Origin of the sequence: Methanospirillum lacunae (genome assembly GCF_003173355.1) — an archaeon.
In the GTDB taxonomy this organism is placed as follows: domain Archaea; phylum Halobacteriota; class Methanomicrobia; order Methanomicrobiales; family Methanospirillaceae; genus Methanospirillum; species Methanospirillum lacunae.
Genome location: NZ_QGMY01000005.1, coordinates 1 through 57671, shown reverse-complemented (window position 1 = coordinate 57671; position 57671 = coordinate 1). Strand labels below are relative to the sequence as shown.

45 protein-coding genes (1 of these 45 running past the window's edge) are annotated in these 57671 nt (G+C 46.7%); 13 read left to right on the top strand and 32 right to left on the bottom strand.

What is annotated here, in order from left to right:
- From DK846_RS05915 to DK846_RS17440, 6 genes are all read right to left on the bottom strand, one after another.
- Nucleotides 1-952, bottom strand: partial view of a PAS domain-containing sensor histidine kinase gene (locus DK846_RS05915; RefSeq protein ID WP_109968018.1) — the 5' portion only. The gene continues 419 nt to the left of window position 1, outside the view; only the first 952 of its 1371 coding nucleotides appear in the window; it begins with the start codon at nt 950-952; the stop codon falls past the left edge of the window.
- A 79-nt stretch (nt 953-1031) separates the two neighbouring features.
- Nucleotides 1032-1949 carry a CAP domain-containing protein gene (locus DK846_RS05910; RefSeq protein ID WP_109968017.1) on the bottom strand — a complete coding sequence of 306 codons (918 nt, stop codon included), beginning with the start codon at nt 1947-1949 and terminating at the stop codon, nt 1032-1034.
- A gap of 58 nt (nt 1950-2007) precedes the next feature.
- A complete protein-coding gene (locus DK846_RS05905; protein WP_109968016.1) occupies nt 2008-3030 on the bottom strand; it encodes a hypothetical protein in 1023 nt (340 codons plus the stop codon).
- Nucleotides 3031-3220: 190 nt separating this feature from the next.
- Nucleotides 3221-4642, bottom strand: coding sequence for an aldehyde dehydrogenase family protein (locus tag DK846_RS05900; RefSeq protein WP_109968015.1), 1422 nt, complete (start codon nt 4640-4642; stop codon nt 3221-3223).
- 112 nt (nt 4643-4754) lie between these two features.
- Nucleotides 4755-6605, bottom strand: coding sequence for a ferrous iron transport protein B (feoB, locus tag DK846_RS05895; protein WP_109968014.1), 1851 nt, complete (start codon nt 6603-6605; stop codon nt 4755-4757).
- Nucleotides 6602-7228, bottom strand: a complete 627-nt coding sequence (locus DK846_RS17440) for a metal-dependent transcriptional regulator (RefSeq protein ID WP_146201151.1) — start codon at nt 7226-7228, stop codon at nt 6602-6604. Before DK846_RS17440 ends, feoB begins: the two co-directional genes overlap by 4 nt.
- Before the next feature lie 5 nt (nt 7229-7233).
- Here DK846_RS17440 and pyk point away from each other — a divergent pair, with 5 nt between their 5' ends.
- On the top strand, nt 7234-8844 hold the full coding sequence (gene pyk / locus DK846_RS05885) for a pyruvate kinase (RefSeq protein ID WP_181391646.1): 1611 nt from the start codon (nt 7234-7236) through the stop codon (nt 8842-8844).
- Nucleotides 8845-8873: 29 nt separating this feature from the next.
- Here pyk and DK846_RS05880 read toward each other — a convergent pair whose 3' ends face one another.
- Both DK846_RS05880 and DK846_RS05875 read right to left on the bottom strand, forming a co-directional pair.
- Nucleotides 8874-9086, bottom strand: a complete 213-nt coding sequence (locus DK846_RS05880) for a hypothetical protein (RefSeq protein ID WP_109968012.1) — start codon at nt 9084-9086, stop codon at nt 8874-8876.
- 47 nt (nt 9087-9133) lie between these two features.
- Nucleotides 9134-10636: an MFS transporter gene (locus DK846_RS05875; protein ID WP_109968011.1), complete on the bottom strand. Its 1503-nt coding sequence runs from the start codon at nt 10634-10636 to the stop codon at nt 9134-9136.
- A gap of 49 nt (nt 10637-10685) precedes the next feature.
- Here DK846_RS05875 and DK846_RS05870 point away from each other — a divergent pair, with 49 nt between their 5' ends.
- From DK846_RS05870 to DK846_RS05855, 4 genes are all read left to right on the top strand, one after another.
- Entirely contained in the window at nt 10686-11039 is a 354-nt protein-coding gene (locus tag DK846_RS05870) for a PAS domain-containing protein (protein ID WP_109968010.1), read from the top strand.
- Between the two features lie 201 nt (nt 11040-11240).
- Nucleotides 11241-11645 carry a pyridoxamine 5'-phosphate oxidase family protein gene (locus DK846_RS05865; protein ID WP_109968009.1) on the top strand — a complete coding sequence of 135 codons (405 nt, stop codon included), beginning with the start codon at nt 11241-11243 and terminating at the stop codon, nt 11643-11645.
- Between the two features lie 80 nt (nt 11646-11725).
- A complete protein-coding gene (locus DK846_RS05860) occupies nt 11726-12460 on the top strand; it encodes an ABC transporter ATP-binding protein (RefSeq protein WP_109968008.1) in 735 nt (244 codons plus the stop codon).
- A gap of 21 nt (nt 12461-12481) precedes the next feature.
- Nucleotides 12482-13447, top strand: a complete 966-nt coding sequence (locus DK846_RS05855) for an ADP-ribosylglycohydrolase family protein (protein ID WP_109968007.1) — start codon at nt 12482-12484, stop codon at nt 13445-13447.
- On the opposite strand, the gene DK846_RS05850 is transcribed toward DK846_RS05855, so the two are convergent.
- The 13 genes from DK846_RS05850 to DK846_RS05795 form a co-directional block, all read right to left on the bottom strand.
- Nucleotides 13434-13718, bottom strand: a complete 285-nt coding sequence (locus DK846_RS05850) for an AN1-type zinc finger domain-containing protein (RefSeq protein WP_109968006.1) — start codon at nt 13716-13718, stop codon at nt 13434-13436. The two genes, DK846_RS05855 and DK846_RS05850, sit on opposite strands and share 14 nt — an antisense overlap.
- Before the next feature lie 28 nt (nt 13719-13746).
- The gene (locus DK846_RS05845; protein WP_109968005.1) at nt 13747-14748 is read right to left on the bottom strand and encodes a DUF1848 domain-containing protein; all 1002 of its coding nucleotides are present in this window, start codon (nt 14746-14748) and stop codon (nt 13747-13749) included.
- A 24-nt stretch (nt 14749-14772) separates the two neighbouring features.
- Nucleotides 14773-15219, bottom strand: coding sequence for a GNAT family N-acetyltransferase (locus DK846_RS05840; RefSeq protein ID WP_109968004.1), 447 nt, complete (start codon nt 15217-15219; stop codon nt 14773-14775).
- A 41-nt stretch (nt 15220-15260) separates the two neighbouring features.
- Entirely contained in the window at nt 15261-16001 is a 741-nt protein-coding gene (locus DK846_RS05835; protein ID WP_219970645.1) for an ATP-binding response regulator, read from the bottom strand.
- Nucleotides 15998-18310: a PAS domain S-box protein gene (locus DK846_RS05830; protein ID WP_109968003.1), complete on the bottom strand. Its 2313-nt coding sequence runs from the start codon at nt 18308-18310 to the stop codon at nt 15998-16000. Before DK846_RS05830 ends, DK846_RS05835 begins: the two co-directional genes overlap by 4 nt.
- Before the next feature lie 146 nt (nt 18311-18456).
- Nucleotides 18457-19338: a thiamine pyrophosphate-dependent enzyme gene (locus DK846_RS05825; RefSeq protein WP_109968002.1), complete on the bottom strand. Its 882-nt coding sequence runs from the start codon at nt 19336-19338 to the stop codon at nt 18457-18459.
- Nucleotides 19339-20499, bottom strand: a complete 1161-nt coding sequence (gene porA, locus DK846_RS05820; RefSeq protein WP_109968001.1) for a pyruvate ferredoxin oxidoreductase — start codon at nt 20497-20499, stop codon at nt 19339-19341.
- Entirely contained in the window at nt 20500-20757 is a 258-nt protein-coding gene (locus tag DK846_RS05815) for a 4Fe-4S binding protein (protein ID WP_109968000.1), read from the bottom strand. It lies immediately after the preceding gene.
- The gene (locus tag DK846_RS05810) at nt 20757-21299 is read right to left on the bottom strand and encodes a pyruvate ferredoxin oxidoreductase subunit gamma (RefSeq protein ID WP_109967999.1); all 543 of its coding nucleotides are present in this window, start codon (nt 21297-21299) and stop codon (nt 20757-20759) included. Before DK846_RS05810 ends, DK846_RS05815 begins: the two co-directional genes overlap by 1 nt.
- Nucleotides 21300-21430: 131 nt before the next feature.
- Nucleotides 21431-22399 (bottom strand): ligand-gated ion channel, encoded by a 969-nt coding sequence (locus tag DK846_RS05805; RefSeq protein ID WP_109967998.1) that lies wholly within the window; start codon nt 22397-22399, stop codon nt 21431-21433.
- Nucleotides 22400-22805: 406 nt separating this feature from the next.
- Nucleotides 22806-22949 (bottom strand): type II toxin-antitoxin system VapC family toxin, encoded by a 144-nt coding sequence (locus DK846_RS17435; RefSeq protein WP_146201149.1) that lies wholly within the window; start codon nt 22947-22949, stop codon nt 22806-22808.
- A complete protein-coding gene (locus tag DK846_RS05800; protein WP_109967997.1) occupies nt 22949-23152 on the bottom strand; it encodes a hypothetical protein in 204 nt (67 codons plus the stop codon). Before DK846_RS05800 ends, DK846_RS17435 begins: the two co-directional genes overlap by 1 nt.
- Nucleotides 23153-23248: 96 nt before the next feature.
- The gene (locus DK846_RS05795; RefSeq protein ID WP_109967996.1) at nt 23249-24145 is read right to left on the bottom strand and encodes a methanogenesis marker 12 protein; all 897 of its coding nucleotides are present in this window, start codon (nt 24143-24145) and stop codon (nt 23249-23251) included.
- A 39-nt stretch (nt 24146-24184) separates the two neighbouring features.
- On the opposite strand from DK846_RS05795, the gene DK846_RS05790 reads away from it, so the two are divergent.
- The 4 genes from DK846_RS05790 (at nt 24185) to mch (ending at nt 28564) form a co-directional block, all read left to right on the top strand.
- Nucleotides 24185-25123 (top strand): NAD-dependent epimerase/dehydratase family protein, encoded by a 939-nt coding sequence (locus DK846_RS05790; protein ID WP_109967995.1) that lies wholly within the window; start codon nt 24185-24187, stop codon nt 25121-25123.
- On the top strand, nt 25120-26286 hold the full coding sequence (locus tag DK846_RS05785) for a cofactor-independent phosphoglycerate mutase (protein ID WP_109967994.1): 1167 nt from the start codon (nt 25120-25122) through the stop codon (nt 26284-26286). The genes DK846_RS05790 and DK846_RS05785 overlap by 4 nt, the downstream gene beginning before the upstream one ends.
- Before the next feature lie 127 nt (nt 26287-26413).
- Nucleotides 26414-27538 carry an ORC1-type DNA replication protein gene (locus DK846_RS05780; RefSeq protein ID WP_109967993.1) on the top strand — a complete coding sequence of 375 codons (1125 nt, stop codon included), beginning with the start codon at nt 26414-26416 and terminating at the stop codon, nt 27536-27538.
- Nucleotides 27539-27616: 78 nt separating this feature from the next.
- Nucleotides 27617-28564, top strand: coding sequence for a methenyltetrahydromethanopterin cyclohydrolase (gene mch / locus DK846_RS05775; RefSeq protein ID WP_109967992.1), 948 nt, complete (start codon nt 27617-27619; stop codon nt 28562-28564).
- 89 nt (nt 28565-28653) lie between these two features.
- Here mch and DK846_RS05770 read toward each other — a convergent pair whose 3' ends face one another.
- Nucleotides 28654-28845, bottom strand: coding sequence for a DUF1858 domain-containing protein (locus tag DK846_RS05770; RefSeq protein ID WP_109967991.1), 192 nt, complete (start codon nt 28843-28845; stop codon nt 28654-28656).
- 164 nt (nt 28846-29009) lie between these two features.
- On the opposite strand from DK846_RS05770, the gene DK846_RS05765 reads away from it, so the two are divergent.
- Together DK846_RS05765 and DK846_RS05760 are read left to right on the top strand one after the other, a co-directional pair.
- Nucleotides 29010-29732, top strand: a complete 723-nt coding sequence (locus DK846_RS05765; RefSeq protein ID WP_109967990.1) for a TIM barrel protein — start codon at nt 29010-29012, stop codon at nt 29730-29732.
- 22 nt (nt 29733-29754) lie between these two features.
- Nucleotides 29755-30546, top strand: coding sequence for an exodeoxyribonuclease III (locus tag DK846_RS05760; protein WP_109967989.1), 792 nt, complete (start codon nt 29755-29757; stop codon nt 30544-30546).
- Nucleotides 30547-30571: 25 nt separating this feature from the next.
- Here DK846_RS05760 and DK846_RS05755 read toward each other — a convergent pair whose 3' ends face one another.
- Both DK846_RS05755 and rqcH read right to left on the bottom strand, forming a co-directional pair.
- A complete protein-coding gene (locus DK846_RS05755; RefSeq protein ID WP_109967988.1) occupies nt 30572-31597 on the bottom strand; it encodes an mRNA surveillance protein pelota in 1026 nt (341 codons plus the stop codon).
- 12 nt (nt 31598-31609) lie between these two features.
- A complete protein-coding gene (gene rqcH, locus DK846_RS05750; protein ID WP_109967987.1) occupies nt 31610-33505 on the bottom strand; it encodes a ribosome rescue protein RqcH in 1896 nt (631 codons plus the stop codon).
- 58 nt (nt 33506-33563) lie between these two features.
- On the opposite strand from rqcH, the gene DK846_RS05745 reads away from it, so the two are divergent.
- Both DK846_RS05745 and DK846_RS05740 read left to right on the top strand, forming a co-directional pair.
- Nucleotides 33564-33932 (top strand): EMC6-like membrane protein, encoded by a 369-nt coding sequence (locus DK846_RS05745; RefSeq protein WP_109967986.1) that lies wholly within the window; start codon nt 33564-33566, stop codon nt 33930-33932.
- 6 nt (nt 33933-33938) lie between these two features.
- Nucleotides 33939-35708, top strand: coding sequence for a ribosome biogenesis/translation initiation ATPase RLI (locus DK846_RS05740; protein ID WP_109967985.1), 1770 nt, complete (start codon nt 33939-33941; stop codon nt 35706-35708).
- 91 nt (nt 35709-35799) lie between these two features.
- Here the strand turns inward: DK846_RS05740 and DK846_RS05735 are convergent, their stop codons facing one another.
- From DK846_RS05735 to DK846_RS18125, 8 genes are all read right to left on the bottom strand, one after another.
- Entirely contained in the window at nt 35800-36807 is a 1008-nt protein-coding gene (locus tag DK846_RS05735; protein WP_146201148.1) for a hypothetical protein, read from the bottom strand.
- 49 nt (nt 36808-36856) lie between these two features.
- The gene (locus tag DK846_RS05730) at nt 36857-39493 is read right to left on the bottom strand and encodes a PKD domain-containing protein (RefSeq protein WP_109967983.1); all 2637 of its coding nucleotides are present in this window, start codon (nt 39491-39493) and stop codon (nt 36857-36859) included.
- Nucleotides 39494-39498: 5 nt separating this feature from the next.
- The gene (locus DK846_RS05725) at nt 39499-43188 is read right to left on the bottom strand and encodes a DUF3821 domain-containing protein (protein WP_181391645.1); all 3690 of its coding nucleotides are present in this window, start codon (nt 43186-43188) and stop codon (nt 39499-39501) included.
- Nucleotide 43189: 1 nt separating this feature from the next.
- Entirely contained in the window at nt 43190-46780 is a 3591-nt protein-coding gene (locus DK846_RS05720; protein ID WP_109967981.1) for a PKD domain-containing protein, read from the bottom strand.
- Nucleotides 46781-47381: 601 nt separating this feature from the next.
- Nucleotides 47382-50756: a PKD domain-containing protein gene (locus DK846_RS05715; protein WP_181391644.1), complete on the bottom strand. Its 3375-nt coding sequence runs from the start codon at nt 50754-50756 to the stop codon at nt 47382-47384.
- 260 nt (nt 50757-51016) lie between these two features.
- Nucleotides 51017-53242 carry a PKD domain-containing protein gene (locus tag DK846_RS05710; protein ID WP_109967979.1) on the bottom strand — a complete coding sequence of 742 codons (2226 nt, stop codon included), beginning with the start codon at nt 53240-53242 and terminating at the stop codon, nt 51017-51019.
- Between the two features lie 502 nt (nt 53243-53744).
- Complete coding sequence (locus tag DK846_RS05705) at nt 53745-55178, bottom strand: PKD domain-containing protein (RefSeq protein WP_109967978.1); 1434 nt, start codon at nt 55176-55178, stop codon at nt 53745-53747.
- Between the two features lie 317 nt (nt 55179-55495).
- Nucleotides 55496-57671 (bottom strand): PKD domain-containing protein (locus DK846_RS18125; RefSeq protein ID WP_146201146.1); only part of this gene is annotated, 2176 nt, incomplete at its 5' end.

The following is a 57671-nucleotide window of genomic DNA, read 5'->3' as shown; positions in this document are numbered from 1 at the left end:
TATCGATGAAATCAGGCGGGTAAAGACCAATTCCCTGATAATCGCGGGTAAGATTAACCAGGGATTGGATATTTGCAACAATGTCCTGTTCCTTGGATATCAGCATCTGTGCATCATCACCCTCAACAAGTTCTGAGAGGATATCAAGGTACCCAATCAATCCTGTCAGTTGGTTAATGATATCATGCCTGATAATCCCGTTGAGCAGATTGAGCTTGGCATTTGCACCCCTGGCTGCCTGTTCTGCTCTGACAATAGTATCCATCTCCCTCGTTGATGCCATCATAACGCCAAATGTGCCATCTGATCGAAAAGTTGATGTAAAAACAGATTCAACCCAGCGATAATCACCAAGACTATTTTTGAGCCGGTATCGGATGCGGCATACTTCCGGAACTGACAATAGTGCCTTACTGCAGGAATACACTCTGGGGAGATCCTCGGGATGGATATAACTCATGAGTGAGGTTCCGTTGAGTTCACTCGGCCGGAGCCCAAAGAGAGAGATGGATGACGGGGTTGCAGAACCAAAGATAAAATCCCGATCATGCCGTGAAATAACATCAGGAGTATCACCATGTCCAAGATGAATTGGTTCAGATCCGCCAGCAGATGATACCAGGCCCCCCCATACAACCGAGACTGTATTATCAGACAAACGGGTCAGAACAATCTTGATGTCTTTCCCTTCCTGGCCGGTTGGAACATATCCGGGAAGGATCTCACCAGGATCACTCGCCTCGCTGACAAGACCCCTGATAACGTCCATTGCCTGACGGGGGACGAGAATATCGAGTAACTGCGGAAGGGATATCGATGATTCATCTAAACAAGGAGTTATCCCGGTAACCACAAGTGTTCCTGTATCATCAGAACAGATCTGGTAGATGGTACCTGCAGGAGGAAGAGCACCTGGTCGAATAGATGGTTTGCAGCCCGTGAATCTATTCATACCTGTTCACAATCTGCCAAAATCAAAACTCTCTCCTGCCCGGCCCGGTCATATTCATGGTGTACGTTATCCTCACTGACTAATAAAATTCCTGAGTTGCGTACCAATATTCTCCGTTGAAACTCAGTCCGACTCCGATATGGCTTGATAAGGGGTCCAGAATGTTGGTACGGTGTCCGGGACTTTTTATCCAGCCGGTCATGATCCCTTTGGCTATGGATTCTGGATCAGTGGGATCCACATACCCATACCCGGCAACATTACCAGTACCGATATATGCAATATTTTCTGCAACTCCGATCCTCTCTCCTCCTGTTATCTCTTTCACGGCTTTGTACCCGGCTGCTGCCGCCCGGTCAGACTGATCATGCCCGTCAGGGTCCGTGTGGCTGAAAAACTTCTGGGCAACCATCCTGTCAGAATAATTTACTGCAAGTCTTGCAAGATCATCATCCCAGACAAGAGGAGAGGCATTGTTTGCTGCCCTGTAATTGTTGGTCATTGAAAAGATGGTCTTTGCCGCTTTACTCGCAAGAACACCGGTATCAGGAAGTGTCCGGGACTCTACTTTCACTGGAGCAGTCAGAAGTGCTGAGTTATCAAGGAGATGCTGCTCATCTCCCTCATGATCCTCAACATAGGCAAACAGACGGTAACTGCCCGGGGAGACAGATAACGGCATGGTATCAAGAGAGGAGAGCTCCACAGATGCTCCCGGTGCAAGTGGATCGCCGGTTGTAACCTGAATAAACGTGTCATTCTTTGAGAGATGCTCGTCGGTTGAGAGATAAAACCCGACTGATATAAGGCCAGATGTTGCATTCCCGTGGTTTTCAACCGTGACATTGATCGGGTACGGATACCCGGGATATGCTGTCAGGGGAGCAGATATTTTTGATACCGTAAGATCAGACCAGGGAGATATTACTGCAGTCGTGCAGGCAGGAACGAAGATAAAAACAAGGAGGAGATAACAGGACAGGCAGGACACTCGCATATGTGATCAGTACTGTTATAACCAGGTATTTAGATGGTTTCTGATCCTGAAAAAAGAGTTATTTCTTTGCTGGTTTCTTTGGCTCTTCGGGTTCAAGATCCACAAACTCAATATCGCCAAAGTCCTCATCGCCGCCAGACAGATCACTCTCCATCATATCAGGCTCAAGAGAGAGGGTATCATCAAGATCCGGAAGCCCGGCCTCAGAAAGGCCACCGTCTGACTCTACAGAGAGGTCTTCTGCCGGAGCTGATGCTTGCTCTTCATCCATAACAAGGAGATCATCACCTGAGAGATCCATCATCGAATCATCTCCCATGATATCTGACTCCCCAATTTCAGAGTCCAGATCTCCATCAAACCCGGGAAGTTCCCCGGTTGATCCAGACTCTACAGGTGACTCTGGTATGTCAGAAGAAACAGCCCCTCCGTCATCTGTGAGAAGACCTGAGGTATCATCGCCAAAGTCTGACAGCATCTCTTCACCACCGCCAAACTCATCCATATCCCCGAAATCGTCATCAAGACCGGGAAGTTCACCTGCTTCGTCACCAGATCCTTCAGATCCAAAGTCATCAGGGAGTGGAAGGTCTCCAAGATCTCCGGTATCTGCACTCTCAGGCTGAACAGAAGAAACTGCAGCAGCTGCAGAAGCAGCAACCATGCCGGCTGCAGCAGCCTTGGCAGCGGCTGGTGAAACCGGAACTTCTGAAGCTGCAGGGCGGGCAGGCCTGAGTGGTTCGGGAGCGGGAAGCCCATCCTCTTTCCTTCGTTCTGTAACGTAGGCAGTGATCCTCTCTCTGACCGGGAGACCAGATCTCGGAGATTTATATGGTGGAGGAGTTGCACCTGACGTGCCTGCCTTGCCTTTCTTTTTCTCTTCCTTTCTTGTATTGATATAAGGGATGACAAAGGTGAAGAGAACAAATGCTACTGCAGCGACCCAGATTGCAAAATAAACAGAGACAAGAATCCCTTTAAATTCTACCTTAAACCCGGAAGTCACAACATTGAACAGGAGCAGGATCGCAAGGGTAACTCCGAATACGATCGCGATAATGCTATTTCTCTCCAGCTTCATACGACCCCGGATTTTTTAATTATGGCTGACTGAACCCGACCTTCATCTCATCATAATGATCTGATGCCGGAAACAGACGTATGCTGATAGTAGGTTATACAATCCCGGCATTTATGTTCTCTGATCGGATCTTCGGCCGGTCAGGGGATGAACAACTGGATTAATACAGCCCGATGGTAATTACCTGCAATCAGGGATCCCGGATAATCATCATTCTGGTATCTGTCATCTCCTCGATTGCATACCTGGGCCCTTCTCGTCCAGAGCCGGAACGCTTCACCCCACCGTATGGCATCATGTCAACTCTGAAGGTGGGGATATCTCCGATGACAACGGTGCCGACCTTAAGATGAGAGAACGCATACCTGACTCTCAGGAGATCGCGGGTAAACACTCCTGCCTGAAGTCCGTATACTGAATCATTTACATCTGCAACTGCTTGTTCGAAGGTGTCGTATGGAGTGACTGTAATAATTGGTGCAAAAACTTCTCTGCAGTTCACCTCCATTCCTGCCTTTGTTCCGGTTAGGATTGTCGGCTGGAGCAATGACCCGGAAAGACTACCTCCCTTTATAAGCGTTGCTCCGGCACTACAGGCATCCTGGATTCGTTTCAGGGCATGTTCAGCAGCTTCTTTTGAGATCATGGACCCGACATCAGTTTTGGGATCTGATGGATCTCCGACAACCAGGCCATCAGCCAGTTCACCAAGCCGGGTCAAAAGGGGTTCAAATACTGGCCGGTGCACAAAGACACGCTGGACCGAGATGCAGACCTGTCCTGCCTGTGAAAATCCCCCTTCGATGATCCGGGATGCAGCATGGGAGAGGTCACAATCCTCATGGACAATAACGGCACCGTTCCCGCCAAGTTCAAGGGTCACCTTTGCATATGTGGCACGGGATCGCAGGTGCCAGCCAACCTCAGGCGACCCGGTGAAAGAGAAGCATCCTATTCTTTGATCTGCTGCCAGTCTTTCAGCATCATCCGGGCTGCAGATAAGAACACTCACCGCAGCCGGAGGATATCCAGCCTCAAGAAGTAGTCTGCCAAGCAGGAGGGACGAAAGGGGGGTTGCAGATGCTGGCTTTAAAATGATGGCATTACCTGAGGCGACGGCCGGTCCGAGTTTGTGACATGCCAGGTTCAGCGGGAAGTTAAACGGGGTGATGCCAAGAACAACCCCAACGGGAAATCTCTGGACTATTCCAATACAGCCCTCACCGGGCACTGTCCGGTCAAGAGGAATCACTTCGCCGCCAATCCGTACCGCTTCTTCAGCTGAGATGAGGATTGTCTCGATAGCCCGGGCAGTCTCTCCTTCAGCATTCCGGCGGGGTTTTCCCCCCTCTGCAATGAGGAGGGTGATGAACTCCTCACGATGAGCAGTCATCAGGTCTACAAGCCTGCGAAGGACTGTAGCGCGCTGATGAGCAGCAAGTTCTGCTGTTACAGTTGAACCCGCTGTTGCTGCCTGCAGGGCCTCTTCAATATCTTCAGCACTACAGCGGGATACCTGACCGACAACCTCCCCTGAAAACGGATTTACCACCAGGTACCGGTCTTCACTCCTCCGCTCAACTCCACCCACAATGCATGCCCAGTCATCCATGCTCAGAGTGGGAAAGAAGATCTCTTATCTTCACCGCTCATGTCCGTCCTAAAACTCTGAATCCCGGAGGTTGAGCCCATGACTGTATGGGCCAGATACATCATCAGATTCATCAGACAAAGATCAGATGAAGAACTGCACCGGCTCCAAGGCCAAGAACAAGGGTGTAACATGCGATAAGCAATGCTGTCTTCCACCCCATCTCCCTGGAAAGAACAGCAATCGTTGAGATACAGGGGACAAACAGGGTACTGACCAGAGCAAAGATGTAGAGTTGAAGCGATGTCAGAACTGTCGGCAGGTTTGCTGTTCCTGCAAGGACAATGAGGGTCTCAAACGCCATCTCCTTTCTAAGAATTCCAAAGAGCAAAGCTGTCGAGGCAAATCCCGGAAGGCCAAGCACATTTTCCATAAAGGGAGCGACTGCATTCTGAAAGAGGGCTGTGATCCCGTAAAATCCGGCCAGTCCGAGAATGACACTGCTGACCATCAGAAGAGGCATCGCGATGACCAGAAACTCCCTGATATGAAGCCATGATCTGGTGATCACCTGGGAAAGGCGTGGAGTGCGGAGCGGAGGAAGTTCCAGGACCATGCCAAGAGGGTTTCCCGGAGTTATCCTGGAGAGAATAACACCGGTTACAACAATCAGAACAATGACGATGAGATAGAGAGAGAGGGCAGCGGCAATGCCAATAAAGGCTGCAACAATTCCTGCAATGATGACAGTCCGGGCAGAGCAGGGCACCATCGTTATCAGAACGGCAGCAATTGTCCGCTCCCGGCGTGTCCCAAGCTGGCGGATGCCCATGATGGCAGGTACATTGCACCCAAGACCAAGGACCATCGGAATGATCGCCTGACCATGAAGCCCGAACCGGTGCATCACACGGTCGGCAAGAAATGCAATCCTCGTCATGTATCCCGAATCCTCTACGAGTGAGATCAACAGGTAGAATGTGAAGACATACGGGAAGGCAACTCCGAGACCAGCCTGGATTGCTATCGCAAGTGATAAGAGTACCTCAGATATCAGGGGATCAAAACCTGCAGTCTTAATCGGACTTACAATCAGGAACTCAAAGATATCAACGATGATCTCTTCCAGGTATGATCCTATAACAAAGACGATCGTCAGCATCGAGGCCAGAAAGGCAACCATAATCGGTACACCAGGAAAGATACGGGTCAGGTACTGATCAGGATCTGAAAACAACCCGGGAGTGTTTCTGGTCACTACCTCTGAAGCGATCCGGGAGGCTGCATGGTGCCGATTCGCTGCTATCAGCTGATGAACAGACATCCGGTGTTCATCAATTATTTCAGGGACTATTGTTGCTGCAGCCTCCATCAACACCGGATCAGTCCCAAACCCCTGAAGGGCCAAAAGGGCCTCTGCCCGGCTGGTACCGGCAAGCCTCTCAAGACTCCGGACTGCTGCCTCGATATGCAGATCATACTCGACAGGATATGTTCCGGCCCTGGCATGACTGGTTGCAAGTGGAATTATCTGATCGATGTTACGCCCAAGAGAAGCAGCGGTTGGAATCACCGGTACGCCGATCAGGGACGAGAGTCGATCGATATCTATCGTGATTCCCGCCTTGGCTGCTTCATCAATGATATTGAGAATCACAACCACCGGCAGGTCAAACTCTATCAGCTGGAGAAGAAGGTACAGGTTTCGTTCCAGGTGGGTTGCGTCGAGAATGAGAGCATATACATCAAATGCTCTTTTTACAACGGTATCCCTGACAAGTTCTTCTTCTGAGTTCGCCCCGTCAAGAGAGTAAATCCCGGGGAGATCGACCACCTCGATCTGTGTCCTATTATGACAGACCGTTCCGGTACAGAGATCAACCGTAGTTCCGGGATAATTGCTTATCTCAACGCCCACTCCAGTAAGTTGGGAGAAGATGAGTGACTTACCTACATTCGGATTTCCAATTAGCCCAATCTTCATCTGCAGATCCCGACTAGAATCAGTCGTGCAATATCGGCGCTGATGGCAACATTGCAGCCTTTCACCTGTATTAATATGGTCTTAGCCATACGGCGAAGAACAACCACTTCTTCTCCTGGAATAAGCCCGAGATCGGCGAGCCGTCCTGCACGCCTGCATTCTTTCATCGCCTCAATACAGACCCGCTCACCTTCATTACAGTCTGCAAGCATGCGAAATGCAGTCGCATCCGCCTGTACCGTTTCCGGAGATGGCGGATCTCTACAGATAAAACGTTTGAGGCGGCGAATGGTCTCTTCAGATGCATGATGCTCAAGGGTACAGGCCTGCTTGTGAGCATCGCTCCGGTCCATTCCGAGCATCTCTTCAAAAAACGTCTCAAGTACCTTATGCTTCTTCATCACTGCTTCAGCAGCTGTTCCACCCAAGGCAGTCAGAGACACAAAACCGTCAGCATCAGCCACAACCTCCCCTGATGCTACAGTCTTGCGCAAGAGATCCTGAACGTCAGATATATTCCGCTGTAAAAAACCGGCTATCTCTGCAGCGTCAGGTTTTCTCCCATTCCTCGACTCCAGACGGGAGACTGCAAGAAGGAGATCTTCACGCTCTGCCGGATCCATGGATCATGGTTATCATTGCCGGTTTTTATAGTGCATTGCATGTTGATAAGAAATCAAAAGAACGAAATGTTTTTTTCGTGGATTTAACCAGAGTGACAGACCCACAAGCAGGCAGTCATGGGTCGACTGATTCGAACTATATAGAAAGACGAGGATGTACTGGTATGATGAGCGGGATACATACAGGTACCGACACTCCTTCAGGCCCCGGTGTCAGGTTGACCCGGATCATCGCCACTATCGGGCCAGCTTCTGCTGATATCGAAACGATCAGCAACATGATCCGCGCCGGTATGGATATTGCGAGACTTAACCTCTCACATGGATCTCTTGAGCAACATCAGGCGACAATGACCATGATAAGACACGTTGCCAGGGATTTAGGCAGACAGGTTGCAGTCATGATTGACATTCCCGGTCCTAAACTCAGGGTGCGATCGCTTCCGGAATCAGATAGAGATCTTTCTCTTCATGAGAAGGTGATTCTCTCTGCAGACCCTCATAATGACGAGATTGGAATCGGACCGGCTGACTACATCCCGGTGGTGTGCGAAGGAGATGCAATTCTTCTTGCTGATGGCGCAGTCCTGCTCAGGGTCACATGTGTCGGTGAGAACATATGCGCAGAAGTGGTTTCTGGCGGTTCTATCCGGATGGGCGCCGGAGTGGTTATTCCGGGTCGCAGACCAGATATCCCGTATGCCAACGATGAACTTGTAAAGAACCTCTCATTTGCTGCTGAGCTCAACCCTGACTTTGTCGCACTGTCTTTTGTAGGTTCAGCTGGCGATATCATTGTTGTTCGCTCAATCCTCTCTGAAAAACAGGTACAAATCCCGCTGATAGCAAAGATAGAGACAAAAAATGCAGTCGACCTCTTTGATGAGATCCTGGCAGCAGCAGATGGAATCATGGTGGCAAGAGGCGATCTGGGCGTTGAACTCCCGATTGCCTGTGTCCCCTATGTTCAGAAAGAGATCATCAGGTCCTGCAATAAGGCAGGAAAGCCGGTTATAACCGCGACTGAGATGCTTGAGTCAATGGTTGAACATGGGAGGCCAACCAGGGCAGAGGTCGCCGATGTGGCCAATGCGATTGCAGACGGAACCGATGCAACCATGCTCTCTGCAGAGACATCAATCGGAAAAGACCCGGCACGGGCAGTCAGGATGATGGCAGAGATCGCATGTGAGACAGAGCGGCATCTTCCATACCATAAAATCCTGGATGAGAGAAGGCTCTGGCATGAGACCGGACCATCCGGAATCATTAGTTACAGTGCATGTTACCTGGCAAACGAACTGGAGAGCCGGGCAATCGTGGCATTTACCAGGTCAGGTATCACCGCAGAGAGGGTTTCACGCTGCAGGCCGGGAAATCCCATCCTTGCAATCACCCCAGATGAACAGATCGCAAGACGGCTTCTCATACGATGGGGTGTTATCCCCTGTATTCATACACCAATCCATACGGCAGACGAGCTCTTTTTCATTGCACTTGAACTGGCAAAAGAGAGAGATCTGATCACTTCAGGAGATCGCCTGATCATTATTGCCGGTAATTTTGCAGGAGTCCAGGGCAGAACCAATATGATCAAAGTTCAGAATGTGCCCTGAATCCTGTTTAGGAGATGGGTTATAAAACTTTAGTCAAAGAGCGGATCTTTAAACTTTCCAGACAGGCCTGAAGATGCCATCTTTTCTTTTGCCCTTGGAGCACTCGAAGCAGGTTTATTTCCGCTGATTACAGCAGGAATCAGGGCCAGGGCACAGAGCCCGTTATCTTGTGACCAGATAGCACATAAAGCAGTAATACAGGGCTTCTTGTCAAACGGGCAGAGTTTCTCAGAGGAAGACATGGAATCAGATCTTGTCTGCACACCTTATGCAGACATCTGTTGCCATGTCAGGGAACGGTGGTATTGGCTGGCCCGGAGTCCCTTTCAGACCTGGTTTTGATCAAGGCAGAACAAAGGAGAATTATCAAACTAAAGACGAGGGCTACACCGTGCAGGTGTGTAAACGTGAACGAGGCAGGTTCAGACCACACCGATCCGTTCTTTATCGAAGATACCGTTGCTTGTGCAAGAACCACTCCGGTAATCACCGGACCGACCATTGCACCGATTGTCTGAACACTCTGAACAAGCCCGGTTGCTTCTGCAGTACGGGAGGGGGGAAAGAAACTGATGTATGCGATAATGCATGCAGTCGTTGTGACTGACATCCCTGCAGAAAAGAGCATCCAGACAACGGCAAGAACCAGCAGAGAGGGTATACCTGCCAGAAGGAAACCGGATGCAAGCACCAGGAGAACTGATCCGAGAATGCATGCCGGACGGACACCTCGTGAGAGAACAAGTCTTCCGGTAAGCGGACCTGAGATCATATCACTGAGTGTGCCAGGCATCAGGACTAAACCGACGAATCCAGCACTCATCCCGAGACCGGTTGAGGACTGAATAAGGAATGGCATCTCCTGAAGAAGCATCATGAACAAAAACAGGGTTAATGTTCCTATCCCAAGCAGGAGAAGGGCAGGACGTTTCGCTGCCATCCTGATATCAACCAGGGGTCTTTTCGTCTTAAGTTCTATCCGGAAAAACACCAGGGCCAGGCATAAAGCAAGTGCCCCGCAGATTATACGAAGAACTTCCTGCCCTGAATCAGGAAGAGAAAGCGAGACGAGGCCAAGGAACAGGGCAGAAAGAAGGGTGATAAAACCCCACCAGTCAAGGCCCTGGGTATCTATTCTGTCAGGCATTTCAGGTCGTGTTCCGGGTATGAACCTGATAGTGAGAAGAATCAGAAATAGTGCTGCAGGAATCAGGGCCAGGTATGTCGTCCTCCATGAGAAGAGTTCGGTCATGAACGAACCGATGATGACACCGACGAACATACCGGCACCATACATGGCGCTCAATATACCGATCCCGACATCGGATTCACGTTCTGGAAGGTTGTCCCTGACAAGAGCATAGGCGAGAGGGAAACAGGCAATCCCAATCCCCTGCATTGCCCGGGAGAGAAGAAGAACAACAATAGTATCTGCGACAAGCCCGAGGAAGAGACCGAAAATATAGATAAAAAGGCAGAGGAGAAGGAGTTTGCGTCTGCCAAACCGGTCTCCTGCAGTTCCGATAAACGGTGCTCCTGCTGCGCCGACGAGCAGAACCATGGGAAGAATCCACGAATTGAAAACACCAGGAGCGACAAAATCATGGGCAATCTGGGGAAGGGCAGCAGTGAGCATTGCTTCGCCTGACATGACAATCAGAACGATCAATGCCAGAACAGGAACAAGAAAGACCCTCCGGTGATAGGGAAGCATACTTTGGCCATCCTGGAAATCCGGTGGTTCAGGCATACAGTGATCCAGTCCATAAGGCTTTACCTTCCTTATTCCCATTTCTCTGTATAATGATTGCTCTCGGAAGGTAAGCCTTCTGAATGATATTATGAACAGACAATACAAAAAAACCACCGCAATGGCATTTCGGTGCAAGGCAGATGCTGCACTTGGATTCGAATATGTTGATGAGGGATCCAGACATGTTACCGGGTATACCCAAACCGACCTGGTTGAGGCCGGGCAAGTCTGCCTGCCAGACCTGATTCAGCAGGGAGAACGTGAACAAGTCAGACAACAGATACAGGATGGAATCAACAGGGAGGGATCATTTGCTGTTCAATTCAGTATGGTCACCAAGGATAAGACCGTTGTTGAAGGAATCCTGATTGGTAAGGGAATTTTTCCAAAGCCCCTGATGATTTCCGGAATAGAGGGATACATCGTCAGAATGCAGGAGTAGAACACCAGGACCAGGAATTGCGTTGTGTCAGATCCACAATGGCCATGAGATACACATCCAAAACCGGTGTACGTCTTAACAGACGGAGCGCCAGGAACCATATCATCTTTCAAGAATAGGTTGAGTATCACCGTCGTCCACTTTTTCCCAGACTAGCTAATCCGAAGATTAATGAGATACCGAAGGCATCATGTTACTACTATGGTTACATTAACTCCTGAAATCTGTGAGGCATTCTCAGCACTGAAGGTCTTTCCTCTCGCAACTGCTTCAAAAGATGGCATTCCGAATGTTGCTCCAATGGGCTCAGTCTTTCTCATCGATCCTGAGACGATCTGGATCGGTGACAATTTCATGCACAAAAGCCTGAAAAATGTGCTTGAAAACCCGAAGGCAGCCATTTATCTCTATGGAGCAGGTGCAAAAGGATGCTACCAGATAAAGGCAGATGTGACAGTAAAAACATCAGGACCAGAGCATGCCCGGATGACAGAGATGATTCACGAGAAAAAACCAGGTCTTCCGGCAAAATCCCTCCTCATCCTTAAAATCAGCGGCGTCTTTGAATGCATGCCCGGAACTGACGCGGGCAAGCAACTGCTATAAATTCCTGAAGACAGAAAAAATCACGTTTAACTGACAACAATCAAATGGCCTGAAGAGTGAAATCTATAAGAGAACCGTCTATGCTAGAGTTACAGGATCTGCATGTTGCGATAGGGGACCGTGAGATTCTTCATGGGATAAATCTGCACATCGAGCAAGGGGAAACCCACGTGCTCATGGGACCGAACGGTTCTGGTAAATCAACCCTCCTGATGGCTATTATGGGCTTTGATGCCTACAAGGTGACCAGTGGAAAGATCATCATGAACGGGGTTGATGTAACAGATAAACCGGTTCATGAACGGGCAAGACTCGGCATGGGAATCATGTTCCAGCGCCCTCCCACAATATCAGGTCTGAAACTTGGAAAGATGCTGAACGTCATCAACCCTGATAAAGACCGGGATATCCAGCCTGCCATTACCCGGATGAACATGGTGGATTTTCTTGAACGTGACATCAACCAGGGATTCTCTGGTGGCGAGATAAAACGGAGTGAGATCCTCCAGATGATGGTGCAGGATCCCTCGTTCATCATGCTTGACGAGCCTGAGAGTGGTGTGGATCTTGAAAATATTCACCTCATGGGCGAGTCCATTGCATTCCTCCTCCAGAAACACCAGCGGTTTGCTAACCGTAAAAACAGCGGACTTGTCATCACCCATACCGGGTACATCATGGATTATCTTGATGTTGACAAAGGCCATGTGATGATAAACGGCGAGTTCAAATGCCATGGCAACCCCCGCGATATTCTGAAACTGATCAAGGAGAAAGGATACAACGAGTGCCTGCGCTGTGACAAAATCGTATAATCTCTCTTTTTTCGGGTTGCAATGAACCCTGATTATTCTGACTCACAAGAAAAACTGCCAGACTTACGTCCTGGTGCACGACTTCTTGTAGGCATGGCCATCGGCGACGCATTTGGAGCAGGGTTTGAGAATAAAAGCCGTTTTGAAATAACCCTTCCTGATGATCCGATTTCATGTCACGTCACTGACAGGTATACTGATGATACCCAGATGGCTATTGGTGTGACTGAACTCCTTGTATCAGCAAAACCCTTCACAGAAGAGAACCTTGCTGATAGCCTGCTTATTGCATACAGACGTGATCCACGTTCCGGGTATTCACCAGTTACAACACGGATGCTACAGGATTCAAAAAATGGATCCGAGTTTCTGCAAAGTCTTTCAGAAGATGAGATCCGAGAGCGAAAAAGCGATGGGGCGGCCATGCGGGCACTGCCTATCGGGTTTATCCCTGACCTTGATGAGGTTATCAGGTGTGCAACGCTTAGTGCCCGGATCACGCATGGCCATCCAGATGCCATTGCCGCAACGGTTGGAATAGCACTGATCTGCCATGAACGGTATTATTTGAAGAGATCTTTTCAAGAGATTGTACAGAACCTCCCGGAAAAGATACCCAGCCTTACTCCTGAAGGAAAAGAATACCTGAAAAGAATCATAGATTCAGGATGGAGTCCCGAGATCATTCTCTGTGAACATGCCGGATACGGAGTTCCATATACAGAGTCACTGATCCTTCTTGGTGCTGTGATCTCCATTCTTCAGAATTATGGGGATAACCCCTATCGGGTACTTCGTGAATCAATTTTACTCGGTGGGGATACTGATACAACCGCTGCAATCACTCTGGGAGCATCATGTATTCATCCAGAAAAAGACCTGCCGGTCAGTCTGATGACCTGCCTTGAGAGTGAACCCTTCGGAAAGAAATTTCTGGTCCACCTTGGTAATCAGCTGGACCTCAGATTCCCGGTTACAATATCCTGAAGAGGAGAAGGAACACGATGATCAGGGCAAGCATCAGCACACCACCAACCACAAGGCCTTTTTGATCAGTCAGAACCCTGGATTCGGATGTTTGCTTTTTCACTTTTTTTGCTGAGGGCTTAGAGTTACGCCACTCCTCAATATTCGGGCAGGCATGGTTGAAGGGAAGCCTGTGTGCAGGACAGAAGGTCCCATGACAATAGGTGCAGGTAAAAGCAGAACCACCAGAGACTTCGGTTCCGCAGAACTCACATTCCACCATCTGATCCATAATGCGGGTTTCACTCAGATAAAGATGATCAGAACTCAGGCACTATTGACTCAGGGATGATACCCTGATTTATTGCCTGCCGGTGGAGGAGATATCGCCCGGCAACCATCTCATCGCTCCGGTTTGCGTAACAGTACCTGCACTGATGCAGACAGGTTGAGTACTCACCTACATCCTTGGAGACGATACAGGTACAATGAGCCCGCTGCCCGGTATCTTTTCGGGCATCCCGCTCAAGCCAACCCATGAACTCAGGATCCTGTGCTGCGATTCTACGAAAGATCCGGTCATCAACGCAGCGTCCGGGGACAATTCCATACCTTCTGAGATCGAGTTCCTGACAGCAGGCCATAACCAGAACCCCATACTTCTGTGCACACCGCTCAAGCACCTCTGCAACCTGCAGTTTTTCATCTGGCAAAAATTCCCTGATATCAGTCAATCCATACTGCTTCATATTCCTCATCACCCCCCGGTACCTGAGATCAATGTAACTAAAGACCATCCGCTCGCAGTATGGCCCCAATAGAGAGAATAAGCGTTCAATACGTTCTTGAAGAGAAGAGAGAGAAAGATTATCAGAGAGAAGGAGGGGATCGAACCGCCAGATAACTCGCTCTTTTCCGAGTCGGCCACTCAGATCCTGAAAGTCCCGGACCCGTTTCTCTAAAAGAGGTACCCGGAGTTCATACCCGAGACCTTCGTAATCGTTCAGGGTGACCTGGGCATACCAGTGGATGCCGAGATCATCAATCTCATCAGCCCTTGCAAGAAGAGAACCCGGATCCTTTGTCCAGAAAACCGCTGCCCCGGTTTTATCAAAGAGAACCCTCTGTCTCCGGTTCTGCCGGTATGGATTCTTCCAGATGATTGACCCTTCATGGAACCGGCGTAAAAACCAGTCCATGTAAAATCCTGGAATATCAGTTGCCCGGCTCACCGAGATGATGACCGGGTGGATATCAGTGACGATGACACTCGAAGAAGGACCAGCAGGTGTTCCCCCGAGTGTTACCTGTTGGTCACCCATAATCCGGACTCCTGTCAGCCAATACTACCGCTCATACCTCATCGGGGTATACCGGTTCATCCGTGCAAACCCGAATCTGCGGTAGAAGTATTCGGTTTCAGGTTCAGAAATCGTGCCTATCCAGTCGATCCCACACTCTTTACAGATCATAACAAGGCATTTGACAATGGCAGAGCCGATTCCATGCCCCTCCCATTCAGGAAGTACCACGATATCCTGCATATATGCATCAGATACGCCATCAGAGATCAGCCGGCCCATCCCAATCCAGTTCCCATCAGGGGCAACGGCGGCAACAAAGGCAAAACTCTTCTGAACGATTGCAGAGAGGAGAGTTTCATCCCATGAGTCATCCCACCAGTCTCCTGCCTGATATAGGACACGCATATCTCCGGTTCTGGCAGAAGTGACCTTTGTGACTGTAACGATGCCACCCGGAGTAGATATTTCAAGAGTTGATATTGTTGTCATAGATACAGAATTGATGTGCAGAGTACACACCGAACTGATAGTCAGCAGACATGAGGGATAGCCAGCAGGTATCCCCGAATCCTCCCTTCCTCACCTGCAATAAAACCGGCCTCGATATTGACTTTTTTTATTGTTCCACCCAGACTTCTGACCGCAACATTGTACGGAAGAATGGAACCTTCTGACCCTGAAAGCACATCTAGTATGGGAGTATCAGTACAGATCCAGGTTGTAATCTGGGTACCACAAAGGTCATCCTGATCTGTTTCAAAGAGATCGCATGCCTTCTGGTTTGCCCTTATGATGATACCACGCGGGCTGATAACCAGAGCACTCACATCAGAAAGATGGGCAAGATCTGACTGAACCTCACGAACGATCCGTTCAGGACGGATTCGCTGCCTGATATCATGTTTGTGAAGGGCAAGTTCGATTGAGGAGTAGAGTTCCCGGTCTTTAAACGGTTTGATAAGATATCCTGAAGGACTGACAGCGATCGCACGTTCAAGGGTTGCTTCATCTGAGTGAGCAGTGAGAAAGATTACCGGAAGGTCAAAACGGTCACTGACCTGGCAGGCTGCTTCAATGCCATCCATATTTCCTTTCAGTCTGATATCCATCAGGATAAGATCAGGATCAGTCTCTTCTACAAGTTTGAGTGCGTCATTGCCAGTGATAGCCTGACCTGCCACGATGTAACCAAGTCGTTTGAGCGTAGCGGCTATCTCAAGAGAGATGACCATCTCGTCCTCAACGATAAGAATCTTCTTCCCTTTTATCATGATGATGCCTCATCTCCAACTTCAAGTTTTGGATACGGAATCGTTAGCGTACATATGGTACCGTGATCACTCTTCCAGGCAACCTTCCCGTCAAGCTGGAAAGCCAGCCCTCGAATCAGTTCGATGCCAAGAGTAGAGGAATTTTCAATAGAAAATCCATCAGGAAGGCCACGACCGGTATCTGCAACAGTAATAACCAGCGACTCCTTCTTTCGTTGCAATGCAACCTTTATTTCACCGGTTTCTCCCGGGTAGAAAGCGTATTTCATGCTGTTAGTGATCAGTTCATTCAGGATCAGACCAAGGGGAATCCCGGTCCCGATATCCACGAGAACAGGGTCGCCTGACTGCAGGGTAAAGGATACACGATCTTCTCCACTTTCAAACTCGTTCATCACCCGGTCTGCAAGATCCGTGATGTACTCATCAAGCCGTATCGAGGTCAGTTCGTCAGTCTGATACAACTTTTCATGAATAACAGCCATGGAGTATATCCGGCTCCGACAGTCCCTGATAATCTCATGCACCTTTGGGTCTTCTACTTTAAAATCCTGGAGCTTGAGCAGACTGATGATGATCTGCATGTTGTTCTTAACCCGGTGATGAATCTCACGCAGAAGGGTCTCTTTTTCACGCAATGAGAGCAACATGTTGCGTTTAAGACGTTCCTCGCCAGTACGGATCTTTGCCTCTGCCTCTATCCTCTCGGTGATATCGCGTGCGACTGAAAGAAGGACAGCCCTGCCCTCCATGACTATCCGGTGCGTTACAAGGTCAACCGGAATAGGAAATCCATCTCGTTTGAGAAGACAGGTCTGATCGGCTGCCCGTCCGGTTCTCGCCGCAGTCTCACAATGAGAAAGAACCTTGATGTGTTCATGTTCATGAGGAACAAAGGATGGAAGAGGCCGGAATAATACCTGATCGCGGTCAAGACCCAGTGTTTCACAGACAGAATCGTTGATCTCAATGATCTCTGATCCTTCATCGGGAATCCTGTGGAGGAACACCAGGTCACGGATATTGCTGAAGAGACTTCTAAACCGTTTCTCACTCTCAGCAAGGGCCTTCCTGGCTCGATGTTGATCAGAGACATCCATCACATTTCCAATCAGGCAGTCAGGACTGTCTCCTGATAGCGTGGTCAGGTATACCTCAAGACAGATAGCACTGCCATCTTTCCTCACCCCTGCTGTTTCAAAATGCTTGTATGGTATCTTTTTATTTCTGATATCCCTGACAATATCAACAAACTCATCGCGGCTATTAGGATGAATCACAATGAGAGGATCCACAATATTGTGGATCTCCTCACGTGAATACCCGAACATGTGACTAATCTTGGGATTGGTGTACAAAAACCGGGAATTATCCTCAATAAACACACCAACCAGTGATTCTTCAACCGGATTTCTAAAGATCTCCTCGATGTACATCCGGTACCGTGCCGAGCCGATGACCCGGGCAGCCATTCGCAGTGCACGTACCTCTTCAGGGCTGAAGACCCGATCAACTCTCTGATCAGTTATACCAAGAACGCCCCACCAATCACGGGCGAGAAATATTGGTATCAGAAGAATGGTACCAGAAATATCATGAGAAGAAAGACCAGGATCAAAGAGATCTTGGATCTCCTGATTTGCTTCAAGGAGGTGCACCCTCTGTGGTTCCTGCCACCATGAATGAACCTGATCAAGTGACCGGGCATTGTCCGGGTCAGGACTTCGCTGCCAGATAACCGGGTCAACAACGGTTCCTGACATGTCATCACCTTTTCCAGCAACAAAAATTGATGATGCATTTGTGGCAAAACCCAGGCGACCAAGAACCTCTTCGATATCCTCCTGCCAGCCACTTCCCCGGAGCAGCCGTTCTGCAGCGTGACTTATGGCTGCAAGGATTTCTCCTTTCTTCTGTGCTGCATCCTCTGCTTTGTGCCTTTCAGAAAGGACACGTACCTTATGTGAGAGATCAAGAACCTGGACCTCGAAGTCATCTGCCTTGTTCTGATAGAAATCAGCACCGGCATTCAGGGCAGCTATTGCGGTATCTTTGTTATCGTTGCCGGTAAGCATAATGAACGGGAGCCGGGGATAGATCTCTCTAATTTCCCTGAGTAACTCAATCCCATTCATTTCAGGCATATCATAATCAGATATCACCGCCATTACCTGATGACTCTCCAGATATGTGAGAGCCTCTTTACCACTATAACAGGTATATACAGAAAATTCTCCAGACTCTTCCAGATATATCTGAAAAAGTGTGCAGAGTTCTTTATTATCGTCGATGAAGAGTACCGGTATCATCTCTCTCCTGGTTCAGCCTTGCTGGATTTGAAAAAAACGCCAGAGGTGAACATCTTTGCATCATATTAACCTAGAAGTTCATCCTCATAACATCTCTGCTCAGAAGTACAGGATGCAAAAAAGGGTTGAGTGGGTATTGCGGCTATTTACAGATCAATTCCGTACTTTTCAGCATTTACATCAGCGATAGCCTGGATCTTTGCGATCTCGACATCGTTACGCTGGGGCTTGAAGAGATGGGCAAACCGTTTCTGTGATTTCAGGTATTCATCAACAGGTTTCCGTTTGATCTTCTTGACCTTCTCAACCTTTCCATTGACCATCTCGTAGTTGACCCAGAGTCCGCACTCGATTGCCATCTTTGCAAGTTCTACGGTTTTAGCTCCATCAAAACCCCAGCCTGTACAGCATGGGGTGTGGATCTGAATATAACAGGGTCCTTCGGTCTGGACAGCACGGTCAACCTTCTTGATGACGTCGTTCGGATATGCTATCGAACAGGTTGCCACATATGGTGATCCATGGGCTGCAAGAATCTGGGGAAGATCCTTCTTGGGTCGGTTGTTTCCGGTTGAACGTTTTCCTGCTGGAGATGTGGTGGTTGAAGCATCATATGGTGTTGCACCGGAACGCTGAATCCCGGTGTTCATATAGGCTTCGTTATCGTAGCAGATGTATGTAATATTGTGGCCACGCTCAAATGCACCGCTGATGCACTGAATCCCGATATCAAAGGTTGCTCCGTCACCACAGATACAGAGAACATTTTCTTTACGTCCCTGTTTCTTTAATGCTGATTCAATCCCTGATGCCACTGCAGCAGCGTTCTCAAAGAGCGAGTGAATCCAGGGAACCTTCCAGGCAGTCTGTGGGTATGGGGTGGAGAAGACTTCCATACATCCGGTAGATGCACAGACGATAGACTCCGGACCTGATCCTTTCAGAATCAGGCGGGCAGCGAATGCCGGACCACAGCCACCACATGCACGGTGTCCACAGTCAACAAGTTCACAGGTCTTGTCTGCCATTCAGATCAACTCCTCACGAAGGCCTAAGAAGCAATCTCCTCTTCCTGCTTCAATCTCTCCGACCATCTTTTTAATATCCGCTATGGTAATATCCCTGCCACCAAGTCCGGCAACATAACTGAGCACAGACACTGATGAGTCATTGACTGCATCCTTGACTTCGTACCCGACAGCACCTTTCATCCGGGCACCGATTGAGAGGTTCTTCTCAAAGACACCAACCTTTTTGATCCCTGATAGTGCCTTCTTAACATCTTCTGCCGGAAATGGTCTGAACACAATTAACCTGAGAAGACCAACCTTCTTGCCGTCAGCCCTCATCTCATCAATGGCGTCCTTGATGGTTCCACTAACAGACCCAAGTGCGACAATAGCCACTTCAGCATCTTCAAGCTTGTATGCCTCGACAAGATTGCTGTAATCTCGTCCGAACTTCTGGCCAAACTCTTTGCCGACTCTTCTGATGACATCAAGAGACCTGACCATTGCCTGGTCTATCTCGTACCTGAATTCCATGTAGTATTCAGGTGTTGCATACATGCCCATGCTGATTGGATTCTTTGCATCAAGCATGTTATACGGCTTGTATGGAGGCAGGAATGCATCTACTTCAGCCTGTGTGGGCATATCCACCGGCTCGTAGGTGTGAGAGAGGATGAACCCGTCAAAGCAGATAAAGACCGGAAGAAGAACATCATGGTCTTCTGCAACCTTGTACGCGATGTAGTGGAAATCATGAATTTCCTGTGCATCCTCGGCGTAGATCTGAATCCAGCCACAGTCACGAAGAGCAATAGAGTCCTGCTGATCGTTCCAGATCGAGAGTGGTGCTCCTACTGCACGGTTTGCGATAGACATAACGATTGGCTGACGCATTCCGGCCACGTTGAAGCAGACTTCGGTCATGAGGAGCAGACCTTGTGAAGAGGTTGCAGAGTACACCCGTGAGCCTGCTGCTGATGCACCAAGACATGCAGACAAGGCAGAGAACTCACTCTCTACACAGATGTATTCACTGTCCAGTTCTCCGTCGGCTACCATCTCGGCGAGCCGCTCTACGATATGAGTCTGAGGGGTGATTGGATATGCAGAAACTACATCAGGCCTGCAGAGCTTTGCTGCCTCAGCGGCTGCGTGCGATCCTTCAAGAATTCCCTTCATTTACTTCTCCTCCTTGATCATCGTAATCGCACTTACAGGACATTCTGCTGCACAAAGACCACAGCCTTTACAGAAGTCATAATCTGGTGCAAACTTTTTATCTTGAGGATGAACACAGCCTTCAGGGCAGACCAGCTGGCACATACTGCAACCGGTACATTTCTCATGATCATAGACTGGCTTGAACACCCTCCATGAACCGGTCTTGTTCTCCTGAGCCTGCCCGGGTGCTGCTGCACACCCAATACGAAGAGCCATCAGGCACCTCCCTTAATCAGATCAAAGGCTGCACGCGCAGCATTCACATTCTTATCTGCCAGAGATCCGGAGAAACGTTCACGCACTGCTTCTTCAAGTGCATCAAGTGAAATTTCCCCACTTAACGCTGCAAATGCACCCATAAGGGTGGTATTGGTTATTGGAACACCAAGAATCTCAAGTGCCATCTTGGTTGCATCAATCTGGATCAGCTTAACGCCAGCAGGCACCGGTGAATCAAGACCCTTCTCTGTGTTAATGAGGACGATGCCGCCCTCTTTCATCCCGGAGAAGACATTCACATCCTTGATGAGAGTACTGTCCTGTACAATGACATAATCAGGTTCGTAGATCTGGCTCCGGAGCCTGATCTTATTATCTGAGAACCTGACAAATGCCTGGACCGGAGCTCCGCGTCTCTCGACACCAAAAGCCGGGAATGCCTGGGAGTAGACGCCACTTTTGAAGGCCGCTACCGCGATCAGTTCGGCAGCCGTGACCGAGCCCTGACCACCTCTTCCGTGTATTCGTAGTTCTCTCAAGAGAAATCCCGAGTATATTTTACACGATTAATCATATAAAACCCAGTCACTCAGGTACAGATACACATTAAAATCGCCAAATTTGAATTTAAGAGGTGATAAAGGGCTCATTTATTAACAGAAACCGGATATTAGGATGTTACAGTGCGAAGGGTATAAAAAAGCCAGAGATAATTCAACAGACAAAAGGCCGGGATAAACCATATTGAAATGCGGTGCACCAGTTCAGCCTGAGTTATCTTGCCACTGTCTGTGAAATGTATTCTGAGGATTCCTGATATCAACACCATTATCAGGGTCGCATACGTGATGACCATAAAAATGTCAAGAAAAACTCCGTACGACAGGTTCGGAATCTCACTGACAACACGCCAGTGAATAAGGACGGCTGCAAGAAACATGGAGGAATTCAGGCTCAGGCGGGAAGTCACTTTCATCAATAATGAAAAAAGGGAGACGAGGACAATGAGAAATATGGGCAGAAAGAATTTCAGTACATTAGAGAGGGCTTCTCTTTTCATCGTAAAATTGAAGACAGCCCGGGAGTATGCTGCCCCATCGCCCGGAAAGATCTGGCTATCAACTTTTGAGCTCACGTTCACAAAAGACCAGCCATCTATCTTTTCAGACGGGTCAATACCTGTTTTGATGGTATCAATGACAAAAATTGCTTCATTCTCATAGAGATCTTTAGGTTCTATCTCAATTCTGATGGTCTCATAATCAAAAGGATAATTCTGGAGAGTGAGATCAGTGCTCACAGTTGCATGCACCCGGTAGAACTTGTCATTTGGTGTGCTGTGAGTCAGATCTGCTGAAATGATATCCCCGTTCATCAGTTCGATATCATTGATGGTGACCGGTGTGTCTGATTCCAAGTGAAGATAAAAATCGACCTCACATGTCCCTTCCTGAATGTCAAATTGCTTGAAATCAATCACATAGACACCCACGGTGATTACCGCATGGGGGACAGTCATGTTTGTTGCCGGATCAGGCACTGTACTAGATACCTGGGTACTAAGTGCCAGTACGAGGAGAAGAAGAGAGAAAGATAATAAAATTTTTTTCTGGACACCTGATTTGTATCTACCCGACATGGCAGTTATCTCCAAAATGTCGCTTTTCAGAACTGATACCTGATTCCTGAAAGTTAATAGGTGATCCCGAAAGATAAAGGGGTAACTAAACACAGCTAAAGTATAAAGTATCTAATAAGAAGGCAAAGACTGTCAGAGTAAGCAGTCGACCAAAAAAACTTAAGTGTAAAACTTATCCAAAAGGATTGTGCATCGAGAGTTCCTCAATTCCCCGGAAATCTTTCACATTTCTAGTAACCAAAATTGTCCGCATATAGTTACAGTTGCGGCAATAATCGCATCAGGAAGACGGATAGAATAATTCTGACGTAGGTTTATTGCGATATCAGCAACCTGATCAAAAGGGGATGTCAACCTTTTGAATCAGTTCTCAGGCAGTTGCATGCCCATCAGGGGTATTATTCCTTTATCCAAGCAATTCGGTTTTTGATATAATTGAGATCGAGAAACCGCCAGAGTAAATCTCACTCATCCGTGAATTGGTTTCAGAAGGGATATCATATGTGAGAATATGGACGAGAATATTGGTATTGATAAGGTACTGATCCATTAACGTTCCCAGTCTTCCCTGACCACCTTGGCAACAGTATCAGATTCGGAGATATAATCAAGATATGCACCATAATATCGAGTTAGATCATGAGTTCTTTTTCCAGGCTGGATGTCTCCGACTCTCTCCCAGATTTCTATGGGAACAATAACTGCAGTCTTTTGACCGGTACTATTATACACATACTGAATATCCTCAATCATATCTTATCACAACCAATAGATTGTTCACTTTATTCAGTATCCCCTTCGGTTATCAATGTTTATCAAGTAACCATACATGAGGGAACAAAAAACTCCTCAATTGATTGGAGTTAGATCCACCGGAATTCCAATAATATCAGATACCTTATCTTTGAAAACCGATTCTGCAATCGATGCAAGACCCCGTGCTGCAGTCCACTCATCAAGAACAAGGGGCCGGGTACCAAGAAGCTGGGTCACTCCCGGTTCCACTGCCTCTGCTAGACTTCCACAAAGGGCAACCGGTGCTCCGGGAGATAAGAGAGCCAGAGATGCACATTCCATTGCTGCAAACATGGCAAGGGCAGGGATCTGCTGATCATCTGGCAACGTCTTTCCCACACCTGCCTGCAGAAAGGCATCATTTGCAGAGATAGTTCCGGTGTCAATTGCCCTGATAGCATCAAGATCAAGTGCACCATGAACCCTGCCAGGTGCAAAGAGACAGGCATCAAGTCCTCCAACAATACGTCCGTCTTTTACCAGCAATGAAACAGTATTGGAGCTGATATCACAGATTATGCAGTCAGGCCCCAGATGCCGGCTCACTTCAAAAGCAATCCCAATCTTTTCAGGACTTGCCTGATGGGAATAGGCCTTGAATCTGGGATCAGTGGGAGAACCACGGTGAAGCCCGGGAATGGCTACTGCAGAAATGCCACTTCTCTTAATCTCATCGAACACCCGGGTACCACCACCGGTATGTTCACCGGCGCCCTCCCGGCTGACAAGGCCCCGGTTTTTCAGATTCTCGATGTTTGTAATTGCCGAGAAGTTATCTCCCATCGAGTAGGTTACTGCAATCCCTTCAATATCATCCAGAGTATTATGAGGAGTGAGGCGTGCGAGATCGGTCATGTTAAATCCGGTCGCTTCCTTACGCGGTATTTTAAAACAGGCATCCGCTCCTGCAAACCGCATGGCTGTTGTTCCGTGATCGATCCCTATGAACATGGCTTACGCTTAGGTAGAAGGAGAGGAATATTTGTATGAATGCGTAGTATCGTAACCGGCGGAGCCGGATTCATCGGATCTCATATCGTTGATCACCTCGTAGCGCAGGGAGATGAGGTTGTGGTGATCGATGCCCTCCTTGCCGGAGACCTGCGTTTCATTAGCAGACACCTCGATTCAGGAGCTGTTAAATTTATCAGGGCAAATCTGCTCGAACCCGGATGGCAGGATGTATGTGCAGGAGCTGACCGGGTATGGCATATCGCCGCAGATCCTGATGTTCGGGAGAGTGCAGTAACCCCTGACGCACAACTCAACAATACCATCATCGCAACCCACCGGGTGCTCGAAGCGATCAGATTACACAAAATCCCTGAGATCGTCTTCACATCTACTTCCACCGTGTACGGAGAAGCAACCGTTATCCCGACACCTGAAACCTACACCCCCATGGAACCGGTATCAGTGTATGGTGCAGCAAAACTCGCATGTGAAGCCTTGATATCTGCATATTGCCACAGCTTCGGAGTCAGGGGATACATATTCAGATTCGCAAACATCATCGGTCCGAGAAGCGGTCACGGGGTTATTACTGACTTTATCAAAAAACTCAGGGCAAATCCGAAAGAACTTGAGATCCTTGGGGATGGAAAACAGACAAAATCATACCTTGAGGTGACTGCCTGTGTCGCAGCAATATCATACGTGATTGCCCATGCAAACGATCAGGTGAACACATACAATATCGGCTCAGAAGACTGGATCGATGTGACCACCATTGCTGATATCCTGGTAAAGGAAGCAGGTCTTGCAGGGGTCTCCTATAAGTATACCGGAGGAAGCAGGGGCTGGGTCGGAGATGTTCCAAAGATGCAACTCTCGGTTGAAAAACTCAAGTCTCTCGGATACACACCAACGATTGGTAGTCATGAGAGCGTCAGGCTGGCAGTCAGGGCAGCACTTTCGGGGCAGGAATGAAGTATCTGATCGTCCTCGGGGACGGTATGGCAGATGAGCCGATAGCAGAACTCGGGGGAAAGACACCTCTTGAAGTGGCTGAAACCCCGTTTATGGATCAGATTGCACGGGAAGGTGCGATGGGCCTGCTAAAAACCGTTCCTGACGGATATCAACCGGGAAGTGACATCGCGAATCTGGGTGTTCTCGGGTATGATGTGAAAACCTGCTATACAGGAAGAGGTGCTCTGGAGGCTGCAAGTATGGGTATCGACCTAGGACCTGCTGATATGGCATACCGATGCAACCTTGTTACCATTACAGACGGAGTGATGACTGACTTCTCTGCCGGACATATCAGTAGTGAAGAAGGGGCAGCACTGCTTGAGAGCCTGAACGAAGAAATAATACGTACAAATCAACAAACTGCAATTTTTTACCCCGGAGTCAGCTACCGGAACCTGATGGTCATCCCGAGTGGAGGCGGAGTAGAGTCTACACCTCCCCATGATATCGTTGATCAGAAGATCGAGACCTGGCTGCCAAAAGGACCTGATTGTGAACTTATTCTCACTCTCATGGAGATCAGTAGCAGGGTTTTTGCTGATCACCCGGTAAACCGGGAGCGGATTGCTGCAGGAAAAAAACCGGTAACACACATCTGGCCCTGGAGTAGCGGTAAGAGACCGGAAATTTCACACTTTTCAGAAAGATGGGGAATTTCTGGTGGGATGATATCAGCAGTGGATCTCCTCAATGGTATCGCAAAATATGCAGGGATGGAGATCATACGGGTGCCGGGAGCAACGGGATTTCTTGACACTGACTATAATGCAAAGGCCCGGTATACGATAAATGCGCTCAGGCATTTGGACTTTCTTTATCTCCATGTCGAGGCTCCTGACGAGGCAGGCCATATGGGAGATCTAAAAGAGAAGATTCTTGCTATCGAGCGGGTGGATGCCATGCTTGGCACCATCATGGAGGAGTTTGATGGAAGGATTGCAGTTCTGCCTGATCATCCAACCCCGATACGAGTGAAGACACACACCATGGATCCGGTTCCCTTTGCTATCAGAGGAATAAAGACAGACGGATGCACCAGATTCTCAGAGACAGAAGCTGTATCTGGTGGTTTTGGAACGATGAAAGGGACAGACCTTCTCCCTTTGCTCCTCTCATGAGAAGAACAGATAGCATAGTCTCCAATAATCAGATTTAACCGACAGAATATAGTCATCCTGCCTCCAATACATCATCAACACCGGCCTTATTCAGACAAATATCCGGCCGCTATATAAAGGGGAAGCAATGCCGAAGAAGAGTTTACTGATGTGGGACGAGACCCTCTTCCGGGACCCCGACGTTTTTGAGATAGATTATATTCCTGATCAGTTTAATTACCGTGAAAACCAGATGCGCGAACTTTCGTTCCTGCTGAGGCCAGGGCTGAAAGGAGGAAGGCCACTCAACGCCATCATCAAGGGAACGCCCGGAACTGGAAAGACCACATCAGTGAGGAAGATCTTCTCCGATCTCGATGACATTGATTCCATGATGGTCCCGGTTCAGGTAAACTGTCAGATAGAAAATACCCGCTTCTCAATTCTTTCAGAGATATATAAAAAACTTACAGGCCATGGTCCTTCAGCTGCAGGAAATTCATTCAAAAGGGTTTTTGAGTCTATTGCCCAGTCAATGATAGAGCAGAACCGGGTTGTGGTTGTTGCCCTTGATGATGCAAACTATCTGATGGTTGAGAATGAACTCAACAAGATTCTCTACATTCTCCTCAGGTCACATGAGGCATATCCGGGAACGCGAGTCGGGGTCATCGTAATCATTTCAGATATGGAGGTTGATCTCTCCCGGGAAATTGACAGCAGGGTCAGGTCAGTATTTTCCCCAACCGAGATCTACTTCCCTCCTTATGCAGAGGCTGAAATCTTTAACATCCTTCGTGAACGGGTACTGCAGGGATTTTATCCGGGTGTTCTTCCTGATGATATGCTGAGGATCATCACTGCCCATACGATGGCTGCAGGAGATCTCAGGGTAGGCATTGACATGCTGAAACGCTCTGCACTCAATGCAGAGATGGCAGCAGAACGTGAGATCAGCAGAGAGCATATCAGAGAAGCATATAAAGTTTCAAAATATGTCCATCTCCAGTACAGCCTCAAATCCTTAAGTACAGAAGAAAAAGATCTCATTAAACTGATTGCAAAGGCATCAAAGGCTGATGAGCAGCTTACAACCGGCGATCTCTTCGAGGTTGCAAAAAAGGACCTGAAAATCGGGTATACATCATTTTATGAAATGGTCCAGAAACTGGACAGCCTCCGTCTGCTGAATCTTCAGTTCAAGGAAGGAAGAGGACGGACACGCCTGATCAATCTCCGGTATGATCCTGATAAAATTCTTTTATATCTATAAAAGGGCGTTCAAAGAGGGAATCGAAGTCTTCAATACTCTTCCATCCCAGATGTAAGTGTACTCCATGGGGGTTCGAACGTGATAAGTGTTAATGAATTAGCTCTTGAGATATTCGATAATCTCGCAAACTATTCTGAAGATTTTAATGTCGCATACCATGAACTTGACAATGGTGCCAAGATTGTGGACTGTGGTGTGTCTGTAGCTGGAGGTTATGCAGCAGGTCGGGCATTTACCGAGATCTGTATGGGAGGTCTTGGAGAAGTCAACTTCAGGATGGGGCAGATCAAGGATGTGCCGATGCCATTCATCGAAGTCAGCACTGACTTTCCTGCAATCTCCTGTCTTGGCGCACAGAAGGCCGGATGGACAGTAAAGGTAAACAATTACTTTGCTATGGGTTCAGGTCCTGCACGTGCACTTGCACTCAAGCCAAAACACACCTTTGAGGTCATCGGATACGAAGATGAGAGCGACGATGCAGTCATCGCACTCGAATCAGATCATCTGCCAAACGGTGAAGTCATGGAAAAGATCGCAAAGGAATGTGGTATCGAGGTTGAGAACCTCTGTGCAGTTGTCGCACCAACCGCATCCATTGTCGGTTCCATCCAGGTTTCAGGACGTTGTGTTGAGACTGCAATCTACAAGCTGAATGAACTCGGCTTTGACACCAAGAAGATCACAGCAGCAATCGGCTGTGCACCTATTCCACCGGTAAAGGCAGATGCAACCAAGGCGATGGGCACCACCAATGATGCAACCATCTACCATGGCCAGATCAACCTGACTATGAAGGCACCGGAGATCAAGGACTACCTCGATAAGATTCCAAGCAACAAGTCAAAGGGATACGGCAAACCGTTCTACGACATATTCAAGGAAGCAAACTTTGATTTCTACCAGATTGATACCTCACTCTTCTCACCAGCCGAAGTCACTATCAATGAACTGACTGAAGGCAAGGTGTACCATGTTGGGGCAGTCAATCCTGATGTCGTCCTCAAGTCCTTCGGATACCTGTAAAAATATTTCAGGTACCTCTTTTTTTGATACCACCAGATAAACCGTCATCCTTTAACGAGATGTAACTCACATAGAGAACAAAAAAAGGGTTATGCCTCGATACCGAGGGCAGTGAGAAGATCTGCAAGAGGAATGCCATGAACGGCAGCAGCCTCGCTGACAGTTTCACCACGGCTGATTGCACATCCGACGCAGCCCATGCCAAACCGTGCAAAAACTGCACCGGCATCAGGTTTTTCCTGAAGAACTTCAAGGATTGTTGAGTCCTTATTTAATGCCATGTGTACTATGTTGCAGATCACTACGGAAAAAAGATACGGTGCAGGATCCTCTGACTCAATTATCAGAATTAATACGAAACAGATTGATACCTGAAGATCACATAAAACATCAGGAGAAAGGTACTCGGTGGGCAGTCACCCTAGCTGATACCTGTACATAGATTATGCTCTGGATATCCACCCGTTGTTTAAAGGATTCTCCGCTTGAGGTTACGCTTGAGAATCTGGGATCGCTTACCAGGGGAGTCGAGATAATTGATGGGGGAGTACATCGCATCCCCTCGGTAAGCCTTCTTGAGTCGTTTCCGTACCGGTACTCAATCAGGCTTCCTCAGTTTGATATCAACCTGTCAAGTATTCTTGAGCCGGTAAGGCAGGCGTCCGTTGCTGTTGTAATAGAACGATTTACATTAGCAGCTGAAGTAAATGCTGATGTCATCGTCAACCCCGGATATCTGACGTCGCTTTCAGAGTTTGCACAGGCACGCAAACAACTCTCACGGTCAAGCCGGGATCTTATTCAGGCAGCCGATGAGTACGGGGTCAGGTTCCTGATAAGGAACACCGGACGATGGGCACATTATCTGCTCAGAACACCTGAGGATCTTGGGATGGTCAGCCAGGTACCTCTGGCTCTTGATATCGGGCATGCCCATGTAAACGGGTGTCTTCCCCAGTTCCTGCACGACGGGGCGAGCAGGTACATGTATCTGTATGATTGCAAAGGTATCTCTGAAGAGCATCAGGAGATAGGGAAAGGATCTATCAACTTCAGCACGATTGCCACGGCCATGTACGCCCATGGTGCCCAGGGCGTTGTGGATGTTCCAACCTACCGGGGTGCATACAACAGCGTCAGAGCACTTCGCGAGTTTGGAATCGGATAATATTAATTTTCTAAATATATCTATGACCAGATACAGGATTCTCTCATGGAATGTGAACGGACTTCGTGCTATTGCAGGTAAGGAAATCCTGGATAACAAATTATTTCAGGATTTTCTCATTCATGACAACCCAGATATCTGCGGGCTCCAGGAGACCAAGGTTGATGCAAAAAGCCTTCCCCCGGGACTAGGACGGATAGGGGGCTACTTTTTTTATTTAAACCCGGCAGAGCGAAAAGGATACAGCGGGGTTGCACTCTATTCCAGACGTGAACCAGAGGAGATCTCATACGGATTTGGCCACGATGAATTTGATCACGAAGGGCGGACGATCGTTGCCAGGTACCCCGAGTTCACTCTTTACACAATCTATTTTCCAAACGGCGGTGCATCAGAGGAAAGGCTTGCATTCAAGCTGAGGTTTTATGACGCTTTCCTGAATCATGTCAAAGAACGCAGTGCAGCCGGTGAAAAAATTGTCATCTGCGGAGATGTGAACACAGCTCATACTTCCATAGATCTTGCAAGGCCAAAAGAGAATGAGAACGTTTCTGGCTTTCTCCCAGTTGAACGAAGATGGCTTGATGAACTCGTGCAGGCAGGGTACATTGATACCTTCAGGCTCTTTGAAAGTGAAGGGGGGCATTACACCTGGTGGGATTATAAAACTAAAGCGCGTTCACGTAATGTCGGCTGGCGTATAGATTACTTTTTTGTCAACGAATTGATGAGAAATAATGTGGAAGCCTCTCTTATTCGAAGTGATGTAATGGGTTCAGATCACTGCCCTGTTGAACTTGTTCTCTCATTCTAAGCCCCATCTTTCCTGGTGTGCGGCTCTATGAAATCGGGTACCTGAGCAGTGCAGCCACACCGCCAAGTTTCTCCAGCCGTTGACCAGGTTCAAATTCAGTAGAAAGGATCACAACATCAGCCCTCATATCTTCTGCTTCACTGACCAGGGCTGTGACTTCCTGGTTATGAAGTCCGGTATCGGCAATGAGGAGTGTCTCTACTGCCCCGAACTTTACACCATCAGAGACCTCCTGCATACCGTACGCTGTAGGCTCACCTTTCGCAATCCTGGCCATGAGTTCATCAAGAAACCTGACTTCCCGTGCAAGTTGCAGATCACCGGTGAGTTTTTCAAGCACACCCTGACCGATAACCTCCTGGACCGCTCCTCTGCCACTGCGCCTGGTTTCAATAACGAGAAGAGCACCTGCCCGGCTTGGCTGCAGAGCTTTGAGTCTTCGGGCAAAATCCTCTTTGATAAAACCGGGACCTGCGATGACGAGCGGACCGGTCACCGGTTCAAGTACTGCAATGACAGCATCATAGAGATCCTGCCTGGTGCTGCATTCCATACCTTTCCCACTCCCGGCTGTGAGTGAAAAGATCTGACGAGGCCCATAACTGTGCATCCGGTAGAGCTCAGCATCACCCTCTTCAATGGCCAGGATATGAACAGCTTCTGCACCTGCACTCTTCACTGCCCGTTCTATCCGGTCAAGGTCGGCCTGAAACCAGGTTCTGATAACCGAGATCTCATACCCAGGCTCAAGATTCAGGGTATGATGTGATCCCTCATCTACTCCCTGTTCAATGAGACCAAAGACCCGCAAACGAATCGCGTACTCATGAAACTCGACCTGTTCTACCCTGATACCGAGTCGTACCGGACGCTTTTCCTGCTTTTCAGGACGAATTTTATCGGTCGCTCCTTCCACACTGCGAAGGGTTGTTGCAAAAACAAGACAACCCGGGATTATGAGATGTTTCAGGTGCCAGAGATCGTCTGAAGACTCGGGAAAGAGTTTAATCTCTCCGAAAGAGCGTTGAAGTTCACCAATATCTGCCTTCATGCCCCTCTCATATCAGGCATCCTTTACCTCTTCCCTGATGTCAGAACCACCCGGTGGGACAAAGGCAGCAATCGATTCAGTATTGAGTGCAAACTTGAGTGCTTTCTGTTCAGACATGGGAAGGCGGTCACGGAGCACACGGACAACCTTTTTTGCTACATCGTTTGGTTCAAAAGTTCCAGGTGAAAGCATCAGGAAGAAGTCGGTCCGACTCTGCACAGCAGATGCCGGTCCACCAATGATCCTGGTTTCTGGTTTCTTCTGTAGCCCTATCGCGATTTCAAGGGGAACAGATTTGAACCACTGTCTCTCGCCTCTGACCACAAAAGAACCACGGGAGAGATATTCCCCGGATTCGGCTGTCTTTGAGACCTGGTCAGGCCGGGCAGCATACACATCAGCGGTACCAAATCCGGAGCGCCATGCTCCAGAGTATGCGGCTGCAAACCGGGAGACCTCATCCCAACATTCAGTCTTCCCTTTCACGACAACAACACTGGCTCCATGAATATCTGCATGGAGAAAGGTGTCTCCTCCTTCAAGGTACTTCTTGACAAGGTCCTCGTTCTGGCCTGCATCACGACCTCCAATAACCAGGATACCATCAGAAGTATAAAACCAGCGGAACCGGTGAAACCATTTATTCTTGGGTTTACTGTAACCGGCAGCCTTTCTTACCGGTTGCTGGATCTGCCTCTCCATTGCAGCCTTGGCACCGGTATGTTTCTTCTTGAACTTCTTGATCTGGTCATAATTACGGCCGGCATTCTGCTCAACAGTCTCATGAACAAAGATCTTTACCAGGATCCCGAGATCCAGATCCACTGCAGCTTCTGCAGGAAAAACCTGCTTTATCCGTTTCCCAACACCCTGATTATCAGCTTTGAGAATATCTTCAATCTCCTGCCAGGATCTCGTCTTCGATGCAGTACTCAAGGTAGTGATAACTTCCTGGACAAACGAGTATTCCTCATAGATCTTCTCTACGATCTCTTCATACCGCTTGATCTGTCTCTCAAACTTCTTAACAGACTCTTCCTGCTGACGCCTGATCCGTTCCTCTCGCGAGATCTTTGGTTTTGCCTCTTTGATCTCTCTAACTTTTTTCGGATAGTAGACAACCAGGGCATCGCTGAATGACTTGAACGGACCTTGCAATGTAGGGTCAGCAGTGATCACCGGATGACAACCGCTCTTTGTAATTACTGCTGCAGGATGATCCTGTGCCTCTGCCAAAAGAGCATGAATTGCATCATACACAATACCACCATCTACCTCTGCAGCAGGAGTTTCCTTGGGAATACCTGCTGTGCGGCATACCTGCTCGGCATACATTCCTCCTAGAAATGATCCGACCGCCAGAGCCCTCACGATGTCGCGATCATCTGCCTTCAGCATGGCAATATATTCATCACGGGTCTGTAGACTGACATCATGAGGGGGAAACGAATAGACTATACCGGGAAGGACATCGCGGTCTTTGAACTTCTGCCTGGTCAGTGGCTGGACGATTGAGTAATCCTCATTACAGAGGATGATATTTCCGACATCAAAAACCTCGATGATCAGGTGATATACCTGGTCAGATTTCTGAATATCGATGATTACAGTCCTCTGTAGTCCACGCTGTCTGATGTCAAGAATTCTACCACCAACAAGATATTTGCGCAGCAGCATGGCAAAGGCCGGAGGAATGATTGGAAACTCAGGAACTTCAGGGACCAAGTGAAGCCTTCTTCCAGGCTCTATCAGAAGTGTACGTTTCTCCCGCTCTTTTGTATTCATCCGGATGCCAGCAATCCGGTCTTCTCCCAAGTACACCTTATGGACCCATAACGGTAATAATCGCCGCAGCTCGGCAGTTACCGCAACGAGATCCACGCCACTCATACCCTGCTGAGTTGCCATATAATACTAACTTACATATGGACTCAAGACTAAAAAAGTAGGACAAGTGGGTACCCGAATGACGGAAGAATCGCTCCAGACTGCTCCGGAATCAATAGATGCCGCGCCTGTGTCCGTTCCTGAACCTGACGATTATACCGGGCGCATTATCCGGACAATCATCGCCGTAGTTGCCGGGTTCTTCGCAGGTCTAATATGTTTTATGTTTGAAGGAATGGCAACACAGTCAGCCGGGTCAAGCTCAGGAATATTTGCAATCCTTGTTCTTATCGCTGCCATTATGATACAGAAACATGTCTTTATGGCATTGCGGCTTCGGTACACCCTCGAAAAGAAAGACTGGTTTTACCAGGGTTTTATGACTTTTTCATTCTGGTTCGTGACCTGGACGATCCTCCTCACCGGCACAGCCATGAACGCAGCCTGATAACATATGCGAATAGCGGTAGTTCATAAAGATCGCTGTCATTCACGCAAATGCGGCAGCGAGTGTATCCTGTACTGTCCCCGGGTACGAACCGGTGATGAGACTATTCTTCTTGATGAAGAAGGAAAGGCTTTCATCTCCGAAGAACTCTGTGTCGGGTGCGGTATCTGTGTAAAGAAATGTCCTTTTGAAGCCATCGATATCATCACCCTTCCTGAGGAACTCGAGTATCCGACACACCGGTACGGACCCAATAGTTTCGTGCTTTATGGAATGCCGGCACCGATTCAGGGAAAGGTGACCGGTGTTCTTGGTGCCAACGGTATTGGAAAATCAACATCTGTGATGATCCTCTCAGGCCAGCTCATCCCGAATATGGGATTCTTCGATGAAGAGGCTAAATGGGAGTCTATCCTCAAGAAGTACACCGGTACAGAACTTTTTGAGTACCTCCAATTGCTCTCAAAAGGTGGAGTGAAGGTATCAGTCAAGCCTCAGTACATTGATGTAATTCCGAAAGTCTTCAACGGATTAGTCAAAGACCTTCTGAAGACTACCGATGAACGGGAAATGCTCTCACACTATGTTGAGAAACTCTCTCTGACTGGCATTCTTGATCAGAATATACGACTGCTTTCTGGTGGTGAACTCCAGCGGGTTGCACTCACTGCAGCCCTCGCACGCGAAGCAGACTTCTACTTCCTTGATGAAGTAACTCCCTTCCTTGATATTCACCAGAGGATGGCTGCTGCCCAGGTAATCAGAGAACTTGCAGAGCAAAAGCCGATCGTGCTTATCGAACACGATATTGCCATTCTTGACATGCTTGCTGATACAGTGCATGTAGCATACGGTAAACCTGCAGTCTTTGGTATCATTACCAGACCAAAGGGAGTCCGGATTGGTATTAATCAGTACCTTGATGGATTTTTGGCAGAAGAAAATGTCAGGATCCGTGATTATCCGGTAACCTTTGAGGTCAGGACTCATGATGAGGGTGCCAAAAAGAGCCAACTTATGCAGATTCCGGTCATGTCAAAGAAATTTGACCGGTTTTCACTGCAGGTAAATGGTGGCGATATCAGGGCTGGTGAAGTTATCGGAGTGGTTGGCGCAAACGGTATTGGAAAATCAACCTTTGCCCAGCTTCTGGCAGGTGCAGTCAAACCTGACACCGGTGAGATGACTGATACAGTCAGAATATCATATAAGCCTCAATATGTCAAGACTGACTCAACCGATACGGTAGAATTCACTCTACGACAAATAACCAAGGCATTTGACTCTGGCAGATACCAGCATGATATCATTGAACCACTCTCCCTTGAACCAATCCTTCAGTCTCCGTTGAGCACCCTTTCAGGTGGTGAACTTCAGCGTGTCTCAATCGCTGTCTGTCTTTCCCGGGATGCTGACCTCTATGTGCTTGATGAGCCAAGTGCCCACCTTGATGTAGAGCAGCGGATGAAACTTACCAAGGTATTCAGACAGAGAATTGAAGGGAAAGAAGCTGCTGTGCTGGTAATTGATCACGATATCTACGTGATTGATATTATCAGTGAACGTCTGCTTGTCTTTGAAGGAACTCCGGGAGTTGAAGGTCGTGCTACCGGACCATTTGATATGCGTGAGGGTATGAACCGGTTCCTTAAGGAATTGAATGTAACATTCAGGCGCGATAAGAGCGGACGCCCACGAATCAATAAACCTGGATCATTCCTTGACCGTGAACAGATCGGCAAGGGCGAATACTACTACCAGGACCCTGACGAATAACTACTACTCCCTTTTTTCAGATTACAGAGTTTTGATATAGGGTACTATCTTTACGAATAGCATTAACAAAAAAGAGTGAAATTCCAGGACTTCACTTGGTGATAGTCTGACCAGATGGGAATGAAACTGTTGATGTGAGATTTGAAGGTACTGTTGCATTTTTGGTTACATTCGTCAGATTCCCAACTGTGGTTACAACGGGTGCTGCTGTTTTAACGGGAACCACCGGTGCTGTTGATGTTACCGGAGATACCGTCTGATTTCCGGTCTTCTGTATTGATGTTGCAGAAGTGTTATTCACTGGTGCTGAAACTGACAGAATTGACGGTGAAGAAGAAACAGGAACCGAAACGGTCGGTATTGTAGTAAGAACAGGAGCAGTTAGTATTGTAGTCTTATTAGTTGGTGCTGATGTCGCCACTGGTAAAACTACTGGTGAACTGGAGTTGCCTGTAGTTGGAATTGACATGATTGTTGGGGAGCCGGATGACGCTGGTACTGATGATGTTGGAGCAGCAGTTATTACCGGAGCAACAGTCTGGACCGATGCTGGTGTTCCTGTTGATCCTGCCTGCATCATTGAAACAGGTGCTGTTGTACCTGCCGGAGCAGTTGTGGTTGAAGGTACTGTTGACTGTGCCTGCATCGGTGTAACAGGAGATGAACCCTGAGATGGTGATCCCCCGGGTGTCTTTATCACAACAGGAGTTCCTCCGGAAGTCAGAGCCATTTCTGAACTAGTACCTGGAGTATACTGAACAGATTGATCTGCAACCGTGTCACCAATCTTGAAGGTGATCATCGGTGCTCCGCCCGAAAAGTCATTCTCTCCGGAAAGAACAATCAGGCGCTCATCAAAGGTTCCAGTACCTCCATACTTGCCAGCCTCTTTCACCTTGATGCTACCCTGTTTCACACCGTTCACATACGCAGTAATCTCTGTTCCAACGGCTACTGGAGTCCCCCCATTTGTTGCACTTCCATAAAATTCACAGGGAAGCTGAGGAGATGCACTTGTAGGTACAATACAGAAGGCCATCAGGATAACAAGACCTGAAATGACCATAATCCAACCCATGCGGTTTTCAATATATGACATAAAAATCACTCTAAAAAAACTGGGAATTAATTCCCTGCCTTTTACCGATTTACCATCCGGTGTAGTCATCAGGCATGATGACATTTTTGACATTTGTTACGATATCGTAGAAGTATCTGAACTCTTCACGATCCGTTGAAGTGAGTTGCAGGTTCGTAATTGAACCCGGAGTAAATGGATAACTCTGTTTCCAGGTGTCGGTTGACAACGGATTCTTAACCCGTGCCTTATACCAGTACTCAAAGCCCTGGGGTTTGATCCAGAATGTAATTGGATCACTCTGGTTGAGAGCTGTATAAGGGACCTCGACAGTGAGCATTTCGTTGCCATTAGGGTCACCAAACTCACCAAACTGTACTGATGAGATCGGGTTAGTCGGACTGTTAAGGTCAACACCTTCAGTAGTTGCCATAACCCGGTCACCTACCCTGAGCGGGTAGCCGTTAAATTCAGCTTTCCCATAGAACTTCTGCGGAGACCAGGCCTCCGGAGTCGGAGTAGGAGTGACAGTCGGTTTTACTGTGGGAACTGCTCCCACCCATAAATGCAGGTTCTCATTATCTGTTGACGCCCCGTAGGTGACATCTCTGGTGAAGTTTGAACCATCACGGATTAATGCAGGTGCAGGAACCTGCCAGTTCGGTGTTGTTACCCAGAATGTAATGTTGGAACCTTCAGGAACACACCTGCCCTGAAGAGCAAGTTTATCAGACCATGAACTGTTTCCACCACCAAAGTATGATGGAGAGGTCATGGTGATCGGGTTCTGCGACCCACTCACATCGTATCCCTCTATCCGTGCTTCAATGACAGTGTCCACCACTCCATTCGGATCACAGTTTTCACAAGAACTATTATCCTCAAGATATTCACTGCCTGTTGCAATATGAAGATCTCCGGAGAAGGTCATTGGAATTGAAGGAACACCGGGACAACTGCTTGTCGGAATTGGCGTTACCGGGATCGTCGGAATTACATCAGGCTGGCGCCCTGTTGCTACCAGTTCAAGACTCTTCTCTTTCCCTGGTTCATATGGAATCGTCCAGAGAAGTGTTCCATTCTCTGATTTCACATATGCCCGTAACTGACTGTAACTCTCGTCTGCAACGTAGAATTCTAATTCAGTACCTGCAGGAATTCCCTGAATCTGCATCTTAGGCGAGAATGTCCCGGTCTTTCCAAAGACACCCTTTGCTGTCTTGATCGGATTGTACGGACCACTGATGTTATAACTGGTTGCCCGGGCTTCCACGGTACCACCAACTGAAATCGGCTGACCGTAGAGTTCAACAGTACCATAGAAGGTTTCAGGAACCTGAGGAACAGGTACTACAGTCAACGTGGGAACCGGGGTTGGTTCCACCATTGCCTTTACGTACTCTTTGAGTACTTTGGTGGAGATTGCACCTTCCTGGTTGGTGACTGTTAAGGTAACAGTATAGTTACCCGGATTGTCAAAGACATGAACGGGATTTGCTACCAGATCTGACTTCCCATCCCCGAAATCCCATGACCAGAGAGTGGGTGAACCTTGTGATTTATCAGTAAACCTCACATTGAGTGGCGCAACACCATTTATTGGTTCAGCTGAGAAGTCAGCTTCGAGTCCACCAGGAACTAAAACTGTAATGAATGCATCTTTCTGCTTGGTACTTTCAGCACCATGCCCATCCTTCACCATGAGCGAGACAGTATACGTTCCCGGCAGATCATACTGATGAACAGGATCCTTCTGCGTATCTGTCTGTCCGTCCCCGAAGTCCCATTTCCATGAACCAGGCATACCACTTGATGTGTCTCTGAAATGAACCATGAGTGGAGACTTACCGGTTGTCGGATCAGCGGTAAAATCTGCTACTAATTTGCCCGGTTTGACAACAGTGATAAATCCTGATTTTGTCTCGGTATCAGTTCCACCACTCTGTGAAGATACAGTAAGGGTGACAGTGTACGTTCCCTCCTTATCGTAAGTGTGAACGGGATCAGCAATCATATCACTTTGTCCATCTCCAAAGTCCCATGACCACATCGTCGGTTGACCAGATGAACGGTCTTTGAAGTGAACTGTGAGTGGAGCTGATCCAGACTGAATGTCAGAACCGAAATCTGCTGATATTTCAACAGGAGTTACTAGCTGCCTTTCCGGTAAAGGCATTACAGGAATCGATGGATCTGGTGAGGGCGAAAGTGGAATCGGAACAGCAGTCACCTTAACTGTTGGTTCAGATGATTGCTGAACAGGTTTTGCTACGGATGTGGGAGCTGGAGATGCAGAAGGTTCAATGACCTTAGCACTTGCAGAATCTCCTCCAAGTGATAATGTTACTTCGTTGCTTGTTCCTGGAACAAATGACGCTTCAGGTGATGCTTTCTGGCCATCAATCCAGAATGATACTTTCGGAGTTCCCCCGGAAAGATCAGAATCTTCAGCAACTACTTTAAGACGCTTGTCAAAAGTGCCAGACCCTCCAAGGGTCCCATCTTTTTCAAGAACAAACTGGCCACGCTCCTGGTCTCCCAATTTTGCTACAACAATAGTTCCCACAGGGGCAGGACTACCCCCGATAGTTACCGTTCCGTAGAATTCACACGGAAGTGCCGGAGCACCGGCTAATGCAATTGTTATCAGGGAAAAAAGGAGTATTGTAGCCAGGCCTGCCCGTGAGGCTACAGATACTGCTGACATTTTTCTCACACACCGATGGCAGCAAGGGTACCGGGAGTCTCCATATAGAGCCAGTATCCCTTCGATGGATAGAGATAAGTGTTCTCACCCTGGCCACCATTGACCATGGTCTGTTCCCACTGCTGCCGCTGGTTATCAAATCCACGGGCATAGATCCATGAGCTCTTAACCGAACTGAGGGTATCTTTAGCAGTTGACGGAGTTGCGCCGGTAAATCCTATCGCTGCCCAACCGGAAGGGAGACTTCTTGTTGGCGGAGTCTGAACCACGTTGTTCTTAAATGTCAGGTTGATTGTGGTTGGTGACACTGAGTAGACCCAGTATCCATAGAGAGGCTCAATCTTGGTGCTTGTGAGAACCTGATCCCAGTACTGGCTCGATGGTTCATAACTCCAGATTGCGTGTCCGCCGGTTGGAACTCTACCGAACACATCGCTGGCATTACTTGCTGAATCTGAGAGAGTCCGGGCCACTGAAACAAAGTTCCATCCACTGTAGAGGGTGATGTTGGTTGGATCAATCGGGGCTGGTGTCAGAGTTGGTTGAACTCCGCCAGCAACCTGGATGTAATCCTTCTTGACCTCGCGATCTACCTCGTCACCAAGCGTTGCAGTAAGAGTGACAGTGTACTTGCCTCCAAACTGATACGTGTGGGCTGGATTTTGAACACCAGTTGAGGTTGAACCATCACCAAAGTCCCAGAACCAGTTGCTTGGAGAGCCGGTTGTCTTATCGGTGAACTGGACCTTCAAAGGTGCTGCCCCTGATGTGGGGGCAGCAGAGAAGTCTGCATTGATACTCGAATCCTTAACAGTGATATAATCGGTGGTCGTTACCGCATCTTTGTCACCGTTGTTGTTCATCACGGTGAGTGTGACTGAGTACTTGCCAGCCTCACTATAGGTGTGCTTCGGGTTCTGATCTGTGGAAGTGGTCTTGTCACCAAAGTCCCAGCTCCATGAGGTCAGATCGTCTCCGGTTGACTTGTCAGTGAACTGGACTTCAAGTGGTTTGTTCCCTGATGTCGGGGTTCCGATGAATGCAGCAGTCGGGACTCTGTTGTCAACGAGAGTGAAGTTGAGGTAGAGGAACTGATCATCGATCAGATTCTGTTCATCGTACTTCTTGATCTCGCTAACAGCCTGACTTCCCTGGTAGTATCCGGGACCATCGAGTGGGAAGAGTTTGCTCCACTCAACTGGATAGGAGGTAACCATCCAGATCTGGTTGGGATCAATTGGTGACCTGACATCAGTCTCTTTCAGGAGGTCAAACTTGTGGTTGTACATCGGGTGCTGGAGTATAACGGTGTACTGACCTGGTTTGAGATCACAGAACTGGACGTAGTTCAGCAGGTTGACCTTGAAGGTGTCATCATTGTAAACCGGAATCTTGGCGTTGACGTACTTGTCGTTACCAACCTTGTTTTCACCAAAGATCCACATGTTCAGTTCACTAGTAGTGTTATTGCCACTACTGGTGTGTGGGAACCCACATGCTGATCCTTCGAGCAACACCTCATCAAGTGATGTTGCTTTGCACCCGCTTGCACAGCACTCGATCGGTTTTGTAATTACCTTTGGTGTGATTGTTCCTGCAAAGCACGGTTCATCAAGCGTGATATCAGCAGTTGTCACTGCAGTGCATGCACACTCTACACAGCAGGCGTTGACCGGAAGGCTGGATGCATATATGGTGTACGTTCCCGGGTTAATCGGGACGTTAGCCGTCTTCCAGACATACTTCCAGGTTCCATCGGAATTAACCGGGACCTTAATCGCTGTAAACTGCTCCGCTTCCTGAATACAACCATAGTTGATCGAGTCAAGGAATGGCTGAACGACACTGTTGGCTGCGTCTGCCTTCTTGATGTAGAGTAGATCATTACCACACTTGTTCTGGCAGTTGGACCCGGTCATGAAGAGATAGACATAAGTCGAATCGGTGTTGGTTCCTGACAGAGTAATCGAGTCACCAAGGTAGAACGGAGCAGTACCGTTGATGCTCATAGTGATGGCACCCTTGTTGACTGTGATCAGATTGTCTCCAGTAAGAACCTTACTTGGATCAGAGTCCACATTCTGCACATGGATACGATAGGTTCGGTCTGGTGCAATATCAGCACCTGCATTGAACTGAACGGTTCTATATCCTGGTGATGGATCGTTGTCTCCGTCAGTGGTTACCTCTGCATAGTAATACACACCGTTGTAGAGTACATCCTTTGCATTTGGCTTATCATCAGTTGGCACAGTGTCCCTGATGATCTTGGCTCTGCCACAGCAGTCAGGAGCAAGTGCGGTGTTACCAATGGTGAATGCTCCGGCTTCAGGATCAAAGACAATCTTACCGTTCGCAACGCCAGACTGATTTGGCTCAATCATCGGCGGGCGCTCACAGGCTGCACCACTCATCTTCAGGTCGCCACAGTCAGTAACACTCGTGGTACTGTTCGGGCATTCCATGATCGAGATGATGTACTTCTTGCCCGGTTTTCCTCCTATTGTGACATAGAATGAGTGTCCACGGGTGATAGTGGTCGAGTTGATTGCGACCTCGATGCTCTCGTCAACAAGTGTTGCACTGATAGTGGATGAAACAGAGTGACCGATTGGCGTGCCTGAATAATTCTTCTTGATGTTGTTCAGGTTTACTTCTGCATAGAACTTGTATTCACCATTCGGATAGAGGCGAGATTCATCGGTTGCACGTGCCCCGGTGTTCCAACCAGATGTTGTCTTGTCGTTCTTTGGCCAGAACCAGGGGTTTTTATCAACTACAAGTTTCCTGAGTGAAATATCCTGACCAGATACATTTGCCAGAGTTCCCTGAAGGGTCTGGTAGGTAACCTGGGTCGTATTTGATGAACCAACAATGTTAATGATGCCCTTTTGTGAGTCTGAAAGGTTTGCACCACGTTGAGTGATGGCGGAGTACAGGTTCGAATCAATACGGAAGTTCACCATGTTGCCGGCAGTAATCTTGCTACCGTCATTGGCAATATCCTGATCCTCATTCTGATTCCAGATACGCATTCCAACAGTTGGATCCTTTACAATGAAGGCAACCTGTTTGGCTTTGGAACCACTCCAAATCCACCAGTATCCAAGTTTGCCAGTGAACTGAGATGGATCAATAAAGAAACTTTTTGCATAATCGACAGTGACTGTTGCTGAAGGTTCTGTAAGGGCTTTATCAGAGGTGGAACTGAACCAGGCAATAGTATCCCCATCATTTAAGAAGAGTGAAACATCAAGGCCTTCTTCTCCAAGGAATACATCCCCACCCTGAGGAATAACGTTTAACGCATTAAGGGCTGCATTTGGAAAATGTAAATCAAGCGGAAGAGTGATACCTGGTTCATAGGTGGTAGTCTCTTCTGCCTGAACTCCATTGAGCCAGAAGGTAACAGTTGATCCACGAAGAGACTCGTTGGCACCAGACTGGACCATCATCGGGATGGTATCATTACCATAAATTCCCTTCGACATAACTGTCGCTGTTCCAGCATCTACTCCTTTGATATCTGCAGAAACAACAAGACCTGGAGATGCTGTAGCAGTCCCGACATATACAGTTCCGGTAAGGAACTCAGGGAGTACCTGCTTTATCTCCTCTGCAGATACTGCCATTCCCCCCCCGATAACCAGGAGGAGGAGGGCACAGATCATAATTCGTCTGAGTATGGATGTCATCTTATGCCTCACCAGTAAGCACGGCATCCGAATTCATCTGGATAAGATATCCGACAGTCGGATCCATGGTCTTGTCATCATCGACACCCCTGATAATCGGGTATTCCCAACGCTGGGTTGTCGGGTTAAAGGCCAGTACCTTGTCCCACTTCTCTCCTATGCTGGAAAGTGCTACATTGGCTGGAGTTGGCTGCATTGCCATGATACCAATGCCTTCCCACCCTTCAGAAAGATTACGTGAGTAGGTCTTGTTCGCAATGTAAGCAGGCTGAATTGTCACATTCGCTGTTGAGTAGACACGATATGCAACCTGTGGAATTACTTCGTAATCACCACTCACATTGGTCCAGTTGGTCATGCCGTTGTCTGCACCATAGATTGCATATGGCACACTTGCATTGTCAACACCTGCAAAGAGCTTACTTAAGGTGTTGTAACTGCTGGTAACCTCACGTGGAACTGACACGTGGTTGTAACCTGGCTTGAGATAGATGTAACTGCCTGTTCCGATGGTAATGTAATCCTTCTTTGTAACAGTGCTGGTTCCACCATTATTCGTGATGGTAAGTGTTACTGTGTATACACCAGGATTGTTGAAGGTAATCTTCGGATTCTTTTCAGTAGATGTTGCAACTACTTTTCCTTCTGTGATAAACTGCCAGTTCCAGGCAGTTACAACACCGGTGGAAAGATCTGTGAAGGTCACACTTGCGGGATAGTACGAAGATTCCGTCGGAGTCCCGACAAAGTCGGCAGCAGGCTTGTCATGAACTACTGTTATCTGCTTTGTGACAGGTGTTCCAATTCCGAATGGGGTACTGATCTCAAGCGATACATTGTACACTCCAGCTGAAGCATATGCATGACCAGGAGACTGGAGTGAAGATGTGCTTCCATCACCAAAATTCCACATCCAGGATGTTGGGCTGCCAGTTGACTGATCTGTGAAGTTTACTACCTGGTTAATTGCAGGAGACTGTGGGTAGTATACGAAATCAGCACTTGGAGATGAGAGAACATTTATGTAACTCTCTTTCACTACTGATTTGACAGCCCCTGTATCATCAGTAACATCAAACTTAATGGTGTATTTTCCAGGAGTGGTAAAGACATACTTCGGTTTCTGCTCGTTAGAGAAGAGAACACCGTTGCTTGACCATGCCCAGGCAACTCCTGGCTTGTAGGATGTATCATTGAACTGAACGGTAAGTGGGGAGTTCCCTTCGGTCCGATCAGCAGAGAAATCATAATTCCCTTCACACTTCTTTTCTGACAGATTGAACTGGGTGTGGACGTAGATATCGTCAACACCAGGCTGATTCAGGGTGTCAAGGAGTGACTTAAGGGCAACACGTCCATAGAGAGCATTCTTTCCTTCAATCTGGAAGGCTCTGCTGTCTGGTGTAGGCATAGTTGTAAGCACATACCGATCACCGTTTGTTTCGGTATTGCCGAGTCTGATATTGAACATGCCATTGTTTCCAGGAGCCTGAACTACCAGATCGTAGGTTCCAGGTGTCAGTTGACAGAGATCAATACCATTCGCCTGTAACAGTCCCTTATTCAGTTCAAAGGAATATGTTGAATCACAGTAGAGTGGAGTGGTGGCAAGCAGGTAATTCTTGGTGCCAAACTGGCTCTGCCCAAAGAGCCATACCTGAAGTTGCTTGCAGCTGTTTCCACCAGACTGCCCTTTCAGTAAGATCTCTTCAGTGCCACCAAGGGTTCCACATGGATAACCCGGGCAGCAGCAGCGGGTTACATCGTTCACTTCTGCGGTCAGATCTGGTTTGACCAGGGTGATTGGGATGGATGTGATGACACCACATTCCGGACATTTCTGCAGTTCACAGACTCCACGCTCACAGGCCACTCCAAGGCATCCACCAATAGAGCAGGAGCCTGAAGAGTTACCATTACAGGTGCAGAACCGTCCATCTGCATTTACACTTGCGACCCAGATTGTATATTCTCCCGGTCCGAGTGGTGTATTGTTGGTAACCCAGTTAGGATCGATACGCCAATAATTTGTCTGTCCATTCTTGGAGTCAAACACCACAGCGCTTACTGGATTGAAGGATGTCGGATCATAGAGGTTAACTCCACAGGGATCCAGACCAGGACCAGTAAGCCAGATATACGTCATGTTACTGTCTGTGTTGGTTCCTTCTATCCGGATCTCATCTCCTACAAAGAAGGAACTTGAGACAGATCCATTGACAGTCATTGCTGATGCACTGATTGCTCCTTTGGAGACAGTCACAGTGGTATCAGCCTTCTGCTGATAGTTGATATCCTGAACCTGAATGGTATAGGTGCTAGCGTTTACTGTTGTGTCTACCCAGAATGGAACAGTTGCAGTTCCCTGTGGGCCAGTCGTAACATTTGCATAATACCGGGTCCCTGATTCAAGAACTGCATTACCCTTTGATGGGAAGGCATCTCCAGAGGGGACTAATTGTCTGATTGTGGTATTTTGAGTGCAACAGTCAACCACGTACTTAAGGCCGGTTGTATATGCTCCACCATCAGGATCTAGAACAATACCGCTTGTAGCAAGCTGTGTCCGATCTCCGGAAATAAATGGGGGCCGATCACAGATCTTGCCGGTCAGTTTGGTTGGGCACTGGTCATAGATGAAGATCTGATACGCAGTGTTGGGGAGGCCGGTTATTGTTGCGGTGAAAGATTTATCGCGACCAGACGGGCTGGTGCTGGTTATACTCAGTGGCCGGGCCTGAAGTGTAAGAGTGTTCTCCTGCCAGGTAAACGTCGATACCTGGTGATTCTTGAACATGTTATTTACGTTACAGAGGGCTACGACCGAGTAAGTGCCAAGTCCATACCTGTAATCAGACTCTTGTCCCGTGTCAGCAATACGCCATCCAGTCCACCAGCCAATTGATCCACCCGGCTGAGTGTTATCAGGCCAAATCCATCCTGCTGATGGGTTTACATTCAGACCAGTCAACGGGAGGTACTTGGAAATTCCACTACGGGTATCAAGGGTCATCAGTTGAAGAAGCTGTTCACCATCAGGAGCAATCACGGACATGTTGATATAATACCCGACGTTCGGGTAATCCAGACGGGTTGTTATGTCATCAAGGTTTGTCTCGACATCATACTTGAATCTGGCAACATTTCCACGATAGGTAACATTCTCAACTTTCATGTCCGTATCTGCATTCCAGATATGGAACTTGAGAGATGGCTCCTGTGAGGTAAATGCCTTGACTGCAGACCCATCAGCTGCATAGAATGGTACTACTCCATCAGGAGAGAGATACCAGTCGTTCTCCGGCTTGTCAGTCGGCAGCGTAAAGTCTTTCGGATTTTCAATCTTTATGGCATCAGTAACGTTTCGTACCACATTGAGTGCAACAGCATACGGGAAGACTGTCCCGTTATAGTTCATGCAGTCACTCACATCCACATGTTCTTCACCGAAGAATATCGTGTGTCCCTGAAGGACCTCTTTAATGACGACATTCTGGTCGATGTTATTGAACGTCTGAGCCGAGACTCCGGGCACAAGGGCCATCAGGAGGCATCCTGCCAGGAGCATGGCAATCAATAATTTTTCTCTCATCGCATACACCCCAAATCACATCGAGTCATGATCACATCCATGAACGGGTGAACCCTAGTTCACAGCTAACCCCCATTCACTCAGCCCGAATGCCGACCAAAGGCAAGATACAGCACCGGGTTTCATTATCTGCCGTCGCCCTGAAACACAGAGGAATCAGGTTTTGCTGATAATACCTATCATGGAAAGTTCAGTGACGTATTCGACCCCCATTCGTAGATAATAAAAATCCTATATATTATTTCTAATATAAATATTTCCATAAGTATCCAGGATAACCTGTTTTTTTCCTATACGAGTCAGGTCTCCGATTAATATTCCATCAAGCGGAGATAGAAAGGGATCGGTTTAACCTGATAGAAAAATATTTCAAAATTTAGATAAATTAATTTTTCAGAAGTGTTATGACGGTTTTATTTTACCAGAATATCCAAAGTTCCAGCGCATGTATTCATTCTCTATCAAGAGAGGATCAGAATCAGGCAGCCACCTAAATAAGATCGCGGATTTTTCTACCTAAAAAAAACGCCTTGCTGCGGGCTGAAAAATGCTGGTGCGCAGTCAGGATTACAATATTAAAAAAGAATATGAGAATTCAGAATTATCTGACACCAATGGTCTTGGATTCAGAATCACTGAATTGGCCGTTTGAAACTGTCAGAACAACTGTGTACTGACCATCAGTCGGATAGAGATGAATCGGATTCTGAATAGAAGCGATGGTTCCATCTCCGAAGCTCCAGCTCCAGGTTGTTGAACCATTGATTTCTCCGGTTGAAACATCAGTAAATGCTATTGTTCGTGTTGCTGTGGCCTTCGAGGTAAAGTCTGCAATCACCTGTCCCGGCACCGGTGTTGGAGTCGGGGTTGGGGTAGGAGTAGTATACCCGGAAGTGATCTGAACAGTCTTAGTCATAATGCTGGTTGCACTACTGCTATCCTTGATGGTCAGAGTGACATTATATGAACCAACTTCCTTGAACCGGTGGGTTGGATTCTGCTCGATGGAAGTCAGACCATCGCCAAAGTCCCAGTTCCAAGAGGCTGCCCCAACTGATGTGTCGGTGAACTTTACCAGGTAACAGCAGGTCTCATCCTTATCCAGATAATCCCAATAGAAGTTTGCATAAGGTTGAGGCCCTACTTTGATTGTTCCTACATCAATCTGCGAACTTACTCCATCAACAAGCTGGCAGAGGACAGTTACATTGTAGTTACCCGGAGTCTCATAGACATGGGTCGGGTTCTGCTCTGAAGTCGTGCTAGAGTCTCCAAACTCCCAGATCCAAGTCTTGATCAAAGGAGCGGATTGCTCAACAGTCTTGTTATTAACGGTTGCATTTGCAGTGAATTCTACCTTAAGCGGGAAGTTACCACTCATCGGGTCTGCTGTTGCAGCGATAACCGGTGGATGATTCTGAACTATTATATAGTTCTCCTTAGTCATCTCATTCCCTTCACCATTGACATTCGCCGCCCTGAGGGTAACGGTGTATTGACCTGGAGTGGTGTAGGTGTGAGAAGGACTACGGAGTGAGGACACTGCACCATCGCCAAAGTTCCATTGCCAGGAGTCGGCCCATGTAGTCGTGGTGTTATCAAGGAACTGCACGGTTAACGGGTACTGTCCACTTGTGATATCGGCTGTAAAGTCGATGTTTGGCAGGCCACCTGGTGTCACCGGAACCTGAATCGACTGTGAAGCAGTCGAGGCATTGTCATACTGATCAGTTACCGTCAGAGAGACATTGTACGTCGCTGCTGTAGTGTAGGTGTGTGCCGGAACCTTATCAGTACTGTTTGTCCCGTCACCAAAGTTCCAGAGATACCAGAGATCAGTGGAGCTGAACGACTGATCAATGAACTGGATGGTCATCGGATCTACATTCTTTGGAACATAGGTAAAGTTCGCAACCGGTGAACTATAGATCGGAACTGCATTGACGTTGATCTGCTGTGTGATGTTGCTTACCTTTCCATGGGTATCAGTCACAGTAAGTGTGACGGAATAGATACCCAGGGCAAAGAACTGGTGGAAAGGACTAACGTTGGTACTGGTTGAGTTATCTCCAAAGTTCCAAGAGTAGGTCAGTGGCGTTGAGCCAAATGACTGATCGATAAACTGAACTTCTCCAGTTGTATCATGGGTGATTGAATAGGTGAAGTTTGCTACAGGCTCGAAGTACTTTGAAGGGACTTCACTGACTTTGATATAGTCAAACTTCTTTTGCTCCTTGGTGATTGTCCCGTTGGAAACCTTCAGAGTTACCGTGTAATTGCCCGGTGTTGTATAAACATGGAGAGGATTAGTTTCATTTGAGGTTGCATTATCACCAAAGTCCCATGACCAGGATGTACCCATAAAAGTGGATAAATCAGTGAACTGAACCGGGAGTTTTACAAGACCTGAAGTTGGAGTTCCATTAAAATCAGCGGAACCACCATTACAGATGTCTCTGATGGTAAACTTTAGTGTGACATATTTGTCAGTAACCTTCGGACATACCGGGCAGAGAGCCTGACCCCTGTCATTTAGTTTAGTAATTAACGCCTGATACGCTTTGTATCCAACTAAATCCTTAGAGATATATGAAGGACCTACATCAATTGCTGACGAGTTACATCCAGGTATCTGAATAACAAGGTTGTATTCACCTGCATCTAACTCACAGAAGGGTATGTGATTCCCATTTGTAGAGAATAATGTCCTGACATCCAGATCAAATGTTCCTTGTGAATCAACTCCTGAAGTGAAATTACTCACCAGGTACGGGGCTGACCCCATCCAACTGTTACCAAATAACCAGACTCTAACTGGCTGTTGTGGTGTTCCGGTATAACCGGTCAGGTTTATTGAGGTCATAGGATCGGTTGCACCACAAGGGAAAGCTGCACAACAACATCGATCCACGATCTCTGGAACTGTAAAGTTAAATTCAGGTTCGGTTACTTTTATTGAAATTGTTGCAGGTGTAGGTCCACAGGTAGGACAGTTATATAATCCACAGATACCTCCTTCGCTGCAACTTGCACTGCAACTTTCAAGTGCATACTTATTTTTGAGACGCGGAACAACATCAGATGAATTTACGCTAGAAGCATAAACGGTGTAATTTCCACCGGTACAGGGGGCTTCCCACTGATAATACCAGGTTCCATTCATGAATGCACCTTTATTGTCTGTGGGCTGGGGCTCTACAGTTAACGCACCTAAGAACTGACCACACTTCGGAAGACCTTCGCCCCCTACCCATAGGTATGTGGTTTTAGTATCAGTGTTAGTTCCCTGAAGCATAACCGTGTGACCTGACTGAATAGTAGAAATCGGAACTAATGAGCCCTGACTCCAGGATGTAAAGTTGTATGCTCCAGCAGTAACAGCACCATAGGTTACCGTCACATTGAAGTCCTGTGAATCGCTTCCAGGGACACTCTGTTTGAAATCAGATTGTAAATGGTAGGTATAACTTCCAGGCTTCAAGCTGGATGATACAAATTCATTAGTACCATCATCAGGATAGAGAGTCCCAACCATGACGGTGGTGTTGTTCGTATTTATCGCACCATAGTAATGAGTTCCATTCCAAGGCACTGTCCAAGGTCCTACAGATGGACTATCGACTCCATTTGGTGATACCTTGCTAAAATAATATGGATTACTATAGTCTTCAGGCCATATTTTCGCATCATCACCAAGAACAAGAGTATCTCCAACAATAGAATTATTAATCAGATATGGTGGACGATCACAGATATCTCCTGTCATCGTCTGCGGAATGACAACCAACCCGAGATGCATTGGAACACTAGCAGAATCATTCCCACTTATTGAGAGATTGAAAAAGCCATCCACATTTGGTTGCCCATCACTCACACCACCGCGGGTGACCGTAGTAGGCCCGGCAATTGCTACTGATGCTGATGCCAGACCAGCCAGCATGCATAATAGTATGATTGAGATAACTCCCAATCTCATGTATTTCCCCATATTAAACCATCCTGACAACATTTCATAACACCATCCGAACGGGAAAACTTTGATCACCCTGCTCCCCGCCTCTCTTCATTAAAACCCGGATATTACTCCAAATTTTAATTTTAAAGCGATGCAGAACCTGAAGTCAGTTTAACCCCACAATTCCGAATAATAGACATTGTATTTATAATAATTCAAATATAAATTTTTCCATTGGAATCCGGAAAAATTTGTTCTGAGTAAAAAAAGAGAAAATTACGTTATTTGATTTTTACATAAAATGTATTGCTATCAGAAGCATAGCCGTTGGAAATTGTCAACTTGATCGGGAAGGTTCCACTAGTAGCGAATTCATGGAACGGATTTTGAATTTCTGATTCATCAGATCCATCACCAAAGTCCCATATCCAACTGTTTATACCAACGCCTTCGGAATTATCAAAAAACTGAATCTTTTTCTTGTTTGAAAGATCAGCGTACACCAGAGTAATTTTTGTTGTTACAGCAGGACTCAATGCAGTAATAAATTTCGAACTTGTTATGGTATTGGATACTCCGGACTTGTTAAAGACATCTAGGCTGACATCATAAACACCAGGTTTTACATACGTGTGATTGGGTCCCTGTTCTGTAACAGAACTCCCATCACCAAATGTCCATTTCCATGCTGCAACTGGTCCGGAGGACAGATCCATAAACTGCACATTAAACGGAGCCACTCCCCTGGTTGAAATTGCGCTAAAATTGGCATAGACTGGCCGTGATTCAATAGCTGTTGTTGCATTCACTAACCTCTCCTTTGAGACAAGTATTGAACCAGCCGAACTGTTTACGGTTTCATTAACTGTATACAAACCAGGAATTTCATAGGTATGGCTAGGATTCTTATCAGTTACTTGTCCTGATCCATCACCAAAGTCCCACAAATACGTAAACGGCCCTGTTCCTGTTGATTGATCAACAAATGAAACGATGAGGGGTACAGGCCCTTCAACCGGAACCGCAGTAAAATCGGCCTTATGCAGAGCTGGTTTCTCCACAGTAATGAAATTACTCTGGTTTATCACGTTCGAGGTGTTCCCTCCTTTAACCTGAAGCGAGACGCCATACACCCCTTCCTGGGTATAAATATGGACCGGGTTTTTATCATGGTTAATTAGTGAACCATCACCGAAAGACCAATTGTAAGTTAATGGTGTTTCACTATAGGATTGATCAATAAAGGAGACCTGCAGGGGAGCTGTACCATTCCTGGGAGTTGCCGTGAACATCGCAGAGAGAGGAGCAGGTTCACGGGCGATGACACTGTTATTTCTAATTACTGAACCTGTTTTTGAACCATCACTCACCTCTAGTGAGACATTATATGAACCTGGATTTGAGTAGACATGAACTGGATTACGTCCGGAAACGATGGTAGAGTTGTCTCCGAAATTCCACAGATATGTGAGATGACCGGTTCCTTCAGCTAGACCAATGAAGTTAACAGTTAGGGGAACAGTACCATTAGAAGGTGAAACGGTAAAATCAGCAAGAGGTGCAGGGGGAGTATCAACTGCAATATATCCATTTTTACTTATCAGAGTCATTCCACCAGGACCTGTCACACCAACAGAAACATTAAAAAGTCCTTTTTTAGTGTACGTGTGAACTGGATTTTTTTCGCTTGAGTTAAGAGAATCATCACCAAAATCCCAATCATATGAATATTGCCACAAATCAGGAGAAAGGTTTCCAAAGAATTCACTGGTTATTGGGGTCAGATCTGTAAAGGTTACTGTCAAATTACTTGTCCCTGATTGAGGTGATGCTACAAAATCAGGTTGCGGCTTTGGAATGGGAAGAACATGAATAAAATTCTCCTGAGACAATGATGAAAGTCTTCCCTTATCAGCAGAATAGTTATCACTAACATTCAACATCACCGTATACCACCCCGGATTTGTATAGGTGTGTACAGGATTCTGCAAATGCATTTCAGAATCTAAAGTAGAAGAACTGTTAATATCAAATATCCAGGTCCAATTCAAAGCACTTGAAGACTGATCAATAAAGGATACATTTAATGGTGGATAACCAGACCTTGGTGAAGCTGCAAAGTTAGCACTTAAATTTCCTTTCACCGACTCATAAACTCGTATCGTTCCAGTACTATTACTAGTCACTAATGTTCCATTCCAGACCGTCATGCAGACATCGTACATACCGGGCGTAGTATAGGTATGCGAGGGATTCCGGTTGTCTGAAGCATCTGGATCCCATGTTCCATTCCCATCCAAATCCCAGCGATAGTATGTTGGATTCCCTTCAGACTGATCAACAAAGGTAACATTAAGAGGAGCTGGACCAGAGTCAGGAACGGCTGCAAAACGGGCATAGATATCCTCACCAAATACCACACCTGAAAAGCAGATTATACACACAATACAGCTAAAGACCTTTGCAAGAAAAAGACCTCCACTTCTCTTCCCACCAGAATTTTTCATTATTTCACCGAATAAAACAAATCGAAATAGTAGTCATATAGCAACCCCACATCAAAACTAATGCATCCCATCAGATAAGCCCCTGAAATGTGAGTCCTATCTGGGATATATGTATGGTGGGGTTTTATCATTCATTTAATATTAATGTTCGTATTTAATTACCCAACACAAAAATTAAAAGATATATTCCTAATTATCATAGATTTTAAAATAACCTAATGAATAATCAAAGGATATATGTTTAGTCAAAAACATGACAGAATATAACCTTAACATTCATGAATTCAGGCAATTTCTAACAGTTAAATAAAAGGACTACGTATGCCTGCATAACAACTTAAATAATTATAAATTGCCTCAAACATTAACCCCCGTAAATATTTGATAACTTAAAAATAAGTAGATTGATATTATTATGGTTTATCACCAAAAATGGAAAATCAAAAGAAAATAAACACTTAAATATCAGATCTACATATGAAAATAAATTTCTTATGATTAATTAAGTCACAGAAATATACTGGTTTCTTACCGCACTGTTACGTGCATTACCTATCATCGCCTCTGCCCGAACTGTGTACACTCCAGCTGTATTGTATCTATGGGTCATATTCTGCTCATAACCTACTCCACCATCCCCAAAGTAATAGACCCAGGATTGCATCGGACTGATAGAACTACCATTAAAACTTACAGAAAGTGATGCTTTACCCGAAGTAACATTACCCATAAACCACACTGGGACCTGCCTGGCCTTAATGTAATCATGTTTTACATTGGTATTATTATCAGTGGCACCCAGAACAGTCAATGTAACATCGTGAGAACCTGATACCCAGTATGTGTGAGTTGGATCTGTTTGGGTATTATTCATAGTGCCATCATCGAAACTCCAGTTAAACCCAATTGGACTGTCCGGCGAGGTATACAGGAATGAAACATTAAAAGGTATGATTCCTGTTGTCGGGGTTCCGGTAAACTCAGCCCCGGGCAAAGGGGGAGAAGTAACAGTAAATGTTCCATTTGTTACCTGAACCGCATTAATATCAGTCCCATTTACATCTTTCATACTATTGATGGTTACATTGATTGGAGATGAACCGGCAACAAGTCCCTTATATGTCAAATTTAATGCCTTTGCGATAGTTACATCCCCAGTCATAGAAGTAGTAGCGTTTACTGTAACGACAGATGCTGGCAATGTGGAGTTTGATACTAGTGTAACTCCATTTGGAGTTGTAACATTTGTAAAATTGCCAACGATACTGGTACCCAGTTTGAGTGTAATATTGTACAGAGATAGACCAGTTGTAAGGCCCGTTATTGTAACATTGCCATATCCACTCTGTCCTGTAATTAGAGATATATTATTTGATGAGATAGCAGGTGCAGCAACACTCAGATTATAAGGAATTAATTTACTTTTCGTAACACTTCCAAACTTAGTTGTAATATTAAGTAATCCTGCTTTGGGAGAAAAAGAAGGAACAAAGATAATCTGACCTGCAGATACACTTCCAGATGAGTAACCTCCAAGCATCCATGAAAGGTTAAGTGACGTTCCAGTGGTACTGACTGCTTTCAACACCCTTACACCATACGTTCCAGCATTAACCGTCTCATTCGTGTCAGATATAAATGACTGCGTGGAATTATTAAAGAGAATACCTTCAACAGAAGCGATTGTGCCGGGACTTAGTGAGAAGGGTACTTCAATACTACTTGCAGTCAGTCCCTGCATCCCAGTTGTCTCTGGGGTAAATCCAGCATCAAATCCAACCAGAATTTGATCTCCGCTAGAAAACGCAGGATAACTGATTGTTACCGGCATATCTTTAAACAGATAATCAGGAGAAATTTCAACAGAACCTGCTAATACAAGAGCCGGCAAAAGCAGAATTCCAAGAATTATAATACCCATCCCTAATGAACGCATAACATCCCTCAATAACTATAGGGGTATTTTTATTATAACATTAAAAATATAACGGCTGATATAGAAAACAAATCAGACATATATATTAAGTCTAGAATAATTTTATAGATCTGATATCCTTCACTATAAATCCAAAATCTCACCTACCATCATAAATAAATGCAAAAAATCCTGGATCGAACAGGTTAAGATGTGAGATATTCAAGATAATTAAACTAATATTCCTCTGCGTTTCAGATATTGATAAGCTGTAAAAATAGAAAGGAAACCTCACTATAAATTAAAACAAAAGATGTATGAAATAAAATACAAATTACTTACCTGACGGTTATTGCACCAGAGATCGTAACAGTTCCACTATAATCACTATTTTGTGCCTGTAACATAACTGAATAAGATCCTGTGGTCGTATACTTGTGAACAGGATTTTGATCCTCTGATGTGGAACCATCACCAAAATCCCATAACCAGGAAGTAGGGTATCCTGAACTCATATCAGTAAAACTGACAGAAAGAGGTGTTGTCCCATTTGTGGGTGAAAACTGAAACATTGGAGTTATTCTTTCAGGTACCGGGGTCGCTGTAGGTTCCGGAATTATACTATCAGTAACAGTAACGTACTTATTCCATACCCCCACCCCCCCACTCTTTGGATTAGAAGCATGAAGATTGACCGAATAAACGCCTGACAGATTATATCTGTGAGTTGGATTTGGTTCTGTACTAGTTCCCCCATCACCAAATTGCCAGAAAAATGATGTGGGATCACCAAGACACCGACTATTAAACTGTACATCTAGAGGAACAGGTCCCCACCGGGGTGTTGCGATAAAGGACACTAATATTTGTCCTGGGATAGGAGTTCCTTCAGAAAAAATTGAATGTTCTTCAGTTAGATTTGTAAAAGTCCAATTTCGGATGGGACCTATTCCTATTGAATCCACAGTCACATTTGTCAATGTGGTACCGGGTTTTGCCAACATAATAAAGGATTGATTTGAATTTTCAGGATAGGCATTGTTCCCACTTGGAATAATCTTTCCCCATTGATTTGAAGATGAATTGATTCCATATTTTCCTGGAATCTGATTGAATTTTGAGGATATCAAATGGTTTGAAGTTACATTGGTAAAGGTATAGGATGTTACTGCACCCACACTAATATTATCAACCAAAATATCAGATATTAACTTTCCAGCATCAGGACTGAATGTAAATTTTTGATCTGATCCAAAAGAAACAACAATAACCCCTGATGGATTAATTAGACCACCACTTCCGGCACTTGCAATAATTGAATAATTCCCGGAATGTATGTCAAATTTTGCATGAATACTATGATTTGTAGTAATATTTGTAAACAAATAACTGGAAACGGCTCCCACACTCACTCCATCTACAAGAACATCCGAGATATAATACCCTGAATGAGAACTAATGTTAAACACCTGATTCTCTCCCGATATAACTTTCACATCCCCGGAAGGAGTGATCTCCCCCCCTGTATCAGCCAATACAGAAATTGAATAGTTTACAGGAACAGATGTTGGGGAAACCTGTATTTTATGACTTAATTGTCCACTGTTTCCACAGGAATTCTTTGCTTGAAGAGAAACTGAATAGGTTCCATTTTTCGTAAATGTATGAATAACTGTATGATTGGTTTCATTTTCAGTTCCATCACCAAAATTCCAGGTTCGTGAATTAATCACTCCACCATTTGAAGAATCAATAAAGAGAACTGACAAAGGAGCAGCCCCTTCACTGATATTTGAAGTATACGATGCAATCAGATCAGGACAAGAATCATGAGTAACGGTAAACCCTTGAAGCAACAGACCCCTTTGCCCATCCGGATTCTGTACTTCAACGGTCCAATTACCTGGCACCACGCCTTCAATAGGAAGAGAACAAGTAATTAATTTTGAATTTATGACGGAAACATTGGTACCAGATATATTTGAAAAACCATTTCGGGTAAGGTTCACTGAGGCACCAGATTCAAAATTAGATCCGATAAGGGCTGTAATATTCACTGAACTCGTATTCACACCTGTTGATGGAGTAATATTTGTAATTGTGGGAGCATTTGCAGGGGTGGATATTACTATAACAGGATGACTTATACTTGCACTAGATCCACAACGGTTCCACACGGTCAGATTTGCCAGATACGTCCCATTTGTTGTATACATGTGAACGGCATTAGCAGTGTTTATGTAACTACTACCATCTCCAAAGTCCCATTGCCAACTGGTTATGTTCCCACCGGTTGAACGATTCGTAAACGACACCGTCAACGGAGCATAACCACTACTTACATCTGAACTGAAATTTGCTACAACCGTTGGACAAGGTTCATTTTCAACAGAAATTGTGTGAAATACACTAGAATAATTATCACAACTATTACCGGCAGTCAGATTGACTGAATAAAGACCGCTTCGATTGAACGTATGAACTGGATCAGCAACATTTGAGCCAGTACTATTA

What these genes read in the sequence shown, in the direction of transcription:
- DK846_RS05740 (WP_109967985.1), top strand. Translation starts at nt 33,939, where the DNA reads ATGCGAATAGCGGTAGTTCATAAAGATCGCTGTCATTCACGCAAATGC.
- DK846_RS05805 (WP_109967998.1), bottom strand. Translation starts at nt 22,399, where the DNA reads ATGTCGGGTAGATACAAATCAGGTGTCCAGAAAAAAATTTTATTATCT.
- DK846_RS05800 (WP_109967997.1), bottom strand. Translation starts at nt 23,152, where the DNA reads ATGATTGAGGATATTCAGTATGTGTATAATAGTACCGGTCAAAAGACT.
- DK846_RS05780 (WP_109967993.1), top strand. Translation starts at nt 26,414, where the DNA reads ATGCCGAAGAAGAGTTTACTGATGTGGGACGAGACCCTCTTCCGGGAC.
- DK846_RS05840 (WP_109968004.1), bottom strand. Translation starts at nt 15,219, where the DNA reads ATGACAACAATATCAACTCTTGAAATATCTACTCCGGGTGGCATCGTT.
- DK846_RS05745 (WP_109967986.1), top strand. Translation starts at nt 33,564, where the DNA reads ATGACGGAAGAATCGCTCCAGACTGCTCCGGAATCAATAGATGCCGCG.
- DK846_RS05875 (WP_109968011.1), bottom strand. Translation starts at nt 10,636, where the DNA reads ATGGGAATAAGGAAGGTAAAGCCTTATGGACTGGATCACTGTATGCCT.
- DK846_RS05900 (WP_109968015.1), bottom strand. Translation starts at nt 4,642, where the DNA reads ATGGATGACTGGGCATGCATTGTGGGTGGAGTTGAGCGGAGGAGTGAA.
- DK846_RS05850 (WP_109968006.1), bottom strand. Translation starts at nt 13,718, where the DNA reads ATGGATCAGATGGTGGAATGTGAGTTCTGCGGAACCGAAGTCTCTGGT.
- DK846_RS05710 (WP_109967979.1), bottom strand. Translation starts at nt 53,242, where the DNA reads ATGAAAAATTCTGGTGGGAAGAGAAGTGGAGGTCTTTTTCTTGCAAAG.
- DK846_RS05880 (WP_109968012.1), bottom strand. Translation starts at nt 9,086, where the DNA reads ATGTCTTCCTCTGAGAAACTCTGCCCGTTTGACAAGAAGCCCTGTATT.
- DK846_RS05815 (WP_109968000.1), bottom strand. Translation starts at nt 20,757, where the DNA reads ATGGCTCTTCGTATTGGGTGTGCAGCAGCACCCGGGCAGGCTCAGGAG.
- DK846_RS05905 (WP_109968016.1), bottom strand. Translation starts at nt 3,030, where the DNA reads ATGAAGCTGGAGAGAAATAGCATTATCGCGATCGTATTCGGAGTTACC.
- DK846_RS05725 (WP_181391645.1), bottom strand. Translation starts at nt 43,188, where the DNA reads ATGACATCCATACTCAGACGAATTATGATCTGTGCCCTCCTCCTCCTG.
- DK846_RS05860 (WP_109968008.1), top strand. Translation starts at nt 11,726, where the DNA reads ATGCTAGAGTTACAGGATCTGCATGTTGCGATAGGGGACCGTGAGATT.
- DK846_RS05735 (WP_146201148.1), bottom strand. Translation starts at nt 36,807, where the DNA reads ATGTCATATATTGAAAACCGCATGGGTTGGATTATGGTCATTTCAGGT.
- DK846_RS05910 (WP_109968017.1), bottom strand. Translation starts at nt 1,949, where the DNA reads ATGCGAGTGTCCTGCCTGTCCTGTTATCTCCTCCTTGTTTTTATCTTC.
- DK846_RS05760 (WP_109967989.1), top strand. Translation starts at nt 29,755, where the DNA reads ATGACCAGATACAGGATTCTCTCATGGAATGTGAACGGACTTCGTGCT.
- DK846_RS17435 (WP_146201149.1), bottom strand. Translation starts at nt 22,949, where the DNA reads ATGGATCAGTACCTTATCAATACCAATATTCTCGTCCATATTCTCACA.
- DK846_RS05825 (WP_109968002.1), bottom strand. Translation starts at nt 19,338, where the DNA reads ATGGCAGACAAGACCTGTGAACTTGTTGACTGTGGACACCGTGCATGT.
- DK846_RS05720 (WP_109967981.1), bottom strand. Translation starts at nt 46,780, where the DNA reads ATGAGAGAAAAATTATTGATTGCCATGCTCCTGGCAGGATGCCTCCTG.
- feoB (WP_109968014.1), bottom strand. Translation starts at nt 6,605, where the DNA reads ATGAAGATTGGGCTAATTGGAAATCCGAATGTAGGTAAGTCACTCATC.
- rqcH (WP_109967987.1), bottom strand. Translation starts at nt 33,505, where the DNA reads ATGGCAACTCAGCAGGGTATGAGTGGCGTGGATCTCGTTGCGGTAACT.
- pyk (WP_181391646.1), top strand. Translation starts at nt 7,234, where the DNA reads ATGGTTATCATTGCCGGTTTTTATAGTGCATTGCATGTTGATAAGAAA.
- DK846_RS05870 (WP_109968010.1), top strand. Translation starts at nt 10,686, where the DNA reads ATGAACAGACAATACAAAAAAACCACCGCAATGGCATTTCGGTGCAAG.
- DK846_RS05855 (WP_109968007.1), top strand. Translation starts at nt 12,482, where the DNA reads ATGAACCCTGATTATTCTGACTCACAAGAAAAACTGCCAGACTTACGT.
- DK846_RS05835 (WP_219970645.1), bottom strand. Translation starts at nt 16,001, where the DNA reads ATGATAAAAGGGAAGAAGATTCTTATCGTTGAGGACGAGATGGTCATC.
- DK846_RS05845 (WP_109968005.1), bottom strand. Translation starts at nt 14,748, where the DNA reads ATGGGTGACCAACAGGTAACACTCGGGGGAACACCTGCTGGTCCTTCT.
- DK846_RS17440 (WP_146201151.1), bottom strand. Translation starts at nt 7,228, where the DNA reads ATGGATCCGGCAGAGCGTGAAGATCTCCTTCTTGCAGTCTCCCGTCTG.
- DK846_RS05795 (WP_109967996.1), bottom strand. Translation starts at nt 24,145, where the DNA reads ATGTTCATAGGGATCGATCACGGAACAACAGCCATGCGGTTTGCAGGA.
- DK846_RS05705 (WP_109967978.1), bottom strand. Translation starts at nt 55,178, where the DNA reads ATGCGTTCATTAGGGATGGGTATTATAATTCTTGGAATTCTGCTTTTG.
- DK846_RS05715 (WP_181391644.1), bottom strand. Translation starts at nt 50,756, where the DNA reads ATGAGATTGGGAGTTATCTCAATCATACTATTATGCATGCTGGCTGGT.
- DK846_RS05765 (WP_109967990.1), top strand. Translation starts at nt 29,010, where the DNA reads ATGCTCTGGATATCCACCCGTTGTTTAAAGGATTCTCCGCTTGAGGTT.
- DK846_RS05770 (WP_109967991.1), bottom strand. Translation starts at nt 28,845, where the DNA reads ATGGCATTAAATAAGGACTCAACAATCCTTGAAGTTCTTCAGGAAAAA.
- DK846_RS05790 (WP_109967995.1), top strand. Translation starts at nt 24,185, where the DNA reads ATGCGTAGTATCGTAACCGGCGGAGCCGGATTCATCGGATCTCATATC.
- DK846_RS05755 (WP_109967988.1), bottom strand. Translation starts at nt 31,597, where the DNA reads ATGAAGGCAGATATTGGTGAACTTCAACGCTCTTTCGGAGAGATTAAA.
- DK846_RS05785 (WP_109967994.1), top strand. Translation starts at nt 25,120, where the DNA reads ATGAAGTATCTGATCGTCCTCGGGGACGGTATGGCAGATGAGCCGATA.
- DK846_RS05830 (WP_109968003.1), bottom strand. Translation starts at nt 18,310, where the DNA reads ATGATACCGGTACTCTTCATCGACGATAATAAAGAACTCTGCACACTT.
- DK846_RS05730 (WP_109967983.1), bottom strand. Translation starts at nt 39,493, where the DNA reads ATGTCAGCAGTATCTGTAGCCTCACGGGCAGGCCTGGCTACAATACTC.
- porA (WP_109968001.1), bottom strand. Translation starts at nt 20,499, where the DNA reads ATGAAGGGAATTCTTGAAGGATCGCACGCAGCCGCTGAGGCAGCAAAG.
- DK846_RS05865 (WP_109968009.1), top strand. Translation starts at nt 11,241, where the DNA reads ATGGTTACATTAACTCCTGAAATCTGTGAGGCATTCTCAGCACTGAAG.